Source organism: Chryseobacterium rhizosphaerae, assembly GCF_003385455.1.
Taxonomy (GTDB): domain Bacteria; phylum Bacteroidota; class Bacteroidia; order Flavobacteriales; family Weeksellaceae; genus Chryseobacterium; species Chryseobacterium rhizosphaerae.
The window spans coordinates 115,344-156,368 of sequence record NZ_QNUF01000010.1; the positions used below are offsets into that span (position 1 = coordinate 115,344).

The 41,025-nt window shown below is 35.8% G+C and carries 40 protein-coding genes and 2 tRNA genes (1 of these 42 cut by a window edge); 10 read left to right on the top strand and 32 right to left on the bottom strand.

Annotated elements, in window-relative coordinates:
• From DRF57_RS10925 to DRF57_RS11025, 21 genes are all read right to left on the bottom strand, one after another.
• Window positions 1–50: transfer RNA gene (locus DRF57_RS10925), tRNA-Asp, on the bottom strand (it extends 24 nt beyond the left edge of the window).
• A gap of 32 nt (window positions 51–82) precedes the next feature.
• Window positions 83–156: transfer RNA gene (locus DRF57_RS10930), tRNA-Asp, on the bottom strand.
• Window positions 157–283: 127 nt separating this feature from the next.
• Complete coding sequence (gene trxA, locus DRF57_RS10935) at window positions 284–601, bottom strand: thioredoxin (protein ID WP_047099031.1); 318 nt, start codon at window positions 599–601, stop codon at window positions 284–286.
• Between the two features lie 85 nt (window positions 602–686).
• Window positions 687–1,862 (bottom strand): cysteine desulfurase family protein, encoded by a 1,176-nt coding sequence (locus DRF57_RS10940; RefSeq protein WP_047486980.1) that lies wholly within the window; start codon window positions 1,860–1,862, stop codon window positions 687–689.
• Window positions 1,863–1,864: 2 nt separating this feature from the next.
• The gene (locus tag DRF57_RS10945) at window positions 1,865–2,332 is read right to left on the bottom strand and encodes a hypothetical protein (RefSeq protein ID WP_115918493.1); all 468 of its coding nucleotides are present in this window, start codon (window positions 2,330–2,332) and stop codon (window positions 1,865–1,867) included.
• A gap of 24 nt (window positions 2,333–2,356) precedes the next feature.
• Complete coding sequence (locus DRF57_RS10950) at window positions 2,357–2,944, bottom strand: HAD-IB family hydrolase (protein WP_047486987.1); 588 nt, start codon at window positions 2,942–2,944, stop codon at window positions 2,357–2,359.
• Window positions 2,945–2,948: 4 nt separating this feature from the next.
• The gene (locus DRF57_RS10955; RefSeq protein WP_047486989.1) at window positions 2,949–3,674 is read right to left on the bottom strand and encodes an SDR family NAD(P)-dependent oxidoreductase; all 726 of its coding nucleotides are present in this window, start codon (window positions 3,672–3,674) and stop codon (window positions 2,949–2,951) included.
• Complete coding sequence (locus DRF57_RS10960; RefSeq protein ID WP_047486994.1) at window positions 3,674–4,993, bottom strand: FAD-binding oxidoreductase; 1,320 nt, start codon at window positions 4,991–4,993, stop codon at window positions 3,674–3,676. The genes DRF57_RS10955 and DRF57_RS10960 overlap by 1 nt, the downstream gene beginning before the upstream one ends.
• Window positions 4,990–5,877 (bottom strand): decaprenyl-phosphate phosphoribosyltransferase, encoded by an 888-nt coding sequence (locus DRF57_RS10965; RefSeq protein ID WP_047486997.1) that lies wholly within the window; start codon window positions 5,875–5,877, stop codon window positions 4,990–4,992. Before DRF57_RS10965 ends, DRF57_RS10960 begins: the two co-directional genes overlap by 4 nt.
• A 107-nt stretch (window positions 5,878–5,984) precedes the next feature.
• Window positions 5,985–6,674 carry an OmpA family protein gene (locus tag DRF57_RS10970; protein WP_047487000.1) on the bottom strand — a complete coding sequence of 230 codons (690 nt, stop codon included), beginning with the start codon at window positions 6,672–6,674 and terminating at the stop codon, window positions 5,985–5,987.
• Between the two features lie 27 nt (window positions 6,675–6,701).
• Complete coding sequence (locus DRF57_RS10975; protein WP_047487004.1) at window positions 6,702–7,193, bottom strand: lipocalin family protein; 492 nt, start codon at window positions 7,191–7,193, stop codon at window positions 6,702–6,704.
• A gap of 125 nt (window positions 7,194–7,318) precedes the next feature.
• Complete coding sequence (locus DRF57_RS10980) at window positions 7,319–9,001, bottom strand: S8 family serine peptidase (RefSeq protein WP_115918532.1); 1,683 nt, start codon at window positions 8,999–9,001, stop codon at window positions 7,319–7,321.
• Between the two features lie 99 nt (window positions 9,002–9,100).
• Window positions 9,101–9,724 carry a WbqC family protein gene (locus DRF57_RS10985; RefSeq protein ID WP_373866362.1) on the bottom strand — a complete coding sequence of 208 codons (624 nt, stop codon included), beginning with the start codon at window positions 9,722–9,724 and terminating at the stop codon, window positions 9,101–9,103.
• 57 nt (window positions 9,725–9,781) lie between these two features.
• Window positions 9,782–11,431 carry a signal peptidase I gene (lepB, locus tag DRF57_RS10990; protein ID WP_115918495.1) on the bottom strand — a complete coding sequence of 550 codons (1,650 nt, stop codon included), beginning with the start codon at window positions 11,429–11,431 and terminating at the stop codon, window positions 9,782–9,784.
• A 132-nt stretch (window positions 11,432–11,563) separates the two neighbouring features.
• Complete coding sequence (dapB, locus tag DRF57_RS10995) at window positions 11,564–12,265, bottom strand: 4-hydroxy-tetrahydrodipicolinate reductase (RefSeq protein ID WP_047487008.1); 702 nt, start codon at window positions 12,263–12,265, stop codon at window positions 11,564–11,566.
• Between the two features lie 69 nt (window positions 12,266–12,334).
• Complete coding sequence (locus DRF57_RS11000) at window positions 12,335–12,976, bottom strand: DUF5683 domain-containing protein (protein ID WP_047487017.1); 642 nt, start codon at window positions 12,974–12,976, stop codon at window positions 12,335–12,337.
• Window positions 12,976–13,866: a ParB/RepB/Spo0J family partition protein gene (locus tag DRF57_RS11005; protein WP_047487021.1), complete on the bottom strand. Its 891-nt coding sequence runs from the start codon at window positions 13,864–13,866 to the stop codon at window positions 12,976–12,978. The genes DRF57_RS11000 and DRF57_RS11005 overlap by 1 nt, the downstream gene beginning before the upstream one ends.
• 68 nt (window positions 13,867–13,934) lie before the next feature.
• Entirely contained in the window at window positions 13,935–14,708 is a 774-nt protein-coding gene (locus DRF57_RS11010; RefSeq protein ID WP_047487023.1) for a ParA family protein, read from the bottom strand.
• Window positions 14,709–14,875: 167 nt separating this feature from the next.
• Window positions 14,876–15,718 (bottom strand): energy transducer TonB, encoded by an 843-nt coding sequence (locus tag DRF57_RS11015; RefSeq protein WP_115918497.1) that lies wholly within the window; start codon window positions 15,716–15,718, stop codon window positions 14,876–14,878.
• 188 nt (window positions 15,719–15,906) lie between these two features.
• Window positions 15,907–16,191 carry a hypothetical protein gene (locus DRF57_RS11020; protein WP_115918499.1) on the bottom strand — a complete coding sequence of 95 codons (285 nt, stop codon included), beginning with the start codon at window positions 16,189–16,191 and terminating at the stop codon, window positions 15,907–15,909.
• A 132-nt stretch (window positions 16,192–16,323) separates the two neighbouring features.
• Window positions 16,324–17,610 carry an adenylosuccinate synthase gene (locus DRF57_RS11025; protein ID WP_084087835.1) on the bottom strand — a complete coding sequence of 429 codons (1,287 nt, stop codon included), beginning with the start codon at window positions 17,608–17,610 and terminating at the stop codon, window positions 16,324–16,326.
• 131 nt (window positions 17,611–17,741) lie between these two features.
• On the opposite strand from DRF57_RS11025, the gene DRF57_RS11030 reads away from it, so the two are divergent.
• From DRF57_RS11030 to DRF57_RS11045, 4 genes are all read left to right on the top strand, one after another.
• Window positions 17,742–18,617: a hypothetical protein gene (locus DRF57_RS11030; RefSeq protein WP_115918501.1), complete on the top strand. Its 876-nt coding sequence runs from the start codon at window positions 17,742–17,744 to the stop codon at window positions 18,615–18,617.
• Window positions 18,618–18,679: 62 nt separating this feature from the next.
• Complete coding sequence (locus tag DRF57_RS11035) at window positions 18,680–19,609, top strand: alpha/beta fold hydrolase (RefSeq protein WP_115918503.1); 930 nt, start codon at window positions 18,680–18,682, stop codon at window positions 19,607–19,609.
• Window positions 19,610–19,781: 172 nt separating this feature from the next.
• Window positions 19,782–20,339: an AAA family ATPase gene (locus DRF57_RS11040; RefSeq protein ID WP_115918505.1), complete on the top strand. Its 558-nt coding sequence runs from the start codon at window positions 19,782–19,784 to the stop codon at window positions 20,337–20,339.
• Between the two features lie 100 nt (window positions 20,340–20,439).
• Window positions 20,440–20,958, top strand: a complete 519-nt coding sequence (locus DRF57_RS11045; RefSeq protein WP_115918507.1) for a hypothetical protein — start codon at window positions 20,440–20,442, stop codon at window positions 20,956–20,958.
• Between the two features lie 595 nt (window positions 20,959–21,553).
• Here DRF57_RS11045 and DRF57_RS11050 read toward each other — a convergent pair.
• Window positions 21,554–23,143: an ABC-F family ATP-binding cassette domain-containing protein gene (locus tag DRF57_RS11050; protein WP_115918509.1), complete on the bottom strand. Its 1,590-nt coding sequence runs from the start codon at window positions 23,141–23,143 to the stop codon at window positions 21,554–21,556.
• Between the two features lie 472 nt (window positions 23,144–23,615).
• On the opposite strand from DRF57_RS11050, the gene DRF57_RS11055 reads away from it, so the two are divergent.
• The 5 genes from DRF57_RS11055 to DRF57_RS11075 all read left to right on the top strand — a co-directional run bounded on the left by DRF57_RS11055 (window position 23,616) and on the right by DRF57_RS11075 (window position 27,348).
• On the top strand, window positions 23,616–24,170 hold the full coding sequence (locus tag DRF57_RS11055) for a phosphoribosyltransferase (protein ID WP_047487041.1): 555 nt from the start codon (window positions 23,616–23,618) through the stop codon (window positions 24,168–24,170).
• A 136-nt stretch (window positions 24,171–24,306) separates the two neighbouring features.
• Entirely contained in the window at window positions 24,307–24,885 is a 579-nt protein-coding gene (locus tag DRF57_RS11060; protein WP_047487043.1) for an adenylate kinase, read from the top strand.
• Between the two features lie 79 nt (window positions 24,886–24,964).
• A complete protein-coding gene (gene obgE, locus DRF57_RS11065; protein WP_047487047.1) occupies window positions 24,965–25,948 on the top strand; it encodes a GTPase ObgE in 984 nt (327 codons plus the stop codon).
• A 188-nt stretch (window positions 25,949–26,136) separates the two neighbouring features.
• Window positions 26,137–26,625: a DUF6438 domain-containing protein gene (locus tag DRF57_RS11070; protein WP_115918510.1), complete on the top strand. Its 489-nt coding sequence runs from the start codon at window positions 26,137–26,139 to the stop codon at window positions 26,623–26,625.
• Window positions 26,626–26,724: 99 nt separating this feature from the next.
• Window positions 26,725–27,348 (top strand): porin family protein, encoded by a 624-nt coding sequence (locus DRF57_RS11075; RefSeq protein WP_115918512.1) that lies wholly within the window; start codon window positions 26,725–26,727, stop codon window positions 27,346–27,348.
• A 72-nt stretch (window positions 27,349–27,420) separates the two neighbouring features.
• Here the strand turns inward: DRF57_RS11075 and DRF57_RS11080 are convergent, their stop codons facing one another.
• The 3 genes from DRF57_RS11080 to DRF57_RS11090 are packed head-to-tail and all read right to left on the bottom strand — an operon-like array spanning window position 27,421 to window position 31,512.
• Window positions 27,421–29,130, bottom strand: a complete 1,710-nt coding sequence (locus DRF57_RS11080; protein ID WP_115918514.1) for a T9SS type A sorting domain-containing protein — start codon at window positions 29,128–29,130, stop codon at window positions 27,421–27,423.
• A gap of 3 nt (window positions 29,131–29,133) precedes the next feature.
• Window positions 29,134–30,306 carry a hypothetical protein gene (locus DRF57_RS11085; RefSeq protein WP_084087842.1) on the bottom strand — a complete coding sequence of 391 codons (1,173 nt, stop codon included), beginning with the start codon at window positions 30,304–30,306 and terminating at the stop codon, window positions 29,134–29,136.
• Window positions 30,307–30,327: 21 nt separating this feature from the next.
• Window positions 30,328–31,512: a hypothetical protein gene (locus tag DRF57_RS11090; RefSeq protein WP_115918516.1), complete on the bottom strand. Its 1,185-nt coding sequence runs from the start codon at window positions 31,510–31,512 to the stop codon at window positions 30,328–30,330.
• An 846-nt stretch (window positions 31,513–32,358) separates the two neighbouring features.
• On the opposite strand from DRF57_RS11090, the gene DRF57_RS11095 reads away from it, so the two are divergent.
• Window positions 32,359–33,645 carry a DEAD/DEAH box helicase gene (locus tag DRF57_RS11095; RefSeq protein ID WP_047487071.1) on the top strand — a complete coding sequence of 429 codons (1,287 nt, stop codon included), beginning with the start codon at window positions 32,359–32,361 and terminating at the stop codon, window positions 33,643–33,645.
• 67 nt (window positions 33,646–33,712) lie between these two features.
• On the opposite strand, the gene DRF57_RS11100 is transcribed toward DRF57_RS11095, so the two are convergent.
• The 7 genes from DRF57_RS11100 to DRF57_RS11130 all read right to left on the bottom strand — a co-directional run bounded on the left by DRF57_RS11100 (window position 33,713) and on the right by DRF57_RS11130 (window position 40,790).
• On the bottom strand, window positions 33,713–34,474 hold the full coding sequence (locus tag DRF57_RS11100; RefSeq protein ID WP_047494499.1) for a TatD family hydrolase: 762 nt from the start codon (window positions 34,472–34,474) through the stop codon (window positions 33,713–33,715).
• A 7-nt stretch (window positions 34,475–34,481) separates the two neighbouring features.
• A complete protein-coding gene (locus DRF57_RS11105; RefSeq protein WP_115918517.1) occupies window positions 34,482–35,006 on the bottom strand; it encodes a DUF4269 domain-containing protein in 525 nt (174 codons plus the stop codon).
• Window positions 34,999–35,958, bottom strand: coding sequence for a GSCFA domain-containing protein (locus DRF57_RS11110; RefSeq protein ID WP_047494492.1), 960 nt, complete (start codon window positions 35,956–35,958; stop codon window positions 34,999–35,001). The genes DRF57_RS11105 and DRF57_RS11110 overlap by 8 nt, the downstream gene beginning before the upstream one ends.
• A gap of 87 nt (window positions 35,959–36,045) precedes the next feature.
• Window positions 36,046–37,017, bottom strand: coding sequence for a polyprenyl synthetase family protein (locus DRF57_RS11115; protein ID WP_047494488.1), 972 nt, complete (start codon window positions 37,015–37,017; stop codon window positions 36,046–36,048).
• A gap of 101 nt (window positions 37,018–37,118) precedes the next feature.
• Window positions 37,119–38,261: an inorganic phosphate transporter gene (locus DRF57_RS11120; protein WP_047494485.1), complete on the bottom strand. Its 1,143-nt coding sequence runs from the start codon at window positions 38,259–38,261 to the stop codon at window positions 37,119–37,121.
• A 22-nt stretch (window positions 38,262–38,283) separates the two neighbouring features.
• Complete coding sequence (locus tag DRF57_RS11125; RefSeq protein ID WP_042723220.1) at window positions 38,284–38,922, bottom strand: DUF47 domain-containing protein; 639 nt, start codon at window positions 38,920–38,922, stop codon at window positions 38,284–38,286.
• A 152-nt stretch (window positions 38,923–39,074) separates the two neighbouring features.
• Entirely contained in the window at window positions 39,075–40,790 is a 1,716-nt protein-coding gene (locus DRF57_RS11130) for a DEAD/DEAH box helicase (protein WP_047494481.1), read from the bottom strand.
• Window positions 40,791–41,025: the final 235 nt, after the last annotated feature.

The window sequence follows — 41,025 nt, forward strand, 5'->3', positions numbered from 1 at the left end:
CGACCTCCGCCGTGACAGGGCGGCATTCTAACCAGCTGAACTACCGGATCAATTTTTTTTAAAAGTAATTGATAAACTTTTGCGATCCGGACGGGATTCGAACCCGCGACCTCCGCCGTGACAGGGCGGCATTCTAACCAGCTGAACTACCGGATCATTTTTGTGTAAGAACGTCGTTTCTTTTTCGTGGTTGCAAAATTACACCTTTTTTTGTTAACTGCAAATTATTTTCAAAAAAATACCTTCCAATACTGGAAGGCATTCATTATCAAACTTATTTTTTTTATAAGTGTGCGCTTAATTTCTCAGCGATTACCTCTTTTGGAGTAACACCTACTAATTTGTCTACTACTTCACCGTTCTTAAAAATAAGAACTGTAGGGATATTTCTGATTCCATATTGCATTGAAATCTCCTGGTTGTTGTCTACATCCACTTTTCCTACTACTGCTTTTCCTTCAAAGTCTGATGCTACTTCTTCGATGATTGGTCCCAACGTTCTGCATGGTCCACACCATACTGCCCAGAAGTCTACTAATACTGGTTTATCAGATTTTAAAACCGTATCCTGAAATGAGCTGTCCGTAATTTCTAAAGCCATTTTGTTTCTTTTATTTTAATTAATATTATATTCTAGTTCAATTCTTCTATTGAATGTTCAAAATTACGATTTTTACATCATAAGACTATCTATGCTCAACATTAGTTTTTTCTATAGCGTAGTCACTTGAAATTTCCTTTAAGGCCATTACTAAAGCATCGATCTCTGCTTTTGTTGTCATATGGCTGAAAGAGATGCGTAAAGGCGTACAATGATCCATTTCATCCTCAGAAAGTACCATCATCATTACCATTGATGGCTTGGATGCTCCGGAAGAGCACGCACTACCCTGAGAAATGGCAATTCCTTTCATATCCAGCTGAAGACCTATCAATGGATTTTTATAAGGCAATAATGCACTTAATACCGTGTAAAGGCTATTTTCTTTTTCAGCACTTCTTCCGTTGAATTTAATCCCTTCTATTTCTGCTGAAAGTCTTTCTATAGCATAATCTTTTATTTCCTGCATATGGCTTGTATATTCTTCCATATGATTCAGAGAAAGCTCTAATGCCTTACCAAGACCTACAATACCGCACACATTTTCTGTCCCCGCTCTAAGACTTCTTTCCTGAGGTCCTCCGGTAATGATTCCTTTTAGTCCTGTTGCTTTTCTGATAAAGGCAAAACCTGAACCTTTAGGTCCATGAAACTTATGGGCACTGCATGAAGCAAAGTCTACCGGAATATCAGAAAGATCAAGGTTCATATGAGCCATGGTCTGTACCGTATCGGAATGGAACAGCGCATTATATTCTTTGCATAGCTGCGCTACCTTTTTAAGGTTGATGATATTTCCTATTTCGTTGTTGGCATGCATTAAGCTTACCAACGTTTTTTTATCTGAAGATTTTAATAATTCTTCTAATTTAGAAAGGTCAATATCTCCTTTCTCGTTGGGACGGATATAGTTTACTTCTACTCCTTTTCTGCTTTTCATATCCAGAATACTTTCAGAAACACATTTGTGTTCCAAAGGAGAACTGATGATCCTTTCTACTCCAAGGTGTTCTACGCTGGATTTAATGATCATATTGTTTGATTCCGTTCCACATGACGTGAAAATGATCTCAGCAGGACTTACATGAAGATAGTCTGCAACCTGCCTTCTTACATTTTCAATAAGTATTTTTGCTTCCTGGCCAAAGCTGTGAGTGGAAGATGGATTTCCGAAATTCATCTTCATCGTACCAACCATTGCATCTATTACTTCTTCTGCAAGAGGAGTGGTTGCGGCATTATCTAAATATATTTTATCCATTATTATTTTGAATATTTTAATTCTACGGAGTTAAATTGGTAATCTGAAGGAACTGCAAAAACAAACCATGGGCTAGAAATCACCTGAATTTCCATTCCACCGGAAGGTTCTCCGGCAGGAACTTCTACATAAAGGATATTGTTGCTTACAGACACCGATTTAATTTCTGTAATTCTGTGACTTCCTGACCTGAAGCTTCCCAGGTTATAGAGAACAATTTTTTTATTTTTTGGAAATTTTGGGTAATTAATAGCGGATTCTTTTTCCATATCTGCAACACCCAAGCTTTCTTTGATGCTGTTCTGAAAATCTTTTTCGTCTTTAATTATTCTGAAACCAGCCTGGTCTGTGCCTCCCTGAGACTCAGAAACGAGAATTTCTACGCTTTTCTGCATACCTGAAGCCTTTTGGGATGGTGTATTTGCGCAGCTCACGAGCATTGCAGCATATACAGTTAACAGCCTTTTCATTTTTTACACTTTTATCATCCAAAATTAATGAAAAAATTGGTAATGTCCCTCATTTGCCCATTTCAACATTGGCCGATCTCCGGAAGTATCACCAAATGCAATAATTTTATCGTATCTGGAATCGTTTATTTCTTCTTTTATTCTTACCAGTTTTTCTTTTCCATTACAGTTTTTACCGATAAAATTTCCTGTGAAAACTCCGTTTTTAAACTCTGCCCGTGTAGAAACAAGCTGCATTTTCAATTCTTCAGCAAAAGGTTTTACCCAGATATCCAAAGAAGCTGTGACCAATAAACTCTGTATATTATTCCTATCGATATTTTTTATAAAGTCGAGGGCATTTTCCCTAACAATCTGAGGGTAATGGTGCTCAAAAAACTGCTTAGACTTCATCTCTATTTTTTCCTGGGTTTGTCCTTTCAGAATAGATCCTATAAAACTTTTTTTCACCTTTTCGGTTTCAGCAAGTTTCAGTTTCAGTAAAATAAAAAGAGGAACATGCTTTAAAAATTGTATTCTGTACTTTGTAGAATCGTAAAACTTGAGATACATAAACATGGTATCCTTATAGGTCAAAGTTCCGTCAAAATCAAAACAATACAATTTTTTCATTTTTTTAAAGCTTTAATTTTTTAAATATAAATTCAGGGATATTCCTGATAATCATCATGATAATACTCCAAATCGGCAAAACATATGCCACGTTATTTTGCTTTTTGAATGCTTTATAAATACAGGCGGCAGCTTGCTTGGGACTTGCTGTCAGCTTAGGGTTTAAAGGCAGGCCTTCTGTCATTTTGGTAGCCATAAATCCGGGTTTTACCGTCAGGACATGTACTTTTTTATCAAAAAGGTAATTCCTCAGACCGCTTAAATAAGCTGTAAAAGCAGCTTTTGCACTTCCATAGATAAAATTACTCTGTCTTCCTCTGTCTCCGGCTACGGATGAAAGTCCGATAATGGTTCCCGATCTTCTGTTTTCAAATTTATGAGCAAAATAGTTCATTACAGGAATAAGCTTAGAATAATTGATCCCGATAATACGTTCTGTATTTTTGTTATCATAAAGCCCTTCTTCTGTTCCTTCCCCCAAATATCCCACAGCACAAAATAATACATTTGAATTGATATTATCAAATCTATTATAATCAATTTCTTTCATCAGATCCAATTCAACAACTTCAGACTGTTGCAGAAATTTGACATCTATATGTCTTGCAAATCTTTCTGTAGTTTCTTTATTTGAGGTAAAAAGATATATTTTTTCAAACTTTTCGCCTTCCTGAAGTGCTTTTTCCACAAAAGCCTGTGCCACCTCAGATGTACTTCCCAGAACTATCATTATGAATTGTTATTTAAGATTCTTTTGTGCTGTAAAGACACAAATTTAGAGTTTCTAATATTTTTCAGGTAGTTGGTCAGTGATGATCTGCTCATACTGTCTTTGGTAAGGTAAATTCTTCCTCCAAACTCCTGAACGATGCTGTCCAGCTGATCTACCAGTTTTTTCAGTTTTGAATTCACTTTGAAATCCAGAGCCAGTGTATAGCCTTCTACAGGAAATGAATTATAAGCTTCCGGATTATTCTTTCCGAAAAGCTTTAATACAGCCAGAAATGATCCGTTGCCACTTTTAGCAATCGTTTCAAGGATTCTTTTCATCCCTTCTTTTCCTGCTTCCTTAGGAATGACCATCTGATACTGAATGAAGCCGGATTTTCCATAGATTTTATTCCAATCATTAATGGCATCTAACGGATAAAAAAACGTCTCGTAATCAATAAAATTTTTGACCTCCTTCTTGGATTGTTTTTTATAATATAGCCAATTGAAAATTTTCACTGTCAGGGCATTCAATACAAATCCCGGAAAGTAAAAAGGAACAGTAGGCTGTAGTTTTTTCTTTAATCTGAGGGGTGTTTTCGCCAAATTCTGGGGAAGCTCATGCTGAAAAGCATGTTCTCCTCTCATGAGAATACTTCTGCCGATATTTTTTCCCTTTTGAAGACAGTCGATCCATGCTACCGTATACGTCCAGTTTTCACTTTCCTCAAACAGTCTGAAAATTTCATCCAGATTATCAGCTTTAATGCTTTCCTGACGGATGTAGGCGGATTCTATATTTTTAAGCTTAAATTTTGCAGTGAGAATAATTCCGGTAAGTCCCATTCCTCCAATCGTTGCCCAAAATTTCTCTGAATTCTCTTCTCTGGAACAGGTAATAATTTCTCCATTTTCAGTCATCAGTTTAAACTCTATGACATATTCTGAAAAACAACCTTCTGCATGGTGATTCTTACCATGAACATCGGAAGCGATGGCTCCTCCTACTGAAATAAATTTTGTTCCCGGTGTGACATAAAGGAAATATCCCTGTGGCACTGCTATTTCAAGTACATCTGAAAGCAATACCCCGGATTCGCATTCTATCACTCCGTTTAAACGGTCAAAACTGATGAATTTATTTAGTTTTTTGGTAGAAAAAATGGTTTCCCCCAATGAAGCATCTCCATAACATCTTCCATTACCTCTTGCGATAACCTCATTATGATCAAGAACAAACTTCTTTATTTTTTTGAAGCTGTCCTCAGATCTCATCTCTTTTTCTACTACCGGGAAATTTCCCCAGTTTGTAACCTTCTGTGTGAAATTCGGCTTCATTTCTTAAAGTAAATTTGAATTAAAAATGTAGCAACCCAAAGTAATAAGGTTACCTGTATATAACGGTCTCTATAGACAATTTTGGTAGGAGATTCTGTTCTATTGTACACCAATGTTTGCTGAAGGTATCTCAAAAGGGCAAATACGACAAAAATAACCGTATAAAATACTCTTTCATGAAACCTTGCCTGCACTTCCGGTGAAAGGGTAAACATCAGATAACATACAATGGCCAATGTTATGGAAATAGACAGTGCAATATCTGCAAACTGAACGTTATATCCATCCAACGCTTTTCTTGTCTTTCCGGAAACCTGAGCATTGATAAGCTCCCCTCTTCTCTTTCCGATCGCTAATACCAATGCCAGTACAAACGTCAATAAAATAGCCCATTGTGAAATACTGATTCCTGTAATATAACCACCGGCTAAAACCCGCAGTACAAATCCTATTGCAATAATAAAAATATCAATGATAGGAACATGTTTCAGTCTGAATGTATACGCAAGGTTCATCACCACATAAAAACTAATGATAGCTCCAAATTTCCATAAATGCTCATGAAAATAAAACTGCGCAAAGAATACAAGGGCGATATCTATAATCACCAGCCCAATAAGAATTCCTATAGCTTTTGATTTTGAGATCGCTCCACTTGCCAGCGGTCTTCTTCTCTTTTCAGGATGCTTTCTGTCTGCTTCAATATCATTATAATCATTCAGAATATAAACAACGCTGGCTGCTAATGAGAAAATAACAAAGGCAAAGATACTTTTAGAGAGCAGGTCTATATTGGTAATATTACCTGAGAAAAACAGAGGGACAAATACAAAAAGGTTTTTCACCCATTGCTCCACACGGAGCAGTTTAAGATATTTCTTCATTTATGTTGTTTCAAATACAAAAATAACAAATTCAAAATTGACAGCATAAAAATACAAAAAAAACCGCCGGGGCGGTCTTTTACGAAAATATTTATATGTTAAATTAATTATTGCCCTTGTTTGGCATCATTAATCATTTTTTCATTGGCAGTAATGGCAAATTCCACTCTTCTGTTTTTAGCTCTTCCTTCGTCAGTATCATTGCTGGCAACAGGCATATTTTTACCTTCACCTTTTGTGAACATTCTGCTGTTTGCAATTCCTTTTCCAGATAAATAAGCTTTTACAGCATCAGCTCTTCTTTGAGAAAGTGCCACGTTGTACGCATCTTTACCTACGCTGTCTGTATGTCCGTAGATATTGATGTTTGTATCCGGGTTATCCGCTAATACTTTAGCTAGTTTATCCAGGTTGGTTTGTGCTACAGAAGTAAGATTTGAAGAGTCGAAAGCAAAGTTTACGATACTTTCATTCATCGTTACTTTAATACCATCTCCTACTCTTTCAACCTGAGCTCCTGGTAAAGTTTCTTTAATATCTTTAGCCTGCTTATCCATTTTGTTACCGATAACGTTACCTGCAACTCCACCGATAATACCACCTAATACGGCACCAATCGCTCCATTTCCTCCTTTACCTACATTGTTACCTAAGATACCTCCCAATACAGCTCCTGATGCAACACCTACTGCTGTACCTCTCTGTTGGTGGTTTGAATTCTGAACCGCTTCACAACTTGTCAATAACAAAGCTGATGATAAAAAAAGGGCTCCTACGTATGTTTTATTAAATTTCATTTTTTTTTGATCTTTTATGTTGATAAATTATTTCATTCCAGCTCTTTCGAAGTTGTAAACAACTTTTACATTTTCTCCGTCAAACGGAACATCCTGTTCAAGAGAAAACTGATCTGTAGTCTGGCTTACTAATGTCAGCGTATATCCAGCTGTATTTTGTTTTGCTTTGGTACCTGCAGCAATTTTTTTAAACATAAACGTGTTACCGTTTTTCACTTCAAACTTGATAGGTTGTGTCACAGCCGGGCAATTTCCACCACCGTTTAGGGTGTAAGCTCCCGTCCAGTTATTAGGAATCAGTCTCCAGTGACTTCCTACGAAACACTGAGCGTCTGCTCCTTCATCGAAAGGCTTAATTTTGTATCCTTTATCGTAATTTACGCTAACAATCTGCCAATCTCCTTTCATCTTAAGGAAATCTCCCTTTTGATTCTGAGCTGTAGCTGCTTTATTCACTGAGGAACAAGACACTGCAAAAATGGATGTTCCTAACATCCCTGCAAGTAGTAACTTTTTCATTTTGTTGTTTATTATTTTGTTAGTATAAAGTTACAAAAAACCGTGCCAAAATTGAAAATAAAAAATAAAAAAAGTCCGAAAATTTCGGACCTTTTATGGTTTAGCCTTAAATACAGGTAGATAAACTATTTTTTAACAGTCTTTTTTACGGATTTCGAAGGCTTAATTTTAGTTGATGATTTACCGTTATAGAAGTTGGTGTACGCATATTCTGCAGCTTTCTTCACATCAATAACACCTCCTGCCTGAGAATAATCAGCAAACCCGTTTTCTGTATTAGGGTTACTGCTTTTTACAAGTGCTTCAATAACCTGATAAGGTTTAAGGTCTGGCATATAAGCTAATAAAATAGCTGCAGCTCCCGCTACAACCGGTGAAGCCATAGAAGTTCCCTGAAGGTACTTATATTCGTTTTTAGGAACGGTAGAATAGATTTCTTCTCCCGGAGCAAAAACATTAACCATTTTTTTATTATAGTTTGAGAAGCTTGCTCTCAATGCACTATTCTTATTGGTACTCGCTCCCACCACAAGAACATTGCTTACGAATGGTTTTTCATCAGCAACATTTTTAAAATTGGTAGGAAAAGCCAGGTGTTCTGCTACATCTTCATTTTCGTTACCGGCAGCTTTTACCAGGAGTACACCTTTATCTTCAGCATATTTAAAGGCATCCCAAACTACATTTTTACCCGGAGAAACAGGTTTTCCAAAGCTCATATTTAAAACTTTAGCCCCATTATCTACAGCATATCTTATGGCATTGGCAACGTCTTTATCTCTTTCGTCTCCATTTGGAACGGTTCTTACAGACATGATCTTTGCTACTTTGGAAGCAACACCATACTGAATGACATTCCCCTGTGGAAGACCGGCAATAATTCCCGCTACGTGAGTTCCATGCTCTGCGTCAGGACCTTCATAATGGTTGTTACCGTATTTTTTTTCTGAATAGTCATCATAGTTGTCTCCTACAATTTCTTTTCTTGTATCATAGCTAAGATCATATTGCTTGGATTGTGGAGCATAATAATCAATAGCTTCTTTCATCTGTTCTTTGATCAGCTTCTCAAATTCTGCAGAAGATTTCCCTTTGAATTCCGGGCTTTGAGACACCTGCCCTAAAACCTGAAATGCGATTGCATCTTTCTGTTCAGTAGGTGCTTTGATCGCTGAAATAGTTTCTGCTGTCACGGCTTTTCCACCCAGTAATTTAACCATATTCGGGATCAGTTCATTGATCATAGAATATGTCTGGAAATTCTGTTTTGCCTCTATGCTTTTTTTAGTGAAAAGCTCTTTAGCTTTCATATACATAGCAAAGTCTTCCGGCATCTTAGCCTGATTGGCTTTATTTTTTGTAGAATCATCCCCTTCAAAAAGTGGCTTATATTTGGCAACAACTCTTGTTACTTCCATATTGTCAATATCTACATCACCATTCTTGCCTCCGATAAAGTTCCATCCGTGTACATCGTCAATATATCCGTTTCCGTCATCATCTTTCCCGTTACCAGGAACTTCATTAGGATTTGACCATAGGTTTTTTACCAATCCCGGGTGATCAACCTGTACCCCACTGTCTAAAACCCCCACTACAACAGTTTTGGGTTTCAAACCTTTAGACTCTAAATATTGATAGGCGTTTGCCGTATTGACACCATATACTTTTGAAGTGGAAAAATCTTTATGATACCATGTCATCAGATCTTTATCTTCTTTTGGGTCGATGCTTTTAGCGCTAGACTCCTGTGCATAAGAGAAACTAAAACCTGCTAAAAAAACAGCAGCTAATAATACCTTTTTCATATGTTGATATTTATTTTTTTCTAAAATCATACAATCGTCATCTTCATTTAGCTTATTTGCCACGAAATTTCCTTAATAGGAATTCATATTAAATACAACTTAATACGATTGTTTAATATTCTTTATATAGGTAAGAGATTCCGGTCCTTTGTTACAAATAAGATCCAGAATCGATAAATCTTCCAAAAACCCGAATTTATCTGAAAAGGTTTGGTAATATTCCTCCATTTCAAATTCAGAAGGATGTTTTGCCGAAAACTTTTCTCTGAAATTAATACTTTCAGGATTTTTGATATATTCTTCATTCAAAGAGTATGCCTTTTCTGTTTTAAGTATCTGTTGGATCACTTCTAACCCTTTAAGGTTAAAATCAAGAAGGAATTTTTCTTTCAGATCAAATATTTTCCTCAGTTTATCTTCATAGTATTCAAAATAGGGAGAACTTTGATATGCCGTTTTGATGGACTTCCAGTGAAGACTTCTAAAATCCTCCCTGTAGGAAATCTCCATATCTTTCATTTCTCTTTTCCCATTATGGTTCATTGGGATAATCAGTGAAAGTTTTCCATTAGCCCCATAAATATTGGCTCTGTTTCTATACGTTTGCTTTGGAAAATTTTCAAACTGTTCAAATACAATTTCATTTTCAGTGTTTAACAATACTGAAAACCATGACACCGGTGGCAGATAAAATACCGGCAATAAAACATTCTTCATATTCATAATGCAAAAATGAAGTATTTTTTCAAATACTTCATTCTATTTTAAGTTTAATTTTATTTATAACTCGTCTTCAGTTTTGTTCTTTCTGAATAATTTCACGAAATATTCCCAACCGAAGAATAATATTAAAATCATTGCTGCAATCCACCAGTATGAAGTTTTATTGGCTTCTCCTGTATTGGTTGCTTTAAACATTCTATCCCAACGAACCTTGAATGGCGCCTGATAGGTAGAGCTGCTGTCTGAGAAAGCTCCCTGAAGGCTCATCCATGTAAACATTGGTTTTCCAACAATATTTTCTTCCGGAACGAAACCAAAGAATCTTGCGTCTAACGAAGCATCTCTGTTATCCCCTACCATCATATAATAATCCTGCTGAATAGTATATTGGTTGGTTTCCTTTCCGTTGATAAAGATCTTTCCGTTCTTTTTTTCTAAGCTGTTGTGCTCATATTCTGAAATGATCCATTGGAACATAGGAAGTGTTTCGTTATTGATCGCTACGACATCTCCTTTTTTAGGAATTCTTACCGGTCCATACCAATCTGCATTCCAAGGTTTGTTGATTGGGAAAATAGACTGTGTAGTATCAATTTTTGTTTTAAGCTCATCCTTATAATATACTGCTGCTTCTCCTTTTGCAGAAACATCTTCCTTCATATCAATTACCTGAGGAAGTTCTTTGATGTCTTTAGCCGTCTTATCGGTAAGACCCTGGAATGCGTAAAGATACCCTCCGTTATTCTGCTGTAATTCCTGAATCGGCAAGAAACCGTATGCTTTGTATAAAGCTGGAATATCCAATTGGCTTCCAGTAGTGACAATATATCTGTGCTGTACTTCCTGGTCCCCTAGAACAACTTCCGGTTTTCCATTGACAAAAAGTCTTCCGGCTCTCATTTCGAAAGTATCACCAGCTGTAGCCACACATCTCTTTACATAAGGATCTTTTCTGTCTATTGCAGTATGCACAGAGTCACGAGGGTAGTTGAATACTACTACATCATTTTTTTGTGGCTTATTGAACTGCAGAATTCTAGTATAAGGTAATTTTACCCCATCTACGTATGATTTTGGATCATCTTTCGGATTCCCTTTCTCTCCTGTATCTGTAATGGTTCCCTGAAGGAAAGGTATTGCTAACGGACGCATTGGAAGTCTGTACCCATAGCTCCATTTATTTACGAAAAGGAAGTCTCCTACCAATAGTGTTCTTTCCATGGAACCTGTAGGAATCCCAAAAGGCTGGGTTACAAAAACGTGGATAATGGTTGCAAAAACCACGGCGAAAGTAATCGATCCCAAAAATGTATCTTTCTTCTTATCGCTTTTTTCTTCGTCTGTAAGAAACAAATCATTGGCATTTTCATCTTCAAGCTCTGTATCTTTAGAATAGTTCACCGTAGCCATATAGATAAACGGCAGGATCACTGTAAGGATCTGGTCCTTGAAAAGAGTTTTCCCGAACTTTTTCATTAAATAAAGATGAAAAACAGACATCATGATGGGTCCTACAATTGGCATATAAGACAGAATTGCCCACCATTTCGGATGTTTTGTTTCTTTAAGAATAATGAAATAATTATAGAAGGGTATAAATGCAAATAAGGGACTGTACCCCATTTTTTTAAACAGCTTCCATGTTGAAATTCCCATTAATATGGATAAAACGAGAACATATACTGTATAAGTTAAAAAATAATTCATAAATTTTTTTGCCTATTCTGATAATATAAATGATAAAATGATGAGTAATAAATGATCACAGCTTTTCCGCTATTTACAATTCACTATTCATCATTTCTGTTATTTGTCGCAATTTAAAGAATTTGTTACAAATTAAAGCCCTAAAACGTCTTTCATTCCAAAATTCCCTTTCTTGTCTTTAATCCACTCTGCTGCTACTACTGCGCCTAATGCAAAACCGTTTCTGTTAAAAGCTGTATGCTTAATCTCAATTTCATCTACTTCGCTTCTGTAGAACACACTATGGGTTCCCGGTACTTCATCTTCACGTACCGCAAAAATCCCAAGCTGATCTCCCTGAGTTTCTTCCAGTTTCCAGGCTTCAAATTTCGGATTGTTTTTAATAATACCTTCTGCAATGGAAATAGCTGTTCCACTAGGGGCATCTTTTTTATGGATATGATGAATTTCCTCAAGCTGGCAAGAGTATTCATCAACGTTTTTCATAAGATCGGCAAGCTTTTCGTTCAAAGCAAAGAACAGGTTTACTCCTAAACTAAAGTTGGATCCGTATAAGAATGCTGTTCCGTTATCAACAGCTAATTTTTCTATTTCATCTTTTTTCTCCAGCCATCCTGTTGTTCCGCAGATCACAGGAATTTTATTTTCAAGACAAGCTTTAATGTTATCAAAAGCAACTTCCGGAAGGGAAAACTCAATGACAACATCAGGATGATTAAGATTTTCAGCAGTTGGAGTTTCCTTAAGGCGGGCCACTACTTCATGACCTCTTTTTTGTGCGATCTCATCAATGATCTTTCCCATTTTGCCATAGCCAACTAATGCTATTCTCATACTGTTATTTTTATTTTATAATTTACCATAATAGCCATATCAGCTTTATGGGTGTACTTTTTTTCTGTATTAAAATCTATAGCTTAAACTTAATCCTGTTTTCGGTTGATCATAACCATACTGGTCCTGGATAACAGCCGGTTTAAAGGATAAATCCGGATCATGTCTGCTTTCATAAAGATGGGCATCTACTACGGCATCTACAATATTAAGGATATAAATTAATCCTGTAATAGCAATAGCATAGTCCCTTTGTCTTTTTGCTCTATCCTGTACATTTCCCAACGCTTTTTTATCCAGCCACGGATGGGTATCTACAAATTCGTTAGGCGTACCGTTAAGTTTAGCAATATAATATTCACGGTATTTTTTATACTGGTTGTCATTCCATACCGCAATACCTACTCCGGCTCCTACAGCTCCCCATACAATGGGAATTTTCCAGTACTTTTTATTGTAATACTGACCTAATCCCGGAAATACAGCTGAATACAGCCCGGCTCTGGTAGGGTTCAGTTTTAATGTCTTTTTGGTAGGTCCATTGGCTTTCTCCAGATCAGCAATGATCTTAGCTTCGGTTTTCCCTGGTTTTAAAACAGGGGGCGTTTCTACTTTCGGAGGACTTTGTATCTGAACAGTATCAATAGGGCTGACTTGTGAATAAGCCAGCACTGTAAGATTCAGGAAAAATGTGAAAAATATTTTCTTCATTATTTAATATGGGACAAAATATATTCCAATTCTTCTTCATTCTTGAAGTCCAGAACAATTTTACCTTTTTTACCATTTCCAGAAGCTTTGATTTCTACTTTTACGTCAAGAATATCAGCAATGGTCTTCTGGGCTCTTTTATAATTATTCGAAAGCTCTGCAGTTACTTTTTTGGCTGCCGGAGATTTTGGATTCTTCAATGCTGTTGCAGCCTGTTCAGCCTGACGAACATTTAATTTTTCTTTGATGATCAAATCAAACAGGATCTGCTGATTTTCTTCATTTTCAAGACTGATGATCGCTCTGCCATGTCCTGCAGAAATCTCACCACTTCTAATGGCATTTTGAATATCCGGATTCAACCTCAACAATCTGATTGAATTGGTAATGGTACTTCTGTCCTTCCCGATTCTCTGGCTAAGGTTTTCCTGAGTAAGACCAATTTCTTCCAAAAGCCTTTGATATGTTAAGGCTATTTCGATAGCATCAAGGTCTTCTCTCTGGATATTTTCAACAAGAGCCATCTCAAGAAGCTCCTGATCATTAACTAAACGGATATAGGCCGGAATAGTTGTTAAGCCTGCAATTTTAGTTGCTCTATAACGTCTTTCCCCGGATATGATCTCAAACTTTTCCCCGTCTTTTCTTAAAGTAATCGGTTGAATTACTCCTAAGTTTTTGATAGACTGGGCAAGTTCATTTAATGCTTTTTCATCAAAATAAGTTCTTGGCTGTGTCGGATTCGGATAGATATCCTCAAGTGCTACTTCTACAATATTTCCAACAAACTTATCTGCTCCCTCATCAGTCGCAGAATTGACACTCGCTTTGGATTCAGCACTTAAAATGGCTCCTAAACCACGTCCCATAGCTCTTTTTTTGTCCTTCATAGATATAATTGATAAATGATGTTTGATAAGTGATGACCAGCATTACTTATGGTCCATTTATTATTAATTTAATTTTTTATTAAATTCTCGTTCTTCAAAAGAACTTCTTCAGCCAACTGAATGTACTGAACGGCTCCTTTACTTTCAGCATCATAATTAAGGATACTTTCTCCGAAACTTGGAGCTTCACTCAATCTTACATTTCTGCTGATAATTGTTTCAAAAACCATTTCCGGGAAGTGTAAATTCACTTCTTCCACAACCTGGTTGGATAATCTTAATCTGCTGTCGTACATCGTCAGAAGAAGACCTTCTATATCAAGATCTTTATTGTGGATCTTCTGAACATTTTTAACGGTATTCAGAAGTTTTCCCAATCCTTCTAATGCAAAATACTCACATTGGATAGGGATAATCACTGAATCTGCAGCGGTAAGGGCATTCACGGTGATCAGACCTAAACTTGGCGCACAATCGATGATGATATAGTCATAATCATCTCTCACACTTGCCAATGCTTTTTTCAGCATGTACTCACGATCTTCTTTGTCTACCAATTCAATTTCTGCTGCTACCAGGTCAATATGTGACGGAACAATATCCAGATTCGGAGTTGCTGTTCTTTTGATACAGGCTCTTGTATCTGCACTATGCTCCAGTAGATTGTAGGTAGAATACTGAACATCTTCTACTCCCAGCCCAGACGTTGCATTTGCCTGAGGGTCAGCGTCGATGATTAATATTTTTTTCTCCAATACTCCTAATGCTGCTGCTAAGTTTACAGCGGTGGTCGTTTTTCCAACTCCCCCTTTTTGATTAGCAATACCTATGATTTTTGCCATTATTAGAACTTTAAGTTTCAAAAATACACTTTTTTCTTTGCTCTCGATGAATGACTAAAATCAAAATTGAGTTAAAATACTGTTAATAAGTATTTTAACGATTAAAAAAATTATCCACAAAAAAAAATCTTTGTGGATAACTATTTAAAATTCGTTTTCTGTGGCGATTAATCGAACTTCATTGAGATAGGAAATTTGAAATAACTTCTTACGGATTCTCCTTTTTTATTTTTTGCAGGAATCCATTTTCCATTTTTAGAAATTGATTTAATTGTTCTTATCGCTTCATTGTTAAAATCTGCGTTGGTTCCATTAGCTTTTATCCCTGAAATACTTCCATCCATTTCTACAATAAAGGTAATTGTAGTCTTCATGACATCTTCTGCGTCAAATCCTGAGCTGTCAAAGTTGTTCATGACCTTATTTCGGAATGAATCTATCCCACCCATAAAGTTTGCCTCTACACTCAGCTCTGTTTCAATTTTTTTAGGATCTGTTTTTTCTACTACCGGATCTGTTTTGATAGAAGGGCCGGTTCCTCCTCCAATAACCTGAGGAGTAATAGGAGCAACATACGATGTCGTTTCCGTTTCCTTACCCTGTGAAGTCTGTACACTTGCTACTGCATTCACCTTGTCTATTACAGTTGCTTTCTCATTTCTTACAACTGCTTTAGGTTCCGGTAATCTGTTATCATAAGTTTTTACACTAGGAGGCGGAGTAGCCGGTTTTACAATGTGTACCGGTGGATCCTTCTCTGGTGTTTGAACAACCTTGATTATTCTTCTCCCGTCATCAGTTGTTCTAGTCACCATTGTATCTGAATGCATTGCAGAGACTACAAACGGAGTAATTGACACGGCGGCCAACAGGCTTACTCCTACAAAAAGTGCTTTGGTTAATATTCTATCTGATTCGTTTCTTAATGCGTAAGCGCCGTATTCTTTGTTGCGGTGCTCAAAAAGAACTTCGTTGAAGCGAAATTCCTGGTTTTGGTTCAGGTGTTTCATCACAATCTATTTAAACTGTTAATCATTATTAATTCATTAATTCTTATCGATAAGCATTAATTCGATATCAAAATATCTGCCAAAAAATTATCAAAACATCACAATTTTTAAAAAAATTATGATAATCTTTAATTTTAACATTTTCAACTGTTGTAAATATTTAAAAACGACCGTCAAACATATTCTATTTAAGAAAGAATCATCAGGAGAAGAATTAATGTGGATAGCAAGCCCAGAGAATTGATGATAATGAAAATAATTGCCATGATTTTTCTATAGTGCTTAAAGGCAAAAAATAATGCCCCCATATTGAATACAACACTAGCTACCATAAATAAAATGAGTAGTGAGTTACTGATCTTTTTCAATTCAATACCATTGTAAGTGATCAGTAAAATAAAATAAGATACCGTAAAAAGCAGGCTGATAAAAATATTTTTCTGAAACTGACCGGATATATCGTGATCGTGCATATATAAAATTATTTTTAAATATAGAGATTTCTTACTTATACTGACCCGTGATCAGTATTGTTTACAACCTATCCAACAAAAAAAGAGACTGCCAATAGCAGTCTCTTTCTTATTATATTTTCTAAAGATATATTAGAATAATTCTTTTCTGATAATGTTCTGACTTCTTTCAGGACCTACAGAAACCAAATACACATTGATTCCTAAATACTTCTCGATAAACTCGATGTATTTCTGAGCATTGTCCGGAAGTTCATCATAACTTCTCGCTTTTGTAATATCTTCTCCCCAACCTGGTAAATCCTGGTAGATCGGTTCGTAGTTATACAATTTCTCTGTTGATGAAGTGAAATAATCGATGATTTTTCCGTCTTCAGTTTTATAATGTGTAACGATTTTAAGGTTTTCAATTCCTGTAAGAACGTCTAATTTCGTAATTACCAGGTTATTGATCCCGTTAATCATACAAGCATGCTTTAAAGAAACCAAGTCTAACCAACCTGTTCTTCTTGGTCTACCTGTTGTAGCACCAAACTCACCTCCAATCTGTCTGATTTTTTCTCCCAGCTCGTTATCCAGCTCAGAAGGGAAAGGTCCGTTTCCTACTCTTGTACAGTAAGCTTTTGCTACACCGATCAGGTTCTGAAGTGAAGTTGGTGGAACACCAGCTCCTGTACAAACACCTCCTGTAGATGGAGAAGATGAAGTAACGTATGGATATGTTCCGAAGTCGATATCAAGCATTAACGCCTGAGCTCCTTCAAACAGTACATTTTTACCGTCTCTGATCGCCTCGTTCAGCTCTAATTCAGTATCAACGATTCTGTCCTGAAGCTGCTTTCCGATTTCCAAATATTCGTTGTAGATTTCTTCAACGTCCAAAGTTGGTTTTCCGTAATATTTTTCAAATAGAGAGTTCTTAACTTTTAAGTTCTTCTCAATTTTATCTCTTAAAATTTCAGGATTTAAAAGGTCTACCATTCTGATCCCGACTCTTGCAATTTTATCTTCGTAGCAAGGTCCGATTCCTTTTTTGGTAGTTCCGATCTGAGTTCCTCCGTGCTCCTCTTCACGGTAAGTATCCAAAAGGATGTGGTAAGGCATGATTACATGCGCTCTTCTGCTGATAAAGATATGATCTGATCTTAAGCCTTTGCTCTCAATCTGACCAACTTCTTTAATGAAAGACTTAGGGTTTACCACTACACCATTCGCAATGATACATTTCCCTTTGCATTGAAGAACTCCTGAAGGAAGAAGGTGTAGAACGAATTTTTCATCACCCACATAAACCGTGTGACCAGCGTTGTCTCCACCCTGGAAACGTACTACATAGTCCGATTTTGCTGATAAAACATCCGTGATTTTTCCTTTGCCTTCATCTCCGTACTGAAGACCTACAACTACATAAGTTGACATATTTTACTTTTGTTTTTAGATTCGTGCAAAATTACTTTTAAAAAATTGGGTGAGCAAATTATGAATGAATTTTATTTTTAGGTGGGGTGAAAATCATGGAATTATAAAGTTTTTATTTACTTTTAACAACCATGAAAGAAAAATTAAATAGAATCATTTTACCATATTCTATAATTTCAATTACCTACTTTATGTTGTTTTCAATAGCTTATTGGTTTCAATATAAATACTTAGAAATTGAAGATAAATACTTTGGATATTGGTTACCGATGACAATTTCAGCTATAATCGTTTGGTTTATTTTAAGAAAAAAACTCCAACAGCTTATCATTAGTGAAAAGCAGTACTCATTTACTTTATTCATAACCTGGATTCTATTAACAGCGTCAATTATGACTTCCACATTTTATTTAAATAGAAAAAATGGAGAAATAACATATTTAAATTATCCTGAAGAAATTTTTATACATCCAGCAACTATGTATTATTCCATTAAGAATGCAAAAGTTGATAAAAGCAATTATAAATTTTCAGTGTCAAAATCAAGTGTAGACAGAGGAAATGAAATTGGGGTAGGATGCTACTACATTTCCCCTCTTGTGCATAAAGAAAAAATAAACCATAACGCAAATCAAGTATGGATTGGATTATTAATTGGCGAAAAATTTAGTAATAGATTTTTTGATGATAAAAATAAACAAGAACAGTTGATCAATAATTTCATTGACTCTTCCCAATCTCAATTCAACAAGCATCAGTTTGAAACAAAATTTCTTAAAAGAATGTCTATTGGAGAAATAGAAGACTATAAAAATGGAATAAACAACACGGGAATAAATACTAATAATTCAGTAATTCTCCGAGAAGAAGAAGGAACTTATGAAAACAGAACCGGAACCAGTTTACATTGGGCAATTACTTTCCTTATAGCTTCTAATATAGTTTGGTTTTTATTAACGGTCTTCGAAAGATTCAAAAAACAGATGACCAACAATCTGTCAAAATAAGTGTATATCTTATTTCAATACAAGCTTATTTGATTTATCTTTGATTTCCTTAATCAATTCACATGGCTCCATCTCAAAAACCAGCATTCCTTTCTTCAAAAACAGACACTGAGTCTAAGCTTTTCTCTACTCTGTTTTCTCCAGAAACAACAAAAGCTACTCTATTAATTGTTCATGGAATGCAGGAACATAGCGGAAGATATGCTGAGATTGCAGAATACTTTGCAGCTCATGGAATTGCTGTACTGACCTATGACCATCTGGGACATGGAAAATCTGTAAAAGAGAAAAAAGATATCGGATTTTTTCAGCTTGAGAAACCGGATGAAAGATTAGTAGCCGATGCAGAGATGATGGCAGATTATCTTGTTGAACAATATCCGGATGTTCCACATTTTATTTTGGGACATTCTATGGGATCTTTTATAACACGCTGTCTTCTTCAAAAGGCAAGCAGTAAATTTTCCGGAGCTATCATTACAGGAACTGGTGGACCTTTGCCCGGAATAGATTTGCTGAGAGCTTATTTATCATTAGCTAATACCATCGCGCCTCATCACCGTACTTTCTTGAATTCTGTTTTTACGAGTGTCAATAACAAGTATTTTAAAAAGGATAAAGATTTCAGCGACACCAGCTGGCTCAGTGTAAATTCTAAAAACCGAAAAGCTTTTGAACAGGATGAACTTTGTGGAATTCCATTCACGAATAATGCCTTCTACACTTTATTTAGTGTTTACAAAAAGGCTACCGCAAGAAACTGGGCTGATTCAATTTCCAGGTCTTTTCCTTTTTTATTTGTAAGTGGGCAGGATGATCCAATCGGGGATTTCAGTAAAGGAGTGAGGTATACTGTTGATCATTTAAAGTCTGATGGTTTTCAGGATGTGAGTCAGGAGATCTATTCCGGTATGCGCCATGAAATTCTGAATGAGGAAATCAGAGAGGAAGTTCTGAATACTGTCTGTGACTGGATTTCCAAGCATTCATAGATGCTATTCTCGCTGATAATGCAGATTCAGCAGACTTCTAAATCAATATTCACTACTTCACAAAATGCGTACAGCTCCTTTTGTAATATATTCTTTAAACTCTTTCAGAATGATAACCTCATATGAGCTGCTTTTTTAAGATTAAAGATTAAACATTGAAAATAAAAAAAACATGAGAATACATATTTTCGGAGCATCTGGGTCTGGGGTTACAACATTAGGAAAGGCATTATCTGAAAAAATCGGTATTGAATATATTGACAGTGATGATTTTTTCTGGCTTACCACCCATATCCCTTTTACTGAAAAACAAAACCCGGAAATCAGAAACAACACCCTATCCGAAAAACTACACACTACCAGAAACTGGATCTTTGGCGGTTCTATCATTCATTGGGGAGATGATGTATTCCCTCCATTTGATTTGATTGTATTTCTTTATCTGCCTCCTAAAATAAGAATGGAAAGACTGAGAAAAAGGGAATATGAAAGATATGGTGAAGAAATTATTACTAATACGGAAAGAGCCCAAAAGTTCCACGAGTTTATGGATTGGGCTAAAGATTATGACCACAATACCGGTATTGCCAATAGAACGTTAAAAGCCCACCTGGAATGGTTGTCCGGTATAAACACCCCATTGATTGAGCTCTCAGGAGATTATGAGCTTTATCAAAAGATGGACATCATTTTGGATAAAATAAAACAAAGAAACTTGCAGGTACAATAATTTATCTGTGAAATTGCTTCGCTTTGCTCGCCATGACAAAGGTGATGTTACTTTCAGAAGAATTCCTAAATTAGAACGCTGAAAAAACAAAATTAAAAACATGACGATAGAAGAACTTATTAAAGATAAGACGATAAAAGCAAAAGAAAAAACAGGCCTTATCAGTCAATGGATTCTTGACAAGTCTTTACCTCTTGATGAATTAATTGCTTTTGCCGAAAAATCAAAAGATCCAGTAAAGGCAACCTGCATAGAGGCCATAGAATATGCAACCAAGCAAAATCCCGACATGGCAGATGAAACAGCATTTGCATTTGTCACCACTACCCTTACCGAAAAAGCTCCCAGAATAAAATGGGAAAGTGCCAAAGTAATAGGCAATACCGCTCATCTGTTTTCCGATCAATTAGACCAATCCATCACTAATCTGCTTGTCAATACAGAACATGAAGGAACTGTTGTCCGATGGAGTGCCGCATTTGCCCTCGGTGAAATTTTGAAAATGAAAACCCAACACAACACCACTCTCCTCCCTACTCTCGAAAATATCAGTGAGAAAGAAGAGAAAAACAGCATCAAAAAGATATATCTGGATGCTATTAAAAAGACAAAAAAATAATATTTTGAATATAAAAAATCCTGGATATATTTTCCAGGATTTTTCTTTAGGTTTTGGCTAAAGCCAATTGGATTTATTATCTTAATGATGAATGGGCTAAAGCCCATTCCTATTGAATATTTTCTTTGTCATTAGGATAAAATATCACCTTTTTTATCGAGTGGTCACATTAAAATAAAACATAGAGCCTGTTTAAATTTCTAAATTTGATTTTTTGTATAACATTCAATCTTTATCCAAATCACATTCTTTAAGGAATTTTTTTTGATTAAAAAGATCATTTACTGATGATGTGTTTTTCTAACGCAAAGCTTTAGCTTCATTATCCATATTTTCAGGGAGCAAAGGATAGAATCAACTTTGTTGATTCGTCGAAGCATAAAGATAAGCATATATCTTCATCAGCGACGAAGTCGCATCACTTTGCCCACTTAAAATAAAGAGGAATTATTCGTAAACTTTGCGTTCATCTTTTTAATCAAAAAATAATTTTAACCTGGCCTATTGAGTCTTGTCAACAAAATATATAAGAATTCCTGAATAAAATTTAAACAGGCTCATAGACATCTGTGTGATCTGTCGGAAATTAAAATAATCAAATCAATACCACTTCCCTATCCATTCCAATTTCCTTCAGGAAAACCTCATCATGAGAAACCACCACCAGTGTTCCATGATAGTCTTTAATGGTATTCGTTAAAATGTCTACATTCTGAAGATCCAGATTATTGGTGGGTTCATCAAGAACGATCATATCCGGTGTTTTGTTACTGATCGAAAGTCCACATAATAAAACCCTCAGACGCTCCCCTCCGCTTAACACTCCACATTTCTTATCCCAGGTTTCCTTTCCAAACAAAAATCTGGATAATAAAGTTTTCACCTCAGATTCCTGAAGTGCCGTATCATTGAATTTTTGGACAAAATCATAGATACTCAAATCACCTTCAATAAGAGAGTATTCCTGATCCACATAAATACTGTTAAATTCGGCTTTAAAAATCTTACCCTGATAAGGTTCTGTATTTCCAAGCAAGAGCTTTATCAGACTCGTTTTTCCAGACCCGTTCTGTCCTTTCAGTGAAATTCTTTCTCCACTTCGGATCTCAAGGTTTAGATTTTCTTGCCACAGTTTTTCACTTCCATAGCTGAAATTCACGTCTTCCAATGTAATTAAAACTTTACCGAAATGCAGGCTGGAGTCATTGAAAGTTACTTTCATCTGATCAAAATTCTTTAATGATGAACGCAAATCTCTCAGGTTCCCGGAAATACCACTGATTTTTTCAGCGTGAATATTTTTCAGTTTTGAGGTATTTTTCTCGGCGTTATTCCGAAGGGTATTCATCATAATTCTGGCGACACCGGACTTTTCCTGCTTCTGTTTTCCTCTGGCATCAAGCTTCTGTTTCCGTTCCAGTGTTTCCCGTTCTTTCTCTTTGGCTTTTTTTAAAGCGCGCTCTTTAGCATGAATATCATTGTGTAAAGCCTCCTCTTCAATTTCTTTTTGCTGGATATAAAAGTCATAGTTTCCTCCATAGGTGGCAACCCCCTGATTGCTTAATTCAAAAATAGTGTCCACCAGATTCAGGAGTGCCCTGTCATGGCTTACCATAATAACGGTAGCATTTGTCTTATCAATCAGATCGTACAATAATTTTCGGCCTTCCAGATCCAAATGGTTGGTAGGTTCGTCCAATACGATGATCTCCGGCTGATTGATCTGAATTCCGGCAAGGAAAACTTTGGTCTTTTGTCCTCCGCTTAAACTTTCAAGCTTTTGGTTGAGTCCAAAATCCTCAAGTCCCCAGTAGTGTAAAGCATTTTGGCTTCGTTCCTCAAGGTCCCAGTCGTCATTCAGGATTTCAAAATACCTTTCGTCAACGTCTCCCTCTGTTATTTTCTGAAGAGCATTTAGTTTTTGATCTATCTTGAGGCATTCTGCAATAGTAAGGTCATTACAATTTCCAAACATTTGTGGAACATAGAAAATATCACCCTGGATATTTATATTTCCGTTTAATGGCTGTAATTCCTCAGCAATAAGCTTCAGTAAGGTAGATTTCCCCATGCCATTACTTCCCACTAAAGCAGATTTTGTTTGAGATGGTATCGTTATATTGATATGATTAAATAGCAGGTCTCCTCCCGGAAACCCAAAGGATATATGATGTAGTAAAATCATGATTTCTTTCTTAAAATAATTAGGTAAATAACAGCAACTCTTTGGTTACTGCCTGATCAAGTCTGAAAGAAATTATATCCTACATGTCCGTATATTGGGTTTTGAAAGAACAAATATAGTGATTTCCCGCCATTTCTTTATTTTGCTGCCTAAAGAATCAAGTATAAACTTTCGGGTCCACACTAAAATACAATCTATTCTTTATCCATCTTAAACTGATAAGAATCATCTGCTGTCTTATTATTTACTTTTCTTCCATACATTAAACAGTCTATTTTTTCACATGGATAAAATGCATTTTCTCAATGCTATGACTTGCTATATACTTAAGAACTTTATCGGTTATCGTTTAAACAGGCTCCATGATCATATGAACTCTGTAGCTTTCAAATCTTCAAAACTCTCAAACTCATAAAAACAGGAAAGTATTTTAATCAAAAATCCGTAACTTTGCCAACTACTAAAAATTTTTATGGAAAGCATTAAAGTTCACGACAAAACTTTCGTTCCTTATTTGAAGGACGCCGAGATTCAGGAAATTGTAAAAGAGACAGCGTTAAGAATTTATGAAGATTACAAGGATGAAGTTCCTGTTTTCATTGGCGTATTGAACGGAGTAATCATGTTCTTCTCAGATCTATTAAGGTATTACCCAGGTGAATGCGAAATTGCTTTCATTCAAATGAGTTCTTATGTGGGAACTGAGTCTACAGGGATTGTTTACCAAAAAATGGAATTGACTAAAGATGTAAGAGACCGTCACATTATTCTTGTTGAAGATATTGTGGATACAGGAAATACAGTGGAAAGTCTTTTCAAATACTTTAAGGAAACACAGCGCCCTAAATCTGTAAAACTGTCAAGCTTCTTACTGAAACCTGAGATTTACAAAAAAGATTTCAAATTGGATTATATTGGAAAGGAGATTCCAAATAAATTCGTTCTTGGTTATGGATTGGATTATGATGAACTAGGAAGAAACCTTCCTAATTTGTATCAGTTGGAAGACGGTCAAATCAACCATTAATGCCTATAGCTATTAGCTACTGGCTTTTAGCTTTAAATATTAAATCGAAATAAAAGTAAAATATTAACTAAATAAAGCTAAAAGCAAGAAAGCAAGCCAGACGCAAAATGCCAATTGCCGGAAGCGAATCAAAATTATGATAAACATTGTTCTGTTCGGCCCTCCAGGAAGTGGAAAAGGAACACAAGCTCAAAACTTAATCGAGAAATTCAATTTAAAGCAAGTTTCAACAGGTGATCTTTTCAGATACAATATGAAAAATGATACTGATCTTGGAAAACTGGCAAAGTCTTACATCGATAAAGGAGAATTGGTTCCGGATCAGGTAACAACAGATATGCTGATTGATGAGATCAGAAAACCTACCGATACCAGCGGTTTTATTTTTGATGGTTATCCAAGAACTACCGCTCAGACGGAAGCTTTGGAAAAAATAGTTAAAGAAGAACTGAATGACAAGATTGACATCTGTCTTGCATTGGTGGTAGAAGATAAAATTTTGGTTGAAAGACTTCTGAAAAGAGGAGAAACCAGCGGTAGATCAGACGACAGCAATGTAGAGATCATCGAAAACAGAATTAAAGAATATTATTCTAAAACGGCAGAAGTAGCCGAACTTTACAAGCAGCAGGGAAAATATGTGGAAGTAAATGGTGTAGGAGAAATTGATGAGATTTCACAAAAGCTTTTTGCTGAGGTAGAGAAAATTAAATAAGGATTTAGGATTTAGGGATTAGGATTTAGCATCGTTAAATATCTGTTCCCTAACCCCTAAGGCCTAAACCCTAAAAATTATGTCAAACTTTGTAGATTACGTAAAGATTCATTGTAAAAGCGGACATGGAGGAGCAGGTTCTGCCCACCTAAGACGTGAAAAATATATTCCTAAAGGAGGTCCTGACGGTGGTGACGGAGGTCGCGGCGGACATGTCATCATGAGAGGGAATGCACAAGAATGGACTTTACTTCCACTTCGATACACGCGTCATATAAAAGCAGAGCGTGGTGAAAATGGAGCAAAAAACCAGCTTACCGGAGCTGATGGTTCTGATATTTATATTGATGTTCCCATTGGAACTATCGCTAAAAATGAAGAAGGAGAAATCATCGGGGAAATCCTTGAAGATAAGCAGGAAATTATTTTGATGCTGGGTGGAAAAGGTGGAAAAGGAAACGAACATTTCAAATCATCTACCAATCAAACTCCAAGATATGCTCAACCCGGAATGGATGGTGAGGAAGGCTATGTTGTTTTCGAGCTTAAAATTTTGGCAGATGTAGGTTTAGTTGGATTTCCCAATGCTGGAAAATCTACCCTTTTAGCATCTGTTTCTGCAGCAAAGCCTAAAATTGCAAACTATGCTTTTACCACTTTAACTCCCAACTTAGGAATTGTAGACTACAGAAATTACAAATCATTTGTAATGGCTGATATTCCTGGGATTATTGAAGGAGCAGCTGAAGGAAAAGGATTAGGACACAGATTCCTGAGACATATTGAAAGAAATTCAATTCTTTTATTTTTAATTCCTGCAGATTCTGAAGATCACTACCAGGAGTTTAAAATTCTGGAAAATGAGCTGGTAGAATATAATCCTGAACTATTGGATAAAGATTTCATTATTTCCGTTTCTAAATCCGATCTTTTGGATGATGAGCTGAAAAAAGAAATTGCGGCAGAATTTCCTGAAAACAGACAACCGTTATTTTTCTCCGGTGTTACAGGAGAAGGTCTGGTAGAGCTGAAAGATGCTATCTGGAAGAAACTACATGGATAAAATACTGTTTGAATTCATCGGTCTTACTTTTACAAAGTAGATTACAACAAAATAAATAACCCCGGAATTTTTTCCGGGGTTTTGTTTTGGTCTCAATTTCCATTCTGTTGTTGGAAGTAAGATTCCACAGGAACCGGAGAAAAAATCCTTTTGGAACAATTATTGAGAGATGTTCAGAAATTTAAACTATGAAATATATCCTGAGTTTTTGTGCCCTAGTACTCATATTTTCATGTACTTCTCAAAAAGTAAATTCGAAGTACTCAACCGTTGAATATGAAGCCACTCCCTGTTTCGGCTTTTGCCCTGTTTTTAAAATGACAATCCAACCGGATAGAACTGCAGTTTTTGAAGCAGAACACTTTAATTTCAGTGAAAAGCCTTCAAAAGATGAGTTTTCCAATCCGAGAAAGGGAACTTTTACAGGAACCATTAAAGAGGAGGATTACCATACATTACTCAAGTTACTGGATGGTTTAGAGGTAAAAAATCTAAAAGATAAATATGGCGAAAAAAATATTACAGATCTCTCCACTTCTTATTTAAGGATTAATTTTAGTGATGGAACTTCTAAAAATATACAGGATTATGGAAAACGGGGAAATGAGAAACTGTCTAAAGTTTATCATTTTTTTGAAGACCTCAGAAAAAATCAACACTGGACTAAAGTAAAATAGTTTCGGGTAACAATATTTAAATTATTTTTGCACAAATAATTCCTTCATCTGGGAGGAATTATTTTTTTTATAAAAACATTAATCATTTAATTCAAAAAAATGAAGAAGAACATTTTATCTGCAATATTATTTGCAGTATCTACTGTGGTATGCGCCCAAAGCTCGAGTATGAGTTTTGGTGTAAAAGGTGGGTACACGTTATCCAGTATGAAGTTTTTTGACGCAAAATTAGATTCAAAATCCTATTTCTATGTAGGCGCTGTGGCAGAACAGGCACTATCTCCGAAATTTGCAGTACAGGCTGAAGTTCTTTATACCCAACTGGGAGGCAAAGAATCATACCCCTGGACCCAATTAGTAGGGAATGAAGTAGTAAATATGGGAGATATGAATTTTGAATACCAGATGAATCAGATACAGGTTCCAATTTCTGCAAAGTATTATTTTATTCCTAATCTTTCGGCTTCTGTAGGAATGAACATTGGAATCAATGTTTCAACAAAGATAAAAACAAGCAGCCTTTTCAATGATACGGCTAAAGATAATTATGCCGGAGCAAAAACGATCAATCTCTTTCCTTTCTTAGGAGCTGAATATAAAATTAATGATCAGTTTTTTGTAGATGCCCGTTATCATTTTGATTTTATAGAAACCAATAAAAGTCAGCACGTCCCTACGAAAGTTGGTTTTTTACAGGCTGGTGTTGGGTATAGATTTAAATAATCTTTATTGATTACCATACAAATGGCTGCCTGGATATGGGCAGCCATTATTTTTGATAAAGGAAATCTCAATTTATTTTTTAATAAACTGTTTCGTGATCACTCCGGTTTCGGTTTTGATTCTGATCATATATGATCCGGACGGAAGACTTCTTACATCCATTGTATTACGGTTTAAAGTAACATTTACTTTTTTACCTGAAATATCAAATATTTCAGCTTCGTCAATCTTTACAGATGTTTTAATGCTTAGAATATCTGTAGCCGGATTAGGGAACAATTCAACATTAGTTTTCTGCTCCATTCTTTCCTTCTTATCCAGTTCTAAAAGCATTACCTTCGGCTCATGTTGAGCCTGGCCGCTTCTTTGTATCATTTCAGGTTTTCTGCAAGGAGCAATAAAGGCATGATACCTGGATCCCATTTCCATAGATGTTCCCGGTAAAAGATTAATACTTCCGCCGGATTGCATGGTAATATCATGTTTAGGACCCAAAATATATCTATCCTTAGTGGTGATCTTCTTACCAATTTCATAATAATGAGACATATTAGGCTCAGTAGTCAGTACCAGATTCTCTATACATGGGGAGCCTTCAAAGCTTTCTTTCATAGGAAGTAATTGGGGCAGCCCATACTGAGTTTGTCCGTTTCCTAAATGTACAGCATTGAAATCCACATTCATATTGGGACCGTATACGTCAGGATTTATCACTTTACCTAAAAATGAGCTAAATGATTTACTTACATACACCTCTCCATATTTATTTCTCTGAAGAGTCATACCTGTGTGAAGCGGTGCGTTGGTTTCAGTATAAATTTCCGTATGCAGCACATTGGAAGATGTAGAATTTACCAGATCAACAGCATGGATGTTTTCATAGCCCAGGAATAATACAGAGGCATCCTTATTAAATTCAGGAACATATGCTCTCAATCCGTTTATCTGCAAGGAAAAATCATTTGTAAGCTGCCCTGTAGAGGAATTGAATGAATAAACTTTATTAACATAATAATCCGGCGATGGATATGGGTTTAGTGAATCAGCCCAAAAAGAAATGCAGATATAATGAGAGTAGATACCATTATTAAGTCTTGGAGACTGTCTCACACTAAAATATTTATAATTGCCAAAAGTTACCGGAAAATTGAGATTACTTACAATTGGTGCTCCATTAGCAAATCCCTGATTACTCAGCTTATAACTGTAAAGTTTTGTTCCGTTCGGAATTAAAACCCAAAAAGACTGATCCGTACTATTGGGAATGATAGTTACCGCTTCTGAATCAAAATGATTCCCTACATTATCCAATACTGCAATATCTTTAGCTCCCGGCAGCACATCACCAAGGGGAAGCCCATTAGTTCCTATACTCCCCAAAGTCATGTCAACAATTGAGTAGCTTATATAAAATGAGCTTCCAGCATTTTCCCCTGTTGTAAAAACATAGTACTGATTATCATTTGCCGGATTTTTTACTATGGCAAGCTGCTGGGCACTGTTATTTTGCTGCGTGATCAAAGTACCATTAGGCATCACCTGATGCTGCCTGTTCCAAATCCTTTGACCATTCATATAAAAAAGAAGCTTTCCGCTTGCATCACTTGCGGTACCACATCCTTCAAGAGCTTCCATATTACTGTTATTTACAGCAACAGGAATAGAAGATGAAAAGTTGAGTGCCGCGTTATTTCCAAAATACCAGTTATCATTTTCGCCTTGGGCAAATACCATATTGACTCCAAAACCTAGTAGTAATAAGAGAAAAAATTTCGTTTTCATAGGCTATTGTTTAGAAGAATTAACCTGTTTTTTCAATGTTTCAATTTCCATTTTTTGAGCTTTTAATTCTTTATTCTGATCAATTAAATGCAGCGTAAGTTCTTCTACTTTTTTCAGCAAAAGAATATTCATTTCTTTAAGCTCAATCCCATTTTTTATGGCTTCTTCAGTAGTAGGAACTTCCGGTAAATGCCCATTTTTATCGATAAACTGTGCCAGATCATTCAAAGGCATCAGCTTATAGTCTTTTTCAAAAACATAGTCTGCCCATCCGTTATTGGCAGCAATATCTACTTTTACTCTTTCTGTTCGGATTCCTTCTTTTACAAACAGTTTATATTTCTGACCATCAGGAGCAATGCCATCGGCAGGAAGCTGAGTCGTAAACTGTCCTATACCAATAGTTCCATTATTTCCTACAATCCAGTTTCCGATGTTCAGTTCATTTTGAGGCGAAGACATATAGGGTGTAATAAAATTTCCGATAAAAATATTATTATCCCCTGAAAGAATGGCTTTGGCATTGGAAGAACCAACTGCTATATTATTAGTACCTCCTGCCAGGCTTACCAAAGAGCTTGTGCCCACTACCGTATTATTCTTTCCGGCAGTTAAATACCTTAATGCATCCCAGCCAATCCCTACGTTATAATCCCCGGCTAAAGATCCTGATCCCATCGCGCTATTTCCTATACCCACATTTCCTGTCCCCTGTTTAAAATATTCCAATGAATTCATTCCCACCGCAACATTCATTGTAGCATCTATGGTATGTCTCATACTATTCTGCCCTACAGATACATTATTATCTCCACTGCTGATTGATGACATCGCATTATTTCCCAAAGCCGTATTACCATTACCTGTTGTATTTTGGGTTAGAGATCCCATTCCAAAAGCTGTATTAGATGACCCCGATGCATTATCCGTTCCACCTCCAAAAAAAAGGTTTTTATCCCAAACCATACCTGGCGATGTAACATTAAAAAATATAAACCTCCCATTAGGAGTAATCTTCATTTTCTCTGCATTGTTTGTTTTAAAGACTAAGGATTGGTTATCCGTGGTTCCAATAAAGTTAGTTCCAGGAGTGGTTCCTGCATTTCCGGTAAGGTTCCATTGTGCATTGGCTGTAAAACTGAAAACAGCAGCAAGTAAAACGATTGTTTTTTTCATGGTTAAAAGTTATCTGGTTATTTATTTTATTTTGTTTTTGAGTTTTTCTATCTCTTCATTTTGTTTTTTCAGCTGGCTGTTCTGATCGAGTAATTGTTTATTCTGATCAATTAAATGTAGGGTCAATTCTTCCACTTTTTTAAGCAAAAGAATGTTCATTTCTTTCAGTTCAATTCCATTTTTAATGGCTTCTTCTGTAGTAGGAACTTCAGGTAGATGCCCATTTTCATCAATAAATTGAGCCAGATCATTCAAAGGCATCAGCTTATATTTTTTTTCAAAAACATAGTCTGCCCACCCATTATTGGCTGCAATATCTACTTTCACTTTCTCTGTTCGGATTCCGTCCTTTACAAAAAGTTTATATTTCTGACCATCAGGAGCAATGCCATCGGCAGGAAGCTGAGTCGTAAATTGCCCTATACCTATGGTCCCATTGTTTCCTACGATCCAGTTTCCGATATTCAATTCATTTTCAGGAGACGTTGTGTTATAGGGAGTGATAAAGCTTCCAATAAAGATATTGTTGTTTCCGGAGGTGATCAGTTTGGCATTAGAATGTCCTACATTGATGTTCCCTGATCCCTTTGCCAAAGCTCTGAAAGAATCTCCCCCAAGTATTGTATTATAGCTTCCGAGCTGGATATATCTTAAAGCACTTGTACCTACTGCCAAATTAAAATCTCCTACCAAGCCTCCGGATCCCATGGTTGAGTTTCCAAGACCCACATTTCCGAGACCTGACTGAAAGTGTTCTAAAGCATTCATTCCTAATGCTGTATTAAAATTACCTGACACGGTACTTCTCATACTGTTTGCCCCTAAAGCCACGTTGTTGTCTCCACTTGTGATAAGAGACAGTGCATTATTTCCTAAAGCTGTATTACCATTACCTGCTGTATTTTGGGTTAAAGTTCCCATTCCAAAAGCAGTATTGTATAATCCTGTCGGACTATCTACTCCGCCGCCAAAAAAAAGGTTTTTATCCCATACATGCCCGGGCCCTGTAACATTAAAAAATATAAATCTTCCATTTTCAGTGATCTTCATCTTCTCAGCATTGTTTGTTTTGAATACTAAAGATTGATTATCCGTAGTCCCTATGAAATTTGTTCCGGCAACTGTTCCGGCATTTCCGGTTAGGCTCCATTGGGCATTGGCTGTTAAACTGAAAACAGCAGCAAGTAAAACGATTGTTTTTTTCATGATTAAAAGTTATTTTTTGACTTTACATTTCTTTACAAAGGGAGAAATGAGTTTCCATCCTTCCTCCTGAATTAATTATTTTTAATGAACGGTTTATCCTGCAGCAGCACACACTGTACTACAAGCTTCTATTGCCGTCATCTGGCTATTGATAAGGGTAGCAGACTTGCATTGGAAAAATTAACGGTGGCCTTAGTTCCAAAGTACCAATTGTCATTTTCTCCCTGAGCAAATAGTATGTTTATTCCAAAACTCAAGAAAAACAAAAGAAAAATCTTCGTCTTCATATTATATTTTATATTATTTAAATGGATTGATGTTTGGCTTTACTGCTTTATGTATCTCTTTCCAGAATTTCTACATTCTTTAGTAGATCACTTAAGTACATTTGAGATTCTTCTACTTTATTAAGTAAAAGATCTTATACTGATGATGTTTTTGTTTGGGTAGGTATTATAGGTCTTGTGTTCCCGGTATGTTCATAAAATTGAACATACCTACTAAAACCTATAATAAGTACAGGTAGAAGGATTATTTTTCTCATGGTTAGTTTTTATTATCATTTCAAATGGATATCACAAGCACTAAAAAGATATTATGCAGCTTCAATGAAATGTTATATTTTTCAAAAATAATATAAATATAATTAAAAATATAAATTAAAAACCAAATAAAACGAAAACAAATTAATCAATACATCATAAAACAGGATTAAAACTGGAATATAATAAACCTATTAGCGGATCAGAAGAACAAAATTAATTCTTAAAAATATTTAGATTACCTTTGTAGAATGTAATTCTTTCAGGCTGAAGGAATTTTTATTTAAATTTTAAAATAATTCATTTGAATTTTACAGACTTACAATTAATAGAACCTATTGCAAAAGCAATCCAGGAACAAGGGTATACTAATCCTACTCCCATTCAGGAAAGATCTATTCCTGAAATCTTGAATGGCAGAGATTTTTTAGGATGTGCGCAAACCGGAACAGGAAAAACAGCGGCCTTTTCTATTCCTATTTTACAGAACCTATCTAAAAAGAAAATTTCTAACAATCATATAAAAGCCTTAATCCTTACTCCAACCAGAGAACTGGCGATCCAAATAGAAGAAAATATCAATGCTTATGGTAAATATCTTCCATTAAAACAGCTTGTTATTTTTGGCGGGGTAAAACAGGGCAACCAGGAAGCTGCACTGAGAAGAGGTATTGATATTCTGGTGGCTACACCGGGAAGACTTCTTGACTTCATTGCTCAAGGCATTATCAGCCTTAAAAACATTGAGATCTTCGTGCTTGATGAAGCGGACAGAATGCTTGATATGGGTTTTGTACATGATGTTAAAAGAGTAATTAAGCTTTTGCCTCAGAAGAGACAGACATTATTCTTTTCCGCAACAATGCCCGGAGAGATTCAGAAATTGGCTAATTCCATACTGAATAATCCTGTAAAAGTAGAGGTAACACCTGTTTCTTCTACAGCAGATACTATCAAACAGTCTGTTTATTTTGTAGAAAAAGATAACAAACTAAACCTGTTATCACATATTCTTCAGAATGACATCTCAGATTCTGTATTGGTATTTGCCAGAACAAAACATGGTGCTGATAAGATTGCCAGAAAGCTTCAAAAAGATAATATCTCTGCAGAAGCCATTCATGGTAATAAATCTCAAAATGCGAGACAAAACGCATTGAATAATTTCAAATCCGGAAAAACAAGAGTACTTGTAGCTACAGATATTGCAGCGAGAGGGATTGATATTGATGAATTAAAATTCGTAATCAATTTTGAGCTGTCTGATGTTTCTGAAACGTATGTACACAGAATTGGAAGAACAGGAAGAGCTGGTGCAGAAGGAAATTCAATATCTTTTGTAGACGGACTTGATCTTCTTAATCTAAAAAATACAGAAAAACTTATCGGAAAGAAAATTCCGATCGTAAAGGACCATCCATTCCATACAGATGATTTGGTTGCTCAAAAAAGAGATTCAAACAATAAACCGATGTCTGGAGGAGGCGAAAGACAAGGTCCGAGACCAGCAAGGACTCCCAATAATAAAAAACCGGCTGCATCCACAGGATTTAAAAAGCCTAAGAATAAAAATTTCACCAGAAAGAAATAAAAATAAAAAAGCCTTCTCAATTTTTGAAAAGGCTTTTTATTTTATCTTATATCCAGGAAAAAGCAGTCTACTTAAATAATTTCTTTGCATTTTCAGTAGTAATCCTGTCAATCTCTGAAAAATCTTTCCCATAAATATCTACCAGTTTCCCGGCAACTAAATCAAGGTATGAGCTTTCATTTCTTTTTCCTCTGTGAGGAACCGGTGCCAGATATGGAGAATCTGTTTCCAGAACAATCTTCTCTAAAGGGATTTCTTTCAGAAACTGGTCTATTTTACCATTTTTAAAAGTAACTACCCCACCGATACCCAAAATAAAGTTAAGGTCTATAGCATGCTTCGCCTGCTCCAGATTACCCGAAAAGCAATGGAAGATCCCTCTGAGCTTCGGGTGTTTTTTTCTTTCAAGTACTTCAAATGTTTCATCAAAGCTTTCTCTTGTATGGATCACAATAGGAAGATCTTTTTCTATGGCCCAGTCAATCTGCTGTTCAAAAGCTTTCACCTGAATATCAAGAGTAGTTTTATCCCAATACAGATCGATTCCTATCTCTCCTATCGCCGGAAAATTTCTTTGATCAAGATAGTCTTTTACGATTTCAAGTTCTTTTTCCCAGGATTCAGGTTTTACATAACAGGGATGTAAACCCATCATTGAAAAAATCTGTCCGGGGTATTCGGTTTCCAGCTGAAGCATCTTTTCATGAGACTCAGAATCAATAGCAGGAAGATAAAACTCTGTAATCCCTTTATCTATAGCTCTTTGAATAGCTTCTTTTCTATCTTCATCAAATTCTTCTGCGTATAAATGTGTATGTGTATCAATCATTTTCTTATCATTTTAACAGATCTTCATAAGGATTTTCCAGATTCATCAGCATTCCAAATGCTGGTTCTGTCTTTATTCCCTGTTTTTTCAGTTCTATTATCTTCTTTTTAAATTCTTCTCCTTTTTCCTGTAGTATCCTGTATTCGGCAATCATATGCCTGTAAGCATTCTGTTCTCTGGCGGGTTTATTCTGACCAAAAATCTCAATGGGAAATTCTTCCAGCATAAAGTTTAAAACGATACTTGCTTCACCATTCACCATTATATTTTCAACCTTAACATCGGTTTCCCGCGGAATCAGTTCATATAAGCTTAGTTCTTCCAAAAAATCCTCTTTAGATCTAAGGTCTACTTCACAGATAATATCCAGATCGCTGCCTGCAATATCGATTTCAATGGGAATGGTTCCGGCCAATAAAGGTGAATAATTACTTAGCTTTTCAAAGACCTTATATTTTGTGAGTACTTCAAAAGCCCTCTTTTGTCTTTCATTTCCATTTTTCAAATAATCAATCTGCATAAAATCAGTCATTTGAAAATATTTTATGTTTTACTTTCGTTCGTTGATTTTCGATTCTCTGATCCAGTTTTTCCCGGAATTCAATAAACTTCGGATCTTTTTTATCGCTTGTTTTATGTTCTAAGGCTTTGGTAATTTTAAAATTTTCTTTAATAAAATCTTTTGTATCCTCAGAAAAATAAGCCTCCCCAAATTTGTCAAAAATATAGTTTACAGCCTGGGTACTGGGATGAATCATGTCTTCTTTATAAAAACGGTAATCCCGGAGGTCATCCATTAAAATTTCATAAACAGGCAAATAATGACAATCTTCAAACACGGATATAGATTCATGAATAGCGGTAATGAGTTTGGATTTACTCAGCTGGTTCTCAATCATTCCGTCTTTGGTATGTCTTACCGGTGAAACGGTAAATAAAATCTGTACATCTTCTTTACAAATATCCTTAAGGTCTAAAATTGTATTGTAAATAGAATGTGTCAGTTCCTGATGGGAAAGCAATTTTTTTTCGAAAAACTTCTGGGGAATCTTATGACAATTGGCAACGAGTTTTTTCTTTGGAATAAATTCATAGATAAATGAAGTCCCATAGGTAATAATAATCCAGTCTGTCTCCTGAAGAAAAGCATTGCCTTCTTCAATCGCCCCATTGATTTTATCCAAAGTCTGATGAATATACCGTGTATCAAAACTCGTATGATGATCCAGTGAAATATATTCTTCATTATACGTGATCAGATCCTCTTCTTCATAAAATAATGAATCATGGAGTATTTTTACTTCATTGCGAATAGAAAAGGGGTTAAAAATGGTTCCAAAAGGATTATTAAGGGTCTGCAGTTGTCCCTGCTGCAATAGATCAGTCATTTCTGAAGCAAAGCACGAGCCTATTGAAAATATTTTATCTTCAATCTCAATTTTCTTTTCTGATTTTTTAATATCAACCTCAGTTCTGAATTTCATTTTTTTCAGGGAGTAGAAATTAGGTAGCAGGTAATAAGTTCTTATTAACGAAACCTGTCACCTGCTAACTCTTATCTAAAATCTTATTTAGCTTTCTCTTCTCAACAAATAATTGGCCAATTCTATAAACGGCTTCTTCTTTTCTTCAGGGATATCAATTTTCTGAAGATAGCTCTGCCCTATTTCATTGTGTTTCTCAATTAAACGAAGTGCTCTATCATCTACTTTTGTTCTTCTGAAGATCTTTTCAACTCCATAGATTTTATCTACGTTATCTGTCTTCTTAGAATACCAGTAATCCAGTTCCTTTCTTTCTTCTTCCGTGGCATGTTCTTTTGCCAATAAATAAAGAACCGTCTTCTTATTTTCATAGATATCTCCCGCATGTTTCTTACCAAACTGAGCCTGATCTCCGAACACATCAAGATAATCATCCATAATCTGGAAAGCAATCCCAATATGTTTCCCGAAATTGAAAATAGCTTTGGCATCTTTAAAATCCGCTCTTGCAATCAGTGCACCGATCTCAAAAGAAGAAGCACTCAGAACTCCTGTTTTATAAGTAATCATTCTGATATAGTCATCAAAAGTCACATCTTTCTGAGTCTCAAAGTTGATATCATACTGTTGGCCTTCACATAATAAAAGTCCTGTATGGGTAAAAATTCTGATACAGGCTTTGAAAATTTCAGGCTCCAGGTCTTCAAAGAATTTATAGGCTTTAAGCATTAGTCCGTCCCCGGAAAGAATACCTACATTGATTCCATGTAGCGTATGGATGGTGGGCTTATTTCTTCTTAAAGGAGCCTCATCCATAATATCATCATGGATCAGTGTGAAATTATGGAAAAACTCTATAGCCAAAGCAGGCTTTATAGCCTCCTTCAGGTCTCCTCCAAACAGATCACATGCCATCAGTACCATAATAGGACGAAGACGTTTTCCTCCATGAGAAATGATGTAATTCATCGGATCATAGAGTTCTCTGGGCTTATCTTTAAAAGTATACTTATTGATGGCGTCACCAACGATCTGCTGGTATCTGTCTAAAAATTCCATAAATTCTTATAATTTGAACAAAAATACGATTTTTCGGGGCTTTATAAAACAAAAAACTTTGCCCTTATGGACAAAGTTTATATGATTTTTTAATTTTTATCTTAAGATAAGAAACTTACTAAAAGATAGGTAATCCCTGCTACAATAGCTGAAATAGGAATTGTAAGTACCCAAGCCCAAAGTAAACTTACCGTAATCCCCCATCTTACCGCAGAAATTCTTTTCGTTAATCCTACCCCGATGATAGAACCTGTAATTGTATGGGTTGTAGATACAGGAATACCAAAGTGGTCAGTAATGAATAGCGTGATTGCTCCTGCAGTCTCTGCGCTTACTCCTTCCAATGAGGTTACTTTTGTAATTTTAGTCCCCATTGTTTTGATAATTTTCCAACCACCACTCATAGTACCTAAACCGATTGCCAGGAAGGAAACCAAAGGAACCCAAAGATAATGTTGTGCAAAGTAATCAAAACGTCCTGCGGAAGGAATATTCAGATAAATAGGATCATGCAGCATCTCCACATGATAATAAATCAATGCTGCCCCTATAATCCCCATTACTTTCTGTGCATCATTCAAACCATGTCCTAAGCTAAATAAAGCTGAAGAAGCCAACTGTAATCTTTTAAAAGATTGGTCTGCTTTGTGTGGATTTGATTTTTTATAAAGATGAACAATAATTAATGTGATGATAATGGAGATAATCATCCCTATAATCGGTGCCATGAAGATGAACAAGAAGATAGGAATTACTTTATCAAATTTCACAACACTTTGTGTCGTTACCTGATGTAAGGCATGTTTACAGGTTTCAAAGAAGCCTAAAGCCGGTTGAGCTGCTGCCACATCGTGATAATCCATCATAAAAGCATGCATTAAAGCAGCTCCCAGAAACCCACCAATTAAGGTATGTGATGATGAGGAAGGAATCCCAAACCACCATGTCAAAAGGTTCCAGGCAATAGCCGCTACAAGACCTGAAAATATAACTTCAAGGTTGATGAAATTCTCATTGACCGTTTTCGCAATTGTATTACCAATTTTAAATTCTCCAATAATATAAGCAGCAATAAAAAAAGCGGCAAAGTTCCAAAGTGCTGCCCAAAGTACAGCCTGGAATGGAGTTAAAACTTTTGTAGAAACAATGGTTGCAATTGAGTTGGCTGCATCATGAAAACCATTAATATAATCGAAAATTAAGGCTAAAGCAATAATAACCGTAAGTAAAATAGGAAATTCCATTTTTTGCTATGTTATGTATTGTTTAGGCGTATTTAATCATGATGTTCTCAATCGTGTTGGCAACATCTTCTGCTTTATCAGTTACTATTTCAAGATAGTTCAATACAGATGAAACTTTGATGATATTGATAGCATCATTGGTTTCAAACAATTCTACCATTGAGTTAGACAGTAAATCATCTGCAATATTCTCAATAGAGTTTACTTTGATACAAGCTTCTTTTACCTGCTCCATATTCTTGAAACCTTTAAGGTTTTTCATAGCATTCTGGATTTCAAGACATGCTTTGTGGATCAACAAAGAGAAGTCTGAATAAGCCTTCATCTCAGGTGATTTGTACAAAAAGATATATTTTGTAGAAGCGTAGATGTAATCGGCGATGTCATCTAATCCTGTTGCCAAAGTGTGAATATCTTCACGGTCAAAAGGAGTAATGAAGTTTTTCCCAAGTTCTACGAAGATCTCGTGAGTAAGTTCATCATTTTTATGCTCGAAGTCGCTCATTTTTTTCAACATAGAGTCATCATTAAGATCGAAATCTTTGATTCCTGTGTTGAAGTCTTCAGACATTGCAACTAGATTTTCGGTTACTTTTTCAAAAAGCACGAAAAAGATTTTATCCTTTGGTTGAAAAGCGTGGAAAATATTACCAATTCCCATTTTTTAGTATTTATAATTCGAGTGCAAATTTCCTAAAAAAGGATTTGACCTGAAACTATCTAACATTAAGTTTTGTTAACATTCGCTTACCATTTGATAATCAAACAAAAAAACCGGCATTACTGCCGGTTTTATATAGTGTCAATAAGGGTTTAGTTTGCCACTTCAGCCCTCATATCTTTTCCTTTGAACTTCATTGACTGAATATTGCTTAGGACATTGTCTTTGAATGATTTCTCAACTTCGAAGAAAGAGAACTTTTCCAAGATTTCAATATCACCAATTTCAGCTCTTTTCTTGGTCTTTCCTCCAGCAGTAGCCTGATTGATAATATCTAAAACATCAAGCTTCTTCAAGTGATCTTTCTTTCCAAGATTAAAGAAGAATCTTACCATATTCTCATCTTTTCTTCTTGGCTTTCCACCACGGTCTCTATCTCTTCCGCGATCTCTGTCTCTGCTATCTCTGCTGTCTCTGTCTCTTCCACGATCTCTGTCTCTATCACGACCACGGTCTCTTCTTGAGTAATCGTCATCTCTGCTGCTCAATTTCTGCTCAACAAGATCGTGTTTGTCTTTGTAATATAAAGCAAGATCTTTCAATTGGAACTGTAGCAACTGGTGCACCAATTCTTCTTTTGTAAAGTTGCTTAGATCAGGAATCAGACTATCATCAAACGCAAAAAGATCTTCGTGTTCTGTTAATAGTTTTTCGAAAACTCCACCTACCTGAGCTTTGATAATCTGCTCACCTGTAGGAATGAATTTTTCGTTGATCTCAATCTTTGTTGCAGATTTGATCTGCTTCAGCTTTCTGCTTTCTTCAGGCTTTATTAAGGCCATAGAAATACCGTCTTTTCCTGCTCTACCTGTTCTCCCACTTCTGTGAACAAATACTTCAGGATCATCAGGTAAAGAGAAGTGAATAACGTGAGTCAGAGAGTTCACATCCAATCCTCTTGCTGCAACGTCTGTAGCGACAAGAATATCGATGTTTTTCAATCTGAATTTCTTCATTACCGTATCTCTCTGCGCCTGAGAAAGGTCTCCATGAAGTGCATCTGCTGCATATCCATTCTGCATCAAGAAATCAGCAACCTCCTGAGTTTCCATTCTCGTTCTACAGAAGATAATGGAATACTGATTAGGGTTTGCATCGATCAATCTTTTCAATGCCTCTTTTTTCTGACGGTAACCTACCACGTAATATTCGTGCGTAATGTTCTTCTTCACTTCGTTGATAGAACCTACTGAAATACGGTGTGGTTTTGTAAGGTAATTTTTGGAAATTCTTTCCACTTCTTTATTCATCGTTGCCGAGAATAAGAAAGTCTGTTTAGTTTCCGGAGTTTCGCTTAAGATGGTTTCCAATTCGTCTTTGAATCCCATAGAAAGCATTTCATCAGCTTCATCTAATACCAACCAATGAATAGCAGAAAAGTCTAATGCTTTTCTGTTGATAAGATCAATTACTCTTCCCGGAGTCCCCACGATAATCTGTGGTTTATCCCTCAAAGATCTCATCTGCTCTACAATACTACTTCCACCATACACCGCTGTGGTTTTGATGTCTTTCATGTACTTAGAGTAATTCTTTATGTCTTTAGAAATCTGAAGACATAATTCCCGTGTCGGACAAAGCACCAATAATTGGATTTTGCGACTCGTATCGTCAATCATATCCAAAATCGGAAGCGAAAACGCTGCTGTCTTGCCTGTCCCTGTTTGCGCAAGTGCGATCAAGTCGCGAATATCTGAAAGAATAAAAGGGATAGTCTGTTTTTGGATTTCTGTTGGGCTTTCGTAGCCCAGTTCGCCAATTGCCTTAAGAATATCAGGACTTAAATTGGTTTCCGTAAATAAATTCATTAACTATTTTAAAATTTTTGCAAAGATACAATAAATATTTGACTTGTTTTTGAATAAAGTTTTAAATATACAATCTTAAATTCAGAATCCTTTACTATTTCTTTAATTTTTTGAAAATTAAATCTAAAAAAACACCCTTCAAGTTAAAGACTTGTTAAACATTATTTTTTTTTATTAAATTGGATTGATTTTTTCTGTGTTATTTATGAATTTTCAAAAATACACCATACAACAG

What these genes read in the sequence shown, in the direction of transcription:
- trxA (WP_047099031.1), bottom strand. Translation starts at nt 601, where the DNA reads ATGGCTTTAGAAATTACGGACAGCTCATTTCAGGATACGGTTTTAAAA.
- DRF57_RS10940 (WP_047486980.1), bottom strand. Translation starts at nt 1,862, where the DNA reads ATGGATAAAATATATTTAGATAATGCCGCAACCACTCCTCTTGCAGAA.
- DRF57_RS10945 (WP_115918493.1), bottom strand. Translation starts at nt 2,332, where the DNA reads ATGAAAAGGCTGTTAACTGTATATGCTGCAATGCTCGTGAGCTGCGCA.
- DRF57_RS10950 (WP_047486987.1), bottom strand. Translation starts at nt 2,944, where the DNA reads ATGAAAAAATTGTATTGTTTTGATTTTGACGGAACTTTGACCTATAAG.
- DRF57_RS10955 (WP_047486989.1), bottom strand. Translation starts at nt 3,674, where the DNA reads ATGATAGTTCTGGGAAGTACATCTGAGGTGGCACAGGCTTTTGTGGAA.
- DRF57_RS10960 (WP_047486994.1), bottom strand. Translation starts at nt 4,993, where the DNA reads ATGAAGCCGAATTTCACACAGAAGGTTACAAACTGGGGAAATTTCCCG.
- DRF57_RS10965 (WP_047486997.1), bottom strand. Translation starts at nt 5,877, where the DNA reads ATGAAGAAATATCTTAAACTGCTCCGTGTGGAGCAATGGGTGAAAAAC.
- DRF57_RS10970 (WP_047487000.1), bottom strand. Translation starts at nt 6,674, where the DNA reads ATGAAATTTAATAAAACATACGTAGGAGCCCTTTTTTTATCATCAGCT.
- DRF57_RS10975 (WP_047487004.1), bottom strand. Translation starts at nt 7,193, where the DNA reads ATGAAAAAGTTACTACTTGCAGGGATGTTAGGAACATCCATTTTTGCA.
- DRF57_RS10980 (WP_115918532.1), bottom strand. Translation starts at nt 9,001, where the DNA reads ATGAAAAAGGTATTATTAGCTGCTGTTTTTTTAGCAGGTTTTAGTTTC.
- DRF57_RS10985 (WP_373866362.1), bottom strand. Translation starts at nt 9,724, where the DNA reads ATGAATATGAAGAATGTTTTATTGCCGGTATTTTATCTGCCACCGGTG.
- lepB (WP_115918495.1), bottom strand. Translation starts at nt 11,431, where the DNA reads ATGAATTATTTTTTAACTTATACAGTATATGTTCTCGTTTTATCCATA.
- dapB (WP_047487008.1), bottom strand. Translation starts at nt 12,265, where the DNA reads ATGAGAATAGCATTAGTTGGCTATGGCAAAATGGGAAAGATCATTGAT.
- DRF57_RS11000 (WP_047487017.1), bottom strand. Translation starts at nt 12,976, where the DNA reads ATGAAGAAAATATTTTTCACATTTTTCCTGAATCTTACAGTGCTGGCT.
- DRF57_RS11005 (WP_047487021.1), bottom strand. Translation starts at nt 13,866, where the DNA reads ATGAAGGACAAAAAAAGAGCTATGGGACGTGGTTTAGGAGCCATTTTA.
- DRF57_RS11010 (WP_047487023.1), bottom strand. Translation starts at nt 14,708, where the DNA reads ATGGCAAAAATCATAGGTATTGCTAATCAAAAAGGGGGAGTTGGAAAA.
- DRF57_RS11015 (WP_115918497.1), bottom strand. Translation starts at nt 15,718, where the DNA reads ATGAAACACCTGAACCAAAACCAGGAATTTCGCTTCAACGAAGTTCTT.
- DRF57_RS11020 (WP_115918499.1), bottom strand. Translation starts at nt 16,191, where the DNA reads ATGCACGATCACGATATATCCGGTCAGTTTCAGAAAAATATTTTTATC.
- DRF57_RS11025 (WP_084087835.1), bottom strand. Translation starts at nt 17,610, where the DNA reads ATGTCAACTTATGTAGTTGTAGGTCTTCAGTACGGAGATGAAGGCAAA.
- DRF57_RS11030 (WP_115918501.1), top strand. Translation starts at nt 17,742, where the DNA reads ATGAAAGAAAAATTAAATAGAATCATTTTACCATATTCTATAATTTCA.
- DRF57_RS11035 (WP_115918503.1), top strand. Translation starts at nt 18,680, where the DNA reads ATGGCTCCATCTCAAAAACCAGCATTCCTTTCTTCAAAAACAGACACT.
- DRF57_RS11040 (WP_115918505.1), top strand. Translation starts at nt 19,782, where the DNA reads ATGAGAATACATATTTTCGGAGCATCTGGGTCTGGGGTTACAACATTA.
- DRF57_RS11045 (WP_115918507.1), top strand. Translation starts at nt 20,440, where the DNA reads ATGACGATAGAAGAACTTATTAAAGATAAGACGATAAAAGCAAAAGAA.
- DRF57_RS11050 (WP_115918509.1), bottom strand. Translation starts at nt 23,143, where the DNA reads ATGATTTTACTACATCATATATCCTTTGGGTTTCCGGGAGGAGACCTG.
- DRF57_RS11055 (WP_047487041.1), top strand. Translation starts at nt 23,616, where the DNA reads ATGGAAAGCATTAAAGTTCACGACAAAACTTTCGTTCCTTATTTGAAG.
- DRF57_RS11060 (WP_047487043.1), top strand. Translation starts at nt 24,307, where the DNA reads ATGATAAACATTGTTCTGTTCGGCCCTCCAGGAAGTGGAAAAGGAACA.
- obgE (WP_047487047.1), top strand. Translation starts at nt 24,965, where the DNA reads ATGTCAAACTTTGTAGATTACGTAAAGATTCATTGTAAAAGCGGACAT.
- DRF57_RS11070 (WP_115918510.1), top strand. Translation starts at nt 26,137, where the DNA reads ATGAAATATATCCTGAGTTTTTGTGCCCTAGTACTCATATTTTCATGT.
- DRF57_RS11075 (WP_115918512.1), top strand. Translation starts at nt 26,725, where the DNA reads ATGAAGAAGAACATTTTATCTGCAATATTATTTGCAGTATCTACTGTG.
- DRF57_RS11080 (WP_115918514.1), bottom strand. Translation starts at nt 29,130, where the DNA reads ATGAAAACGAAATTTTTTCTCTTATTACTACTAGGTTTTGGAGTCAAT.
- DRF57_RS11085 (WP_084087842.1), bottom strand. Translation starts at nt 30,306, where the DNA reads ATGAAAAAAACAATCGTTTTACTTGCTGCTGTTTTCAGTTTTACAGCC.
- DRF57_RS11090 (WP_115918516.1), bottom strand. Translation starts at nt 31,512, where the DNA reads ATGAAAAAAACAATCGTTTTACTTGCTGCTGTTTTCAGTTTAACAGCC.
- DRF57_RS11100 (WP_047494499.1), bottom strand. Translation starts at nt 34,474, where the DNA reads ATGATTGATACACATACACATTTATACGCAGAAGAATTTGATGAAGAT.
- DRF57_RS11105 (WP_115918517.1), bottom strand. Translation starts at nt 35,006, where the DNA reads ATGACTGATTTTATGCAGATTGATTATTTGAAAAATGGAAATGAAAGA.
- DRF57_RS11110 (WP_047494492.1), bottom strand. Translation starts at nt 35,958, where the DNA reads ATGAAATTCAGAACTGAGGTTGATATTAAAAAATCAGAAAAGAAAATT.
- DRF57_RS11115 (WP_047494488.1), bottom strand. Translation starts at nt 37,017, where the DNA reads ATGGAATTTTTAGACAGATACCAGCAGATCGTTGGTGACGCCATCAAT.
- DRF57_RS11120 (WP_047494485.1), bottom strand. Translation starts at nt 38,261, where the DNA reads ATGGAATTTCCTATTTTACTTACGGTTATTATTGCTTTAGCCTTAATT.
- DRF57_RS11125 (WP_042723220.1), bottom strand. Translation starts at nt 38,922, where the DNA reads ATGGGAATTGGTAATATTTTCCACGCTTTTCAACCAAAGGATAAAATC.
- DRF57_RS11130 (WP_047494481.1), bottom strand. Translation starts at nt 40,790, where the DNA reads ATGAATTTATTTACGGAAACCAATTTAAGTCCTGATATTCTTAAGGCA.